General features: G+C 28.9%; 56 protein-coding genes (2 of these 56 running past the window's edge). 22 read left to right on the top strand and 34 right to left on the bottom strand.

What is annotated here, in order from left to right:
- Both B5464_RS12060 and kdsB read right to left on the bottom strand, forming a co-directional pair.
- Positions 1-174: the 5' portion of an HAD family hydrolase gene (locus B5464_RS12060; protein WP_079738565.1), read on the bottom strand. It extends 519 nt beyond the left edge of the window; only the first 174 of its 693 coding nucleotides appear in the window; it begins with the start codon at positions 172-174; its stop codon lies off the left edge, out of view.
- 1 nt (position 175) lies between these two features.
- Positions 176-907 carry a 3-deoxy-manno-octulosonate cytidylyltransferase gene (gene kdsB / locus B5464_RS12055; protein WP_079738564.1) on the bottom strand — a complete coding sequence of 244 codons (732 nt, stop codon included), beginning with the start codon at positions 905-907 and terminating at the stop codon, positions 176-178.
- A 101-nt stretch (positions 908-1,008) separates the two neighbouring features.
- Between kdsB and B5464_RS14375 the strand changes: the two genes are divergently transcribed.
- Together B5464_RS14375 and B5464_RS12050 are read left to right on the top strand one after the other, a co-directional pair.
- Entirely contained in the window at positions 1,009-1,176 is a 168-nt protein-coding gene (locus tag B5464_RS14375) for a lmo0937 family membrane protein (RefSeq protein ID WP_149025846.1), read from the top strand.
- Positions 1,177-1,246: 70 nt separating this feature from the next.
- Positions 1,247-1,696 (top strand): DUF4199 domain-containing protein, encoded by a 450-nt coding sequence (locus B5464_RS12050; protein WP_077811330.1) that lies wholly within the window; start codon positions 1,247-1,249, stop codon positions 1,694-1,696.
- Positions 1,697-1,746: 50 nt separating this feature from the next.
- On the opposite strand, the gene B5464_RS12045 is transcribed toward B5464_RS12050, so the two are convergent.
- Both B5464_RS12045 and B5464_RS12040 read right to left on the bottom strand, forming a co-directional pair.
- Positions 1,747-2,616, bottom strand: coding sequence for an OmpA family protein (locus B5464_RS12045; protein ID WP_079738563.1), 870 nt, complete (start codon positions 2,614-2,616; stop codon positions 1,747-1,749).
- A gap of 158 nt (positions 2,617-2,774) precedes the next feature.
- Complete coding sequence (locus B5464_RS12040) at positions 2,775-5,411, bottom strand: valine--tRNA ligase (RefSeq protein WP_079738562.1); 2,637 nt, start codon at positions 5,409-5,411, stop codon at positions 2,775-2,777.
- 123 nt (positions 5,412-5,534) lie between these two features.
- On the opposite strand from B5464_RS12040, the gene B5464_RS12035 reads away from it, so the two are divergent.
- A complete protein-coding gene (locus tag B5464_RS12035) occupies positions 5,535-5,939 on the top strand; it encodes a DUF1573 domain-containing protein (protein WP_079738561.1) in 405 nt (134 codons plus the stop codon).
- Here B5464_RS12035 and B5464_RS12030 read toward each other — a convergent pair.
- Positions 5,936-7,234, bottom strand: coding sequence for an aspartyl protease family protein (locus B5464_RS12030; protein ID WP_302849544.1), 1,299 nt, complete (start codon positions 7,232-7,234; stop codon positions 5,936-5,938). The two genes, B5464_RS12035 and B5464_RS12030, sit on opposite strands and share 4 nt — an antisense overlap.
- A gap of 196 nt (positions 7,235-7,430) precedes the next feature.
- Between B5464_RS12030 and B5464_RS12025 the strand changes: the two genes are divergently transcribed.
- Entirely contained in the window at positions 7,431-8,621 is a 1,191-nt protein-coding gene (locus B5464_RS12025) for a pyridoxal phosphate-dependent aminotransferase (RefSeq protein ID WP_079738559.1), read from the top strand.
- Entirely contained in the window at positions 8,622-9,632 is a 1,011-nt protein-coding gene (gene murB / locus B5464_RS12020; protein ID WP_079738558.1) for a UDP-N-acetylmuramate dehydrogenase, read from the top strand. It begins immediately after the preceding gene.
- Between the two features lie 54 nt (positions 9,633-9,686).
- Here murB and B5464_RS12015 read toward each other — a convergent pair whose 3' ends face one another.
- From B5464_RS12015 to B5464_RS11970, 10 genes are all read right to left on the bottom strand, one after another.
- On the bottom strand, positions 9,687-10,313 hold the full coding sequence (locus tag B5464_RS12015) for a hypothetical protein (RefSeq protein ID WP_079738557.1): 627 nt from the start codon (positions 10,311-10,313) through the stop codon (positions 9,687-9,689).
- A gap of 9 nt (positions 10,314-10,322) precedes the next feature.
- The gene (locus B5464_RS12010; RefSeq protein WP_079738556.1) at positions 10,323-11,306 is read right to left on the bottom strand and encodes a YHYH protein; all 984 of its coding nucleotides are present in this window, start codon (positions 11,304-11,306) and stop codon (positions 10,323-10,325) included.
- 60 nt (positions 11,307-11,366) lie between these two features.
- Entirely contained in the window at positions 11,367-12,023 is a 657-nt protein-coding gene (locus B5464_RS12005; RefSeq protein WP_079738555.1) for an SCO family protein, read from the bottom strand.
- The gene (locus B5464_RS12000) at positions 11,971-12,609 is read right to left on the bottom strand and encodes a toxin-antitoxin system YwqK family antitoxin (protein WP_079738554.1); all 639 of its coding nucleotides are present in this window, start codon (positions 12,607-12,609) and stop codon (positions 11,971-11,973) included. Before B5464_RS12000 ends, B5464_RS12005 begins: the two co-directional genes overlap by 53 nt.
- Entirely contained in the window at positions 12,596-13,372 is a 777-nt protein-coding gene (locus B5464_RS11995) for a YHYH protein (RefSeq protein WP_079738553.1), read from the bottom strand. The genes B5464_RS12000 and B5464_RS11995 overlap by 14 nt, the downstream gene beginning before the upstream one ends.
- A gap of 173 nt (positions 13,373-13,545) precedes the next feature.
- Positions 13,546-13,839, bottom strand: a complete 294-nt coding sequence (locus tag B5464_RS11990) for a hypothetical protein (RefSeq protein WP_079738552.1) — start codon at positions 13,837-13,839, stop codon at positions 13,546-13,548.
- 136 nt (positions 13,840-13,975) lie between these two features.
- Complete coding sequence (locus B5464_RS11985; protein WP_154066970.1) at positions 13,976-14,464, bottom strand: hypothetical protein; 489 nt, start codon at positions 14,462-14,464, stop codon at positions 13,976-13,978.
- Between the two features lie 6 nt (positions 14,465-14,470).
- Positions 14,471-14,785, bottom strand: coding sequence for a hypothetical protein (locus tag B5464_RS11980; RefSeq protein ID WP_079739022.1), 315 nt, complete (start codon positions 14,783-14,785; stop codon positions 14,471-14,473).
- A 64-nt stretch (positions 14,786-14,849) separates the two neighbouring features.
- Positions 14,850-15,428, bottom strand: a complete 579-nt coding sequence (locus B5464_RS11975) for an RNA polymerase sigma factor (RefSeq protein ID WP_079738550.1) — start codon at positions 15,426-15,428, stop codon at positions 14,850-14,852.
- 83 nt (positions 15,429-15,511) lie between these two features.
- Positions 15,512-16,342: a mechanosensitive ion channel family protein gene (locus B5464_RS11970; RefSeq protein ID WP_079738549.1), complete on the bottom strand. Its 831-nt coding sequence runs from the start codon at positions 16,340-16,342 to the stop codon at positions 15,512-15,514.
- A gap of 126 nt (positions 16,343-16,468) precedes the next feature.
- Here B5464_RS11970 and B5464_RS11965 point away from each other — a divergent pair, with 126 nt between their 5' ends.
- From B5464_RS11965 to lipA, 6 genes are all read left to right on the top strand, one after another.
- Positions 16,469-16,672, top strand: coding sequence for a membrane or secreted protein (locus tag B5464_RS11965; RefSeq protein ID WP_077808957.1), 204 nt, complete (start codon positions 16,469-16,471; stop codon positions 16,670-16,672).
- A gap of 13 nt (positions 16,673-16,685) precedes the next feature.
- Entirely contained in the window at positions 16,686-17,792 is a 1,107-nt protein-coding gene (locus tag B5464_RS11960; protein WP_079738548.1) for a glycosyltransferase, read from the top strand.
- Positions 17,783-18,346: an RNA polymerase sigma factor gene (locus tag B5464_RS11955; protein ID WP_079738547.1), complete on the top strand. Its 564-nt coding sequence runs from the start codon at positions 17,783-17,785 to the stop codon at positions 18,344-18,346. The genes B5464_RS11960 and B5464_RS11955 overlap by 10 nt, the downstream gene beginning before the upstream one ends.
- The gene (locus B5464_RS11950; protein ID WP_079738546.1) at positions 18,347-19,567 is read left to right on the top strand and encodes an Nramp family divalent metal transporter; all 1,221 of its coding nucleotides are present in this window, start codon (positions 18,347-18,349) and stop codon (positions 19,565-19,567) included.
- Positions 19,567-20,205, top strand: coding sequence for a hypothetical protein (locus B5464_RS11945; protein ID WP_154066968.1), 639 nt, complete (start codon positions 19,567-19,569; stop codon positions 20,203-20,205). Before B5464_RS11950 ends, B5464_RS11945 begins: the two co-directional genes overlap by 1 nt.
- 71 nt (positions 20,206-20,276) lie before the next feature.
- Positions 20,277-21,146: a lipoyl synthase gene (gene lipA, locus B5464_RS11940; RefSeq protein WP_079738544.1), complete on the top strand. Its 870-nt coding sequence runs from the start codon at positions 20,277-20,279 to the stop codon at positions 21,144-21,146.
- A gap of 279 nt (positions 21,147-21,425) precedes the next feature.
- Here the strand turns inward: lipA and B5464_RS11935 are convergent, their stop codons facing one another.
- The 5 genes from B5464_RS11935 to B5464_RS11915 all read right to left on the bottom strand — a co-directional run bounded on the left by B5464_RS11935 (position 21,426) and on the right by B5464_RS11915 (position 26,165).
- Positions 21,426-22,724, bottom strand: a complete 1,299-nt coding sequence (locus B5464_RS11935) for a dipeptidase (RefSeq protein ID WP_079738543.1) — start codon at positions 22,722-22,724, stop codon at positions 21,426-21,428.
- A gap of 225 nt (positions 22,725-22,949) precedes the next feature.
- Positions 22,950-24,308, bottom strand: coding sequence for a pyridoxal-phosphate dependent enzyme (locus B5464_RS11930; protein WP_079738542.1), 1,359 nt, complete (start codon positions 24,306-24,308; stop codon positions 22,950-22,952).
- 238 nt (positions 24,309-24,546) lie between these two features.
- On the bottom strand, positions 24,547-25,509 hold the full coding sequence (locus B5464_RS11925) for a sodium-dependent bicarbonate transport family permease (RefSeq protein WP_079738541.1): 963 nt from the start codon (positions 25,507-25,509) through the stop codon (positions 24,547-24,549).
- An 83-nt stretch (positions 25,510-25,592) separates the two neighbouring features.
- The gene (locus tag B5464_RS11920; protein WP_079738540.1) at positions 25,593-25,913 is read right to left on the bottom strand and encodes a hypothetical protein; all 321 of its coding nucleotides are present in this window, start codon (positions 25,911-25,913) and stop codon (positions 25,593-25,595) included.
- Positions 25,914-25,919: 6 nt separating this feature from the next.
- Positions 25,920-26,165, bottom strand: a complete 246-nt coding sequence (locus B5464_RS11915; RefSeq protein WP_079738539.1) for a hypothetical protein — start codon at positions 26,163-26,165, stop codon at positions 25,920-25,922.
- Between the two features lie 79 nt (positions 26,166-26,244).
- Between B5464_RS11915 and B5464_RS11910 the strand changes: the two genes are divergently transcribed.
- On the top strand, positions 26,245-27,162 hold the full coding sequence (locus B5464_RS11910) for a LysR family transcriptional regulator (protein ID WP_079738538.1): 918 nt from the start codon (positions 26,245-26,247) through the stop codon (positions 27,160-27,162).
- 3 nt (positions 27,163-27,165) lie between these two features.
- Here the strand turns inward: B5464_RS11910 and B5464_RS11905 are convergent, their stop codons facing one another.
- Positions 27,166-28,401, bottom strand: a complete 1,236-nt coding sequence (locus tag B5464_RS11905) for an ABC transporter permease (RefSeq protein ID WP_079738537.1) — start codon at positions 28,399-28,401, stop codon at positions 27,166-27,168.
- A gap of 4 nt (positions 28,402-28,405) precedes the next feature.
- Between B5464_RS11905 and B5464_RS11900 the strand changes: the two genes are divergently transcribed.
- Positions 28,406-29,662, top strand: coding sequence for an exo-beta-N-acetylmuramidase NamZ domain-containing protein (locus tag B5464_RS11900; RefSeq protein WP_079738536.1), 1,257 nt, complete (start codon positions 28,406-28,408; stop codon positions 29,660-29,662).
- 41 nt (positions 29,663-29,703) lie between these two features.
- Here B5464_RS11900 and B5464_RS11895 read toward each other — a convergent pair whose 3' ends face one another.
- The 3 genes from B5464_RS11895 to B5464_RS11885 are packed head-to-tail and all read right to left on the bottom strand — an operon-like array spanning position 29,704 to position 32,009.
- The gene (locus B5464_RS11895) at positions 29,704-30,552 is read right to left on the bottom strand and encodes a thioredoxin family protein (RefSeq protein WP_079738535.1); all 849 of its coding nucleotides are present in this window, start codon (positions 30,550-30,552) and stop codon (positions 29,704-29,706) included.
- A gap of 44 nt (positions 30,553-30,596) precedes the next feature.
- Positions 30,597-31,424 (bottom strand): sterol desaturase family protein, encoded by an 828-nt coding sequence (locus tag B5464_RS11890; protein ID WP_079738534.1) that lies wholly within the window; start codon positions 31,422-31,424, stop codon positions 30,597-30,599.
- A gap of 60 nt (positions 31,425-31,484) precedes the next feature.
- Positions 31,485-32,009 carry a YkgJ family cysteine cluster protein gene (locus B5464_RS11885; protein WP_079738533.1) on the bottom strand — a complete coding sequence of 175 codons (525 nt, stop codon included), beginning with the start codon at positions 32,007-32,009 and terminating at the stop codon, positions 31,485-31,487.
- An 87-nt stretch (positions 32,010-32,096) separates the two neighbouring features.
- On the opposite strand from B5464_RS11885, the gene argS reads away from it, so the two are divergent.
- From argS to B5464_RS11860, 5 genes are all read left to right on the top strand, one after another.
- Positions 32,097-33,872, top strand: a complete 1,776-nt coding sequence (argS, locus tag B5464_RS11880) for an arginine--tRNA ligase (protein ID WP_079738532.1) — start codon at positions 32,097-32,099, stop codon at positions 33,870-33,872.
- Between the two features lie 13 nt (positions 33,873-33,885).
- Entirely contained in the window at positions 33,886-34,500 is a 615-nt protein-coding gene (locus B5464_RS11875) for a hypothetical protein (RefSeq protein ID WP_154066967.1), read from the top strand.
- Positions 34,501-34,670: 170 nt separating this feature from the next.
- Entirely contained in the window at positions 34,671-36,059 is a 1,389-nt protein-coding gene (lpdA, locus tag B5464_RS11870; RefSeq protein WP_079738530.1) for a dihydrolipoyl dehydrogenase, read from the top strand.
- A gap of 135 nt (positions 36,060-36,194) precedes the next feature.
- Positions 36,195-36,569, top strand: coding sequence for a LysM peptidoglycan-binding domain-containing protein (locus tag B5464_RS11865; RefSeq protein ID WP_172830883.1), 375 nt, complete (start codon positions 36,195-36,197; stop codon positions 36,567-36,569).
- Positions 36,570-36,676: 107 nt separating this feature from the next.
- A complete protein-coding gene (locus B5464_RS11860) occupies positions 36,677-37,276 on the top strand; it encodes a hypothetical protein (RefSeq protein WP_079738528.1) in 600 nt (199 codons plus the stop codon).
- Between the two features lie 12 nt (positions 37,277-37,288).
- Here the strand turns inward: B5464_RS11860 and rlmF are convergent, their stop codons facing one another.
- Positions 37,289-38,146 (bottom strand): 23S rRNA (adenine(1618)-N(6))-methyltransferase RlmF, encoded by an 858-nt coding sequence (gene rlmF / locus B5464_RS11855; protein WP_079738527.1) that lies wholly within the window; start codon positions 38,144-38,146, stop codon positions 37,289-37,291.
- Between the two features lie 70 nt (positions 38,147-38,216).
- Positions 38,217-39,809 (bottom strand): bacillithiol biosynthesis cysteine-adding enzyme BshC, encoded by a 1,593-nt coding sequence (gene bshC, locus B5464_RS11850; RefSeq protein WP_079738526.1) that lies wholly within the window; start codon positions 39,807-39,809, stop codon positions 38,217-38,219.
- Between the two features lie 206 nt (positions 39,810-40,015).
- Here bshC and B5464_RS11845 point away from each other — a divergent pair, with 206 nt between their 5' ends.
- The 4 genes from B5464_RS11845 (at position 40,016) to B5464_RS11830 (ending at position 43,995) form a co-directional block, all read left to right on the top strand.
- Positions 40,016-42,493: a M14 family metallopeptidase gene (locus B5464_RS11845; protein WP_079738525.1), complete on the top strand. Its 2,478-nt coding sequence runs from the start codon at positions 40,016-40,018 to the stop codon at positions 42,491-42,493.
- Positions 42,494-42,571: 78 nt separating this feature from the next.
- Entirely contained in the window at positions 42,572-42,928 is a 357-nt protein-coding gene (locus B5464_RS11840; RefSeq protein WP_079738524.1) for a hypothetical protein, read from the top strand.
- Positions 42,929-42,930: 2 nt separating this feature from the next.
- Positions 42,931-43,296: a YchJ family protein gene (locus B5464_RS11835; RefSeq protein ID WP_079738523.1), complete on the top strand. Its 366-nt coding sequence runs from the start codon at positions 42,931-42,933 to the stop codon at positions 43,294-43,296.
- 48 nt (positions 43,297-43,344) lie between these two features.
- The gene (locus tag B5464_RS11830; RefSeq protein WP_079738522.1) at positions 43,345-43,995 is read left to right on the top strand and encodes a peptidoglycan-binding protein; all 651 of its coding nucleotides are present in this window, start codon (positions 43,345-43,347) and stop codon (positions 43,993-43,995) included.
- Between the two features lie 69 nt (positions 43,996-44,064).
- Here B5464_RS11830 and B5464_RS11825 read toward each other — a convergent pair whose 3' ends face one another.
- The 8 genes from B5464_RS11825 to B5464_RS14465 form a co-directional block, all read right to left on the bottom strand.
- On the bottom strand, positions 44,065-45,483 hold the full coding sequence (locus B5464_RS11825; RefSeq protein ID WP_079738521.1) for a T9SS type A sorting domain-containing protein: 1,419 nt from the start codon (positions 45,481-45,483) through the stop codon (positions 44,065-44,067).
- 366 nt (positions 45,484-45,849) lie between these two features.
- Positions 45,850-47,274, bottom strand: a complete 1,425-nt coding sequence (locus B5464_RS11820) for an MFS transporter (RefSeq protein WP_079738520.1) — start codon at positions 47,272-47,274, stop codon at positions 45,850-45,852.
- Between the two features lie 7 nt (positions 47,275-47,281).
- Positions 47,282-48,778, bottom strand: coding sequence for a glycoside hydrolase family 30 beta sandwich domain-containing protein (locus B5464_RS11815; RefSeq protein WP_079738519.1), 1,497 nt, complete (start codon positions 48,776-48,778; stop codon positions 47,282-47,284).
- A 7-nt stretch (positions 48,779-48,785) separates the two neighbouring features.
- A complete protein-coding gene (locus B5464_RS11810; protein WP_079738518.1) occupies positions 48,786-49,796 on the bottom strand; it encodes a glycoside hydrolase family 2 TIM barrel-domain containing protein in 1,011 nt (336 codons plus the stop codon).
- A gap of 8 nt (positions 49,797-49,804) precedes the next feature.
- A complete protein-coding gene (locus B5464_RS11805) occupies positions 49,805-51,082 on the bottom strand; it encodes a glycosyl hydrolase family 17 (RefSeq protein ID WP_079738517.1) in 1,278 nt (425 codons plus the stop codon).
- Positions 51,083-51,097: 15 nt separating this feature from the next.
- Entirely contained in the window at positions 51,098-54,532 is a 3,435-nt protein-coding gene (locus tag B5464_RS11800) for a hypothetical protein (RefSeq protein ID WP_079738516.1), read from the bottom strand.
- 133 nt (positions 54,533-54,665) lie between these two features.
- A complete protein-coding gene (locus B5464_RS11795; protein WP_079738515.1) occupies positions 54,666-56,378 on the bottom strand; it encodes a family 16 glycosylhydrolase in 1,713 nt (570 codons plus the stop codon).
- Between the two features lie 31 nt (positions 56,379-56,409).
- Positions 56,410-57,671, bottom strand: partial view of a carbohydrate binding domain-containing protein gene (locus B5464_RS14465; protein WP_172830882.1) — the 3' portion only. 730 nt of this gene lie beyond the right edge of the window; only the last 1,262 of its 1,992 coding nucleotides appear in the window; its start codon lies beyond the right edge, outside the window; it ends in the stop codon at positions 56,410-56,412.

Here is a 57,671-nt window from a genome sequence, read left to right as displayed (position 1 = left end):
ATAAATTTCAAGATTTTTAATCTCTGTTTTAAAAAGCTCTTGATCTATTTTATTTTTAGTTTCGTATTTAGATATTAATTCAGCAAAAGTTTCTTCTGCTTCTCTAAAATAAGTTTCGTTTACCCACAGAGTATCATCAGCATCAAATGCGATTACTTTTATATTTTTAAACATATTATAAGTTTAAGTATTTTTTGGCTTTTTCTAAATCTTCTGGTGTATCTATACCAACCGCCTCTACAGAAGTTTCTAACATTTTTATTTTTTTACCAATTTCTTGGTATCGAATTGCTTCAATTTTTTCTGAAGCTTCTAAAGGTGTCATTGGGGTTTTATAAAAATCTAATAAAGCTTGTTTTCTAAATGCATAAACACCTTTATGTTTGTAATATTTTACATCTACTTCTTTATCTCTATGAAACGGAATAACACTTCTAGAAAAATAAATTGCTAAGTTATTTACATCTGTAATAACTTTTACATTATTAGGGTTTTCTATATCTTCTTTATTAGTAATCTGTACTTTTAAAGAAGCTAAATCTATTTCTTTTTTTGCATCATTTTTAAAAACCTCTACTAACTTAGATAAAGAAACTTTATCTATAAATGGTTCGTCTCCTTGCACATTAATTACAATATCTGCGTCTAAAAACTCTACAGCTTCTGCAATTCTGTCAGAGCCACATTCGTGCTCTTTTTTACTCATAATTACGTTACCGTTAGCATTAGAAATGTTTTCTTTAATTATATCTGAATCTGTGACTACATAAACCTCGTCAAATAAATTTGTATTTAAAGCAGCTTCGTATGTTCTTAAAATCACGGTTTTACCACCTAAATCTTTCATTAATTTACCCGGAAATCGAGAAGCACTATAGCGTGCAGGAATCATTGCAATTACTTTCATGAATAGCTTTTTGTATGCATCAAAGATAATATTTAAATGGATAGCGTTAAACTACACTGTACAATTTTTATAATTTTGAATGAACAAAAAAATTAATTATCATGAGAAGTATTTTGTGGCTTGTAGCCGTAGTTTTTATTATTATTTGGGCATTAGGTGTTTTAGGTATTGTGCCAGGAATTGCAACTAGCAGTTTAATACACACATTATTAGTAATTGCAGTTATTGTAATTCTTTATAATATTATTTCTGGTAGAAAACCATTGTAATGTCTCTTAATATATTATAAAAATTCGGTGAGAGTTTCAGAAGAAATTATGAATATAAAAACAAGATAAGATGACAACAGATAAAATTATTATTAAAAACGCATTGCTAATTACATTTTTAATTGGTGGATTTTTTCTACTGTGTAAATTAGTTGGCTTAGAAGAAAACCCATATTTAAGATTTTTAAATTTAGCATTTGTATTATTTGGTATATACTTAGCCATTAAAGAAAGTGTATACAAAAACAATGAAACTAAATACACTACAAATTTAGGTATTGGTATTAGAACTTCTGTTATTGCAGTAATTCTTTCTATTATTGGTGTTGTAATTTATGTACAATTTATAAATCCTGATTTTCTAACTGTAATGAACAACTCTTTTTTAATTGGTGGTAATTTAACGTTGCCAGAAGTAGTAATTACTTTATTAATAGAAGGTATGGCATCTTCATTCATAGGTTCTTTTATTATAATGCAGTTTTATAAAAACCACGACAAAGAGAATTTAAACAAATAAAAAAAACTCCCAATTGGGAGTTTTTTTTTGGAATATATTATTTTAAATTTTTATTCTGCTAATGCTTCATCTGTAGCAATTAGTGCAAAAAACTTATCTAAATTTGGTAGAATTACAATTCTAGTTCTTCTATTTTTCGCTCTATTTTCTCGTGTATTATTTTCTACTAAAGGCATTGTAGAACCTCTACCAGATGCAATTAATCTGCTACCATCTACATTGTATTTATTTTCTAATAATCTTACAATTGACGTAGATCTTTTAACACTCAAATCCCAATTATCTTGCACAGAAGCATTGTTGATAGTTCTTGAGTCTGTATGACCTTCTATCATCACATCCATACTTGGTTCAGAATTTATAACATTAGCCAACTTTTCTACTAAACTATAAGCTCCTTTTTTTACTCTATAACTTGCCGTATTAAATAACAATTTATCAGAAACAGAAATCATTACAACTGTTTGGTCGATATCTATATTTATATCATCAGAATTATTAAGATCAGAAGTATTCATCTTATTCTTTAAATTATAAGATATCGCTAGGTTTAAAGAATCTTTTAGAGTCTTAGCCTCTGCTAAATCTGCTGCATCTACTTTTGCTAGCGTTTCTCTCATTCTTTCTCTAGTCTTATTAGATATTACGGCTGTATTACCAACCATATCTAATTTGATGTCATTTTCATTTTTCAAAGTAACGTTGTCACTTTTTAAAGAGTTAATTTTATCGTTATAATTAGCTACTCTTTTTTCAATTTTAGCAAATTTACCTTCTAAAGCTTCTTTTTCTAAAGTAGTTTTTTGAAGATTTCCTTTAGTGTCTATATATTGACTTTCTAAAGCAGCATATTTCTTTTTAGACACACATGATGTTGCCAATAAAGACAATGCTACAAAGGGAATAATAAGTTTTTTCATAATTTTAAGTTTTATTAATAGTTATCTTTTAAAACCTACATTTTTTCGAATTAGTATAACCCTAACTGTATTTTATAACTTTTTAACTTAAAATGTTAAAAAAACCATAATAACTTAATATTATGGTTTTTTAGAAAAATTAAAATGTATGTAAGTATTTATTTAAGCGAACTTAAACTACTCTTTATAGTTTCTATTTTAGCAATAGTATCTGCTTCTTTTTTACGTTCTAAAGCAATTACTTGTTCTGGTGCATTTGCCACAAAACGTTCGTTAGAAAGCTTTTTGTTAATACCAAACAAGAAACCTTCTGCTCTTTTTAATTCTGTTTCTAACTTTTTAATTTCGGCTTCTACATCTATATTTTCTATAGAAATTGGCACAAAATATTCATTTGATTTTACTCTAAATGAAGCGCCATCTACTTTTTCTGAAACATAGTTTATTACTGATGTATTTGTTAATTTCTGAATAACAGCATCAAAATCTTTAGAACTTTTATCATTATCAATTACAAATAATTCAACCGCATCTTTAAATGAAATGTTCTTATCTTTTCTAATAGTTCTAATTCCTGAAACTACATCTGTAGCAAAATCGAAATTGGTAATTATTTGCGTATCAAACTCTTTAATTGTAGGATATTTAGCAATAACCAATGCTTCTTCTGATGATCTTTCTGTAATATGTTGCCAAATTTCTTCTGTTAAAAATGGCATAAACGGATGCAATACTTTTAAGTTATTTTCTAAAACTTCTATAATTGCATCAAACGTAGTTTTGTCTATTGGTTTCTGATATGCAGGTTTTACAATTTCTAATAACCATGAAGAAAAATCATCATTAATTAGCTTGTAAATTGCCATTAAAGCATCAGACAAACGATATTTAGAAAAATGATCTTCTATTTCTGCCAATGTTTTTTGAAACTTAGCTTCATACCATTTTAAACCAATTTTAGAAGTTTCTGGTTGATGTAAACTTGCATCTACTTCCCAACCTTTTATCAAACGGAAAGCATTCCAAATTTTATTTGCAAACCCTTTTCCTTGCTGACATAAATCTTCATCAAACATTAAATCGTTACCTGCTGCAGAACTTAATAAAAGTCCAACTCTTACTCCGTCTGCGCCATAATCATCAATTAATTTAAGTGCATCTGGTGAATTACCTAAAGATTTAGACATTTTACGTCTTTGTTTATCTCTAACTAACCCTGTTAAATATACGTTATTAAAAGGTTTTTGATCTTTATATTCATAACCTGCAACAATCATTCTTGCCACCCAGAAAAATAAAATATCCGGACCAGTAACTAAATCGTTTGTTGGGTAATAATATTTAATTTCTTCGTTCTCTGGATTTCTAATTCCGTCAAAAACAGACATTGGCCACAACCAAGAAGAGAACCAAGTATCTAAAGCATCTTCATCTTGTTTTAAATCGGACGCAGACAAAGAAGCATTTCCTGTTTTTTCTTTTGCTAAAACTAAAGCATCTTCAATATTTTCTGCAACAACAAAATCTTCTTTTCCATCTCCGTAGAAAAAAGCAGGAATTTGTTGTCCCCACCAAAGTTGACGAGAAATATTCCAATCGCGCACATTTTCCATCCAATGACGATACGTGTTTTCGAATTTCTTAGGATATAAGTTGATATCAGTATCATCACCTAAAACTGCCTTAATTGCAGGTTTAGCCAATTCTTCCATCTTTAAAAACCATTGGTCAGACAATCTAGGTTCAATAACCGCTTTTGTTCTTTCTGATGTACCAACTTTGTTTGTATGAACTTCAGTTTTTACTAAAATTCCTTTTTCTGATAATTCTTGAGCAATTTCTTTACGAACGACAAATCTATCTTTTCCTTGGTAATGTAATCCGAAGGAATTTAAAGAAGCATCATCATTAAAAATATCGATTACTTCTAGATTGTGTTTATCACCTAAATTCTTATCATTTTCATCGTGTGCAGGCGTAACTTTTAAACAACCTGTACCAAATTCTAAATCTACATATTCATCTTCTATAATCGGAATAATTCTTCCGCATAGCGGCACAATTGCTTTTTTACCTTTTAAGTGTGTAAAACGCTCGTCATTTGGGTTGATACAAATTGCAGTATCACCAAAAATAGTTTCTGGTCTTGTTGTTGCAATTGTTAAAGTGTCATCAGAACCTTCTATTTTGTATTCTAAATAATACAAATTCCCTTGTCTTTCTTCGTGTATTACTTCTTCATCAGAAAGTGTTGTTTTGGCTTCCGGATCCCAGTTTACCATTCTGTAACCTCTGTAAATTAAACCTTTGTTGTATAAATCAACAAAAACTTTAATCACAGATTCAGACATCTCTGGATCCATTGTAAACGCAGTTCTTTCCCAATCACAAGAAGCACCTAACTTCTTTAATTGTTCTAAAATAATTCCTCCATATTCATCTTTCCAATCAAAAGCATGTTGTAAGAATTCTTCACGAGTTAAATCGCTTTTTTTAATTCCTTGCTCTTTTAATTTAGCAACAACTTTTGCTTCTGTTGCAATAGATGCATGATCTGTACCAGGTACCCAACAAGCATTTTTACCTAATAAACGTGCACGTCTAATTAAAACATCTTGTATTGTATTATTTAGCATGTGCCCCATATGTAATACTCCGGTTACGTTTGGTGGCGGAATCACGATTGTGTAAGGCTCTCTTTCATCTGGCGTTGAATGAAAATAATTATTTTTCATCCAGTAATCGTACCATTTATCTTCTACTTGTTTTGCATCGTATTTAGATGGAATTGTCATACTTTGGTATCCTTTTTGATATATAATTCACAAAAATACAATTATCTATTTTGTAGAGAAAATTAGTAGTTGATTTTTTAAAACAAATTATAAAGCTTAATTTTACACTTTAAAATATTAAATATGAAACTTTTAACAACCTTTATCTTATTTTTATTTGTCTCTTTTTCTATAAACTCACAAGAATTTAAGTTTGAAACAGAGTCTATTAACTATGGTAAAGTTAGTAAAGGAGCTAACGGAGAGCGAGTTTTTGTATTTACTAATATTGGCGATGCACCCTTAATTATTAAGAACATACAATCTTCTTGTGGTTGCACTGTGCCTAAAAAACCAGAAAAACCAATTATGCCGGGTGAAAAAGGAGAAATTAAAGTTTCTTATGATACAAAAAGAGTTGGTGGTTTTTCTAAACAAATTACAATTTTCTCTAATGCAAAAACTGCTAGAAAAACTTTAAAAATTAGAGGTTTTGTAGATAAAAAAGAGTTCTTAGAAAAAAAGAAAAGCATGCTTTCTGGTAGTTAGATTCTTTTTTCTAATCGAAATTGAAATGTTTTTTTAGAACCGTATCTTAGAACTGTAATTGTAATTTTTTTATTAGCTCTTTCTTGCATTTTACTTACAATTTCATTTAGTTTATATGAGTGAACGGGTTTTCTATTAATACTAGAAAGAATATCACCTGGTTGCAAACCTGCCCTATCTGCTGGCGAGTTTTTTACAACATTTTTAATAATATAAGAAGGCTTAAATTTATACGTGTAATTGGCTACAAAAGAAATTGTATTATTTGTTTGAATATCGTTATTAAAAGAGTCTGAAACAGGTTTAATAATTTCTTCTTTAACTAACTGCTTACCATTATAAACAATATCTAAACCACTCATATTATAATTAAAATCACTTTTAAAAGAAGCGTTTTTTCTAAGCGTAATTTTTTTCTTTGGGTAATCTATCCAAACCATAAACCTCTTTAAAATATTACCACCAATACTGCCATTTCTTTCTTTTAACATACTTGCATTTTGTGTAGAAAGAGAATCTAGAAAAGATACCGTAGGGCTTTTAATTTCATATTTACCAATTATTAGTTTTGGTATTCTACTTCTGTTACCATAAATAGACCCGCTTAAACCTTCACCTAACAAATCATTAAAGTATTTTAAAGGTGTTTTTATTTCGGCTTTAGAGTTTTCGAAAAGCCATATTGCATCGCTTCCTCCAGAATCTACCAACATTTTAACAGGAGTTTGAACATTGTTAACTGTATCTAATTGCACATCAACCTCAACAAATGGTTTTTTTCTATAAAATTGTATGGGCAAAACTTCGCACTTTTTACATCGTTTATATTTAAACGAGTCTGGATTATAAAAGTCTATTTTTTTAGTTTTGTAATTTATTCTCACTACAAAATCTTTTAATAAATTATAGCCTATTATACCGTGTATTGTAGTTCCCATTTTACTAGATAAATCAAAAAAATCTTTTAAAATAACATAAACAGATTCATTATTACCAATCGCATTTTTAACTTGTAATTTATTATTTCTAGAAATAATAGCTTCTACAGATTCTCCGTCACCCAACCCTCTTAAAGATACTTTTTCTGGATTTAGCAGACCAATACTATCATTTTCTGAAAGATTAAAAATTATGGTTTTATTTACTCCAGTATCAAGAATAAAACTCATTTTCTTGTTATTGATATACACCGGAATTACAACCAAATTATTTATTAATTCAAAAGAAAGACGTTGTTTTTTTTGAGACGTATTTTTAAACCGAAATCCGTTTTGAGAATGACAAGTAAAACTCAAAAAAAATAAAATAAGAATTATTAAAAGCGAATTATTATTCAAGTTATTTTAGTTTAGGTATTTATAAAAATACAACATTTTTTTTGCTGATTATTCTTTTTTTAACTAAAAATTAGCCTTAAACTTTCAATAATATAATTCTTAATATAAAATATATTTTGCAAATTTGCATTGATAAAAATTACAACAATATATTATGCCTTCAATATCTAATAAAGGAATACAAATGCCAGAATCGCCAATTAGAAAATTGGTACCATATGCAGAAGATGCTAAGAAAAGAGGAGTTAAGGTTTTTCATTTAAATATAGGTCAACCAGATATTAAAACACCTCAAGTAGCTTTAGATGCTGTTAAAAACAATACTATAGAAACACTTTCTTATGCAAGATCTGAAGGTTCTGAAGAATACAGAAATAAGTTAGCAAACTATTATGTAAAGAATAAGATACCAGTTAACTCAAGCAATATAGTAGTTACAACAGGTGGTTCAGAAGCATTATTATTTACAATTGGAAGTATTACAGATCCAGGAGACGAAATTATTATTCCAGAACCATTTTACGCAAACTACAATGGTTTTTCTACAGCTTCTGGCGTAAGTGTTGTACCCGTTATTTCTAGTATAGATGACAATTTTGCACTACCAAAAATAGAAGATTTCGAGAAATTAATTACAGCTAAAACCAAAGCTATATTAATATGTAACCCAGGTAACCCAACCGGTTATTTATATTCTGAAGAAGAAATTAAAAAATTAAAAGAAATTGTTTTAAAACACGATTTATTTTTAATTGCTGATGAAGTTTATAGAGAATTTACTTACGATGGTTTAAATCACACATCTGTACTTTCTATCGATGGGTTAGAAAATAATGCAATTGTAATAGATTCTGTATCTAAAAGATATAGTATGTGTGGTGCAAGAATTGGTTGTATTGTATCAAAAAATGAAGAATTTATAAAAACTGCGGTAAAATTTGCACAAGCAAGATTAAGCCCGCCAACATATGCATTAATTGCAAGTGAAGCTGCATTAGATACGCCACAGTCTTATTTTGATGATGTGAAAGAAGAATATGTTTCTAGAAGAAATATTTTAATTTCTGAATTGCAAAAAATTGATGGTGTAAAAGTTGCGAACCCAAAAGGAGCTTTTTATTGTGTTGCAGAATTACCCGTAAAAGATTCTGATCATTTTGCGCAATGGATTCTTGAAAGCTTTAATCATAATAACGAAACAGTTATGGTGGCACCAGCAAGCGGCTTTTATTCTACTGCTGGCGAAGGAAAAAATCAAGTAAGAATTGCTTATGTATTAAATGAAAAAGATTTAAAAAGATCTGTAGAAATTTTAGCAGAAGCATTAAAACAATACCAAAACTAGTTGAATATTCAACAAAACATATCCTTAAAAAAATATAATACGTTTGGCATTTCTGTAAATGCCAAACGCTTTATATCTGTAGATTCTGTTTATTTATTGCAACAAATTTTAAAGCAAGAAAAAGATATTTTTTTAATTTCTGGTGGTAGCAATATGTTACTTACTAAAGATATTGAAAAACTAGTTGTTCATATAGCTTTTAAAGGTATTTCTATTGATAGAGAAGATGAAAACAATGTTTATTTAACTGTTAATGCAGGAGAAAATTGGCACGAATTTGTCTTATGGACTATTAATAATGATTTTGGTGGTATAGAAAATTTATCTTTAATCCCTGGAAATGTTGGCACATGCCCAATTCAGAATATTGGTGCATACGGAGTTGAAGTTAAAGATGTAATTACTAAAGTTGAAGCCTTAGAAATTGAAACAGGAAAACTAGTTAGTTTTTCTAACGAAGTTTGTGATTTTGGCTACAGAAACTCAATATTTAAAAACGAAGAAAAAGGTAAGTACATTATTATAGCAGTTAGCTTTAAGCTTACAAAAAACAAGCATACTTTAAATACTTCTTATGGAGCAATTGAAACTGAACTTGAAGCAAAAAATATAGTTTCACCAAGTCTACAAGATGTTTCTAATGCAGTAATTGCCATAAGAAAATCTAAATTACCAGATCCTAAAGAAATTGGTAACAGTGGTAGCTTTTTTAAGAACCCTGTAATTTCTAAAGATCAATTCTTAGAACTTCAAAAAGAAAACCCAAACATACCTAATTACCCAGTTTCCGATACAGAAATTAAAGTTCCTGCAGGTTGGTTAGTAGAACAAAGTGGTTTTAAAGGAAAACGTTTTGGAGATGCTGGTATACATGAAAAACAAGCATTAGTTTTAGTAAATTACGGTAATGCTTCTGGTAAAGAAATTTATTTATTAGCTCAAAAAATTCAAGAAAAAGTATTTAAAAACTTCGGAATTTCATTGGAAATTGAAGTGAATGTTATTGCATAAAAAAAGCCTCATTGTTTTAATTATGAGACTTTTTAGTTTTAAACATTCCCGCGTTTAACCTAATATTAATTCCCTTTTTTGCTTTTTATAAAGTACAATTGAAACAATTACAAAAACAAAGAACAAAATAAAAAAAGCATTTAATTTTACTTCTGTTTTATTTTTATTTATTGATTTTTCAATAAGTTGATTTCCTTCAGTTTTTAATTCTAAACTATAATTATTATCAGAATTAATAACAAATTTCTTTTTACTAAAACCTTCTTTCAAAATAACCAATGCACTCTTACTTTTATAAATATTTTGAAAAGAGGTGTTTTTTACTACTAAATCTTTTATTTCTTCGGGAATTGTATCAACTTCAAAAACAACATTTGTTTCGTGTCCTAATTTTACAAATCCTTTTTTTAATAACAAAGATTGATTACCATTAAAAACTAATGAAATATTTTTACGCAAATGCGCTAAAACCATTTCTCTAAATTCTTCTGGACTCTTATATGGTGTCTTAGCATAATGTATTTTTATTTCTTGCTGAAAAGCTGTTAAAGGTGCTCTTACCTGAAGAATCCAAGTGTTATTTTCTTTTTCAACCAAAACAACTGTAGATAAATCTACTTGATGTGCTTTTATCAAATTTGAAAATAAAAAAAAACTTAAAATAGTGAAATATCTAATCATCTTATAATTTTATAAAGCGTACGCTCCTTTTAAACAATCTATAAAACTATTTGTTCCAGGAGCTGCAACATGATAATGATATCCTCTTGTTTCATCTGAATGCCCTCTACAACTATCTAAATCTGTTGGTTCATTTCCATCTTCATCCAACTGTGCATATAATCCATGTCCATCTATTGCATAACCAATCATTGGTGCATGACCATCTGTTTGTACAATTTCTTTAGACACACCTGTAGCTGCATGGTAATGATAACCTGCATTTAAGTTAATATGGCCTCCTGCATCATCAAATGGCGCCAACGTATAAGCTCCTAAAATTGCATCAGTTGGTGCTGGTGCATCAAATACAACACCGTTAAAAGCGATACCTCTTTGCGAAGGACCGTTACTTCCTGGTCCTGGTCCGCCAAAATTAACTTCACTAGATAATTTTACTGGCGTTACAGGAATTGTATATGTTTGAGATAAGTCTGTAACATAAGAAGGTAAACATTCTACACAAAAATTTTCGTATTCTACTCCTACATTTGGGTTTGCTGCATTTGCACAATCATCTTCTGTTTCTGTTGTATAAATATCTCCATTAGCATCATACATTTTCCATTTACTATCATTATAAAAAGTTGCCATATTTTTAATAAAAGTACCATCTACGTCATAAACTTCTCCATTTTCTAACCAAATACCACCTTTATCTGCACCATCAGCAATATTATCTGGACACCAAGGTCCCATTTCATGATCGGTTGGAGTATTTTTAGATACAATTTCATAACATTTTGTAACTGTTCCATCAGACAAAGTACAATCTACCGTTGTTATTGTTACATTATTTCCGTCAGTTAAAAAAAAGTCTGAATTTACGCTTATTGCATTGTTTGTCTCTTCTTCTATTATTTTATTTTCTTCTTTGTTACAACTGTAGCACGAATAAATTAAGACTATTAATACACCAAATGCCCAAATACTATTTTTCTTAAATTTTTTCATTCTATTTATATTTACTTTCAAATTAATAACTTGTATGTATTTTTTGACTATTTATAATCTTTATTTTTCTTTCTTTAAGGTTTTTATATCTTCAATCAACTGCATAACAGAATTTTTATTTAAACCGTTATAAATACCTCTAATGTGTTTGTTTTTATCAATTAAGACAAAGTTTTCTGTATGTAAAAAATCGTCTAATCCTTTAGGTTCACCTAAATTTTCTTCTACAAAATAGGCTTGCCTTCCTAAATCGTAAATTTCTTTTTTATTACCAGTTACTAAATGCCAATTTTTACCAATATTTTTGTCTAATGCGTATTTTTTTAATTGTGCAACCGAATCTATTGAAGGCGTAACAGAATGAGATAAAAATAATACAGTGGTATCGTTTTTAAATTTATCTGCAACTTCACTCATATTTGCCGTCATTTTAGGACAAATACCAGGACAAGTTGTAAAGAAAAAATCTGCCACATAGATTTTATTTTTAAATGTATTCTGATTAACTACACGACCATCTTGATTGATAAAATTAAAATCTGGAATGCTATGAAAATCATCTAAATCTGTATCTAAAGATGATAACCATTTAGGAGTAAAAGATGCTTCATTATAAAAAGGCAATACATCTACCCTACTAGACATTTTTTCTTTATTGTTACTTTTACAGCTTATCATAATGATAAAACCAATTAATAAAAAAATTCTTTTTAACATTTTCTATAATTTTTTCGTTAGATAATTGATAGCATAAATTAGCTCTTTGCAAACCAAATGCTCTACCATTTTTAGCTTCGTAGTTAACATATATCTTTCCATTTTTTAACCAAGCTTGTTGTAAACCATTCTCTTTACCATTTTTTAAGTTCTTTTTTTTTGATAATTGACCATTTTCAAACCAAACTTGTTCTATCCCATGTTTTTTACCATTTAGATACTTAGATTCAGAAAAAATTTTACCCGAAGAATAGTACTTTATTTTTGTTCCTTCTAAAACATTTTCATTATAAAATGATTTAGTTTTTACGGTACCATCTTTAAAAAACTTATAAGCCAAACCTTCTTTTTTTCCGTTATAGTAACCTATTTTTTCAGATAATGATGAATTACTATAATATTTTACAGCAAATCCATTAAAAGGTTTATCCATATAAAACCACTGCCCTTTTTCTTTGATTAATTCTAATTCATTTTTATCAACTAGAAAATTTTTAATTTCTTTTTTAGGTGTTGTTATAACAGAAGTTTTATTACAGCTACTAAGAGCTAGAATAACGATAAGTAATATTTTAGTTAACTGCATTTGGGGTTCCTTGATATGGTCCTGCAAAAAGTATGTACCTACCTGTACTTGCATACAACTCATTGATAATATGATAATGATATTCTGCAATATCTGTATGTTGCGTAGTACTTACATGTCCGCCAGAACTATCTAAATCTGTTGGATATGTTCCTGTAGAGTTGCACTTTCTACCATAAATAAAAAAACCATCAGAAATAATACCATTTAATTTATCGTCGTCATCAGAAAAAGCCAAAGGTTCTAAATGATAATGATAATCTGAAGGGCCAATGTGTGCACCTGAGTAATCTAAACTTCCTGCTGCAGAATCTAAAGGTCCATTGCCTTCTTGATCATTGTATAAAAAAGCACCGCTAATTGCAATACCAATAGCGCCTAATTGGGTATTAGATGTTGAGTTCGCTTTACTAGGATTTGCTGGAACGGTTAAAGAAGCAGAATTATCTCGCCCAGATGTATCAATTCTGGTTGGTGTCATTTTATCTGTACTAGTTACAGTTGGTGCTACATATAATGGATGATTTTCACTCCAATATGGTGTTTTATGATTTGGTAAACCCGTGGTTTCGATTACAACGTTAGAACCTTGTAAATAAATATCTGTTTCTGTTGTATCAAACTCTGCAAATGCACTATGAAGCGTTACTTCAACTTCTTCAATTTCTTCTACTGATGTAGTACCTTCTGAAGAACTACATGCAAAACTGTAGGATATAATTACTGCTAAAAGAGCTATTTTTTTTACGATTTTAAATCTCATATTAATGTATTTTAAAAGTTATATATATTTTAGATGCAATTAATTAAGAAAACTTGTGCTTAAGTTTATACTTTTTTTAGAAAAAAGCCTCGTAATTGCTTACGAAGCCTTTAATCAACTAACCAAACTCAAATCAAATTTTATTTTTTTTATTTTCTTTTGTACATATTTTATTAATTTCTTGGTCTTTCTCTTCTTTCTGGTTTTGGTGCATTTTTTAACTCCTTTTTAGATAGAAAACCATCTTCATTAGTATCGATTTTCTTAAAATCTTTTTTCAACGGACCTTTAGCTTCCTTTAAAGAAATTTTACCATCTTCATTAGCATCTAAATCTTTTAAAATTTTAGCTATTGATGGCGGCCCTTTTGGTTTTTCTCTTCTTTCTTCCTCTTGGGCATAAGTTATAGATGTTGTTAAAACTATTACTGCTAAAGATGTTACTATTTTGTTTTCTAAATTCTTCATTTTTATAAGTTTTTACTTGTTTTGAATATTTAGATGCAGGTATTAAAAAAAACTTGTGCGCGTTAACTTTATTTTAACAAAAAGCCTTATTTCTAATTTAGAAATAAGGCTTTTTGAATATAATTAAAAACAAAAATTATCTTGGTGGTGGTCGGTTTCCTCTATTTTGAGGTGGCATTCTACCGTCTCTTGGTAGTGGCATTTTATTATTGCCATGTATAGCTTTTCTAACAATCTTTTCTAATTTATCTTTCTGTTCTTGTGAACACAAATCACGAACCTTATTAAAAAAAGAAAATACTTCTAACTCTTTTTTACCTTCTAAAGAGCCTATTTCTTTAGCTATTAATTCTACTTCTTGTTCTAATGTTTCAAAAGAATTGAATAGTTTATTTTTATTATTTTTTACCTGTTCATCTAAACTTCTCATCGTTTCTCTATGAGACGTATCTAAAACCAAAAATTCTTTTTCTTGATCTTTGGTAAAATTTAATTCTTCTATTAGAAAATCTCTACCACGTCTTTCGTTTTCTTTAATGTGCGGTTTATTGATTAGCATAAAAATAAGTACGCCGTTTAAAACTACCAACAGCAGTAATATAATAGGAAGTAATTTTGATTTCATCTTTTATTAATTTAAATAAGAATTACTTGTAGATTCTAAAGAATACTCTTGAGAAAATGTTTCTACAGAGTAATTTGTCGTTTTTTCTGATGAATTAAAAGCGTAAAAAATAGTTACTGCATTTAAAAACAGAATTACCAAAACAGCAGCCAATTGAAATTGCGGAGTTAACCAAGAGAAAACCTTTTCTTTTTCTTCTTTTTCTTCATTTATTTTTTGAAGAACTTTATGTTTAAAATAAGGACTTACTTTTACTTTTTCTATGGTTTCTATAGCCATAAAAGTATCTTCAACTTTTTTATCTATTTCTTTATTTTTCATTTTTAACACTTTATTAAAATAAACATGTACCTATTTAGATGCAAACTTTTGTAAAAACTTGCGCCTAAATATCATTTTTATAAAATTTTGTTAATTTTTCTTGCAAACTCTTTTTTGCCCTAAACATTAAAGACTCAACAGACGATAAACTTTTACCTGTAATCTCTACAATTTCTTGATAACTTTTATCATCAATTTTAGCTAATGTAAAAACAACTCTTTGCGCTTCTGGCAAGGTATTTATAGCTTTGTATATAGTTACTGATTTCTCTTTATTTTCTAATAAAACACCCGGGTGGTTAAATTCTGTAAAATAGCTAGTTTTATCTAATGGCACTTCATTACCAAGAATGGTTTGCATAAAAGCAAAACGTTTTTTAGCATTCTTTTTTCTGATAAATTCTAAACACTTATTTGTAGCTATTTTAAAAATCCAAGTAGATAATTTAGAATCACCTTTAAATTTGGCGATAGATTTAAAAACTTCTAAGAAAACTTCTTGCGCAACATCTTCTGCGTCTTCTTTATTTGGAATAAAGGAGATACAGGTACCAAAAACTTTCTGTTGATAATCATCTATAACTTGACTAAAAACTTTCTGATTTCCAGATTTTAATGCTGCTATTAATTTTTCTTCGGTCAATAGTTTTTAATTTCTAATAAGTAAACATACAAAAAAAGACTGCTTTACAAAGCAGTCTTTTTTATTTAATCTCTAAAGATCTTTTATTTTGTCATTGTAACTATTCTCTGTGGTAATGGTGCTTCGAAACCTGCTTTACCTAAAGCTTCTACTACAGCCTGTCTAGTATCCCAATAAACATCCCAATAATTTTCACAATTAACATAAGGCAACGCTAATAACTCAACACTATTTTGTCCTAAATTATTTACCGCAACTCTTGGTTTGTTTGCACCTTCTTGTAAAACGTTTTTATCTTTATTTAAAATATCTAAAACAATCTCTTTAGCTTTCGAAATATCAGCATCATATCTAATAGCAAAAGGCATATCGATACGTAAATTACCAATTTTAGTTAAATTAGTTATTTTGTTAGATGTTATAGCAGAGTTTGGTATAATTTCTGTTTCATTCTGAAAAGTTTCTATAACTGTTACAAAAACAGAAATTTCTTTTACAAAACCAAAAGCACCGTTTGTTTTAATTAAATCACCAACCTTAAACGGTTTAAAAATAAGTAGCATTACACCAGATGCAATATGTCCCAAAGAACCATTAAATGCTGCACCTATAGCTAAACCAACTCCTGCCAATAACGCTGCAAAAGATGCCATTGGTAAACCTACTATACCTGCAATAGAAATAATTAATAATAATTTTAATAAAAAACCAATAGTTGTTAATAGAAATGGCTGTAAAGTTTCGTCTAAACTTGTTTTTTCAAATGCTTTAGAGACACCTTTCATAATTATCCTAATAATCCATAGTCCAATTATTAAAGCTGCTATTGCACCAATTAACTGTAAACCCCAATTTCCTAATCCAGAAGAAATTGTGTTAAAAAAATTTTGTAAAGAATTTGTAATTGTATCCATTATATAGTTTTAGTTTGTTACAAATATTTGACCCTTTAAAATTTAAAAAGTCACGATACAAAATAAGTATAAGTGATTTTTTAGGTAACAATTAGAATACGTATCTTTGCATTAGAAATATTATTTATGAAACTATTACTTATTACTTTAGCTTTATTAGGACTTGGTGTTGCAGGAATTGCAATTAAAATTTGGGCAAAAAAAGACGGTAAATTTGCAGGTACTTGTGCAAGCCAAAACCCAATGTTAAACAAATCTGGTGAATCTTGTGGCTTTTGCGGAAAAACGCCAGAACAATATGCAGATTGTGCAGAGCCTCAACATAACTAATTTAATTCTTTAAATGATTATATCTGTACTATTCTACAGTTTTGTAGTTTTTGCAGTACTTCAAATTGTATATTATTTATTTTTTACTTCTTTTCTTTTTAAAGATAAAGAACAAACAAATACTTTTAAAGAAACCCCTGTTTCTGTTATAATTTGTGCTAAAAACGAAGCAAAAAACCTTAAAAAATTTCTACCATCAATTTTAGAACAAACATATTCTAATTTTGAGGTTGTACTTATTAATGATGCATCTTCTGATGCTACATCAGAAATAATGGAAGATTTTCAAAAAAAAGATGATAGAATTAAATGTATAGAAGTCGAAAATATTGAAGCTTTTTGGGGAAACAAAAAATATGCTTTAACCCTTGGTATTAAAGCGGCCAATTACGAGCATTTATTATTTATTGATGCAGATTGTAAACCGGTTTCTAAAAACTGGATAACAGAAATGTCTAAAAATTTTAGTGAAACAAAAACTATTATAATTGGATATGGTAAGTACAAAAAAGAAAAATCTCTCGTAAACTTATTTGTTCGTTTCGAGACACTTTTAACAGCAATACAATATTTTAGTTATGCCAAATTAAAAATGCCTTACATGGCAGTTGGTAGAAATTTAGCGTATGCAAAATCTGAGTTTTTTAATGTAAAGGGCTTTATAAAACACATGCATATTAATTCTGGTGATGACGACTTATTTATTCAAGATGCAGCAAATAAAGAAAATACAAAAATTTGTACAACTAAAGATAGTTTTACAGAATCTTTGGCTCCAACAAATTTTAAAAAATGGTTTCAACAAAAAAGAAGACATATTTCTACTGCAAATTATTATAAGAAAAAACATCAATTTTTATTAGGCCTTTTTTATATATCTAAAGTATTTTTATTTGCAACAGCAACCTTGTTATTTATTTTATTTCCTAATTGGATTCTTATTTTATCAATATTGCTTTCCTATTACTTTGTTCAATTTTTAGTAATTGGTTTATCAGCAAAAAAATTAGATGAACCACAATTAATTTATTTTCTTCCTTTTTTAGAAATTGGTTTATTATTCTTTCAATTTAGTATATTTATAGCTAACTTGTTATCAAAACCAAATCATTGGAAATAGATATTAAAAAATTAGAAGCAAATATTTTAAAAGCTAAAAACGGAGATCAATCTGCTTTTAGCTTTCTACTGAACCTATATTGGTCTGATGTTTTTAATTTTTTATTAAAAAGAACAAAGAGCGAAAACGATGCAGAGGATATTGCAATACAAACGTTTTCTAAAGCTTTTGATAAAATAAAGTCTTTTGATGAAACTTATGTTTTTAAAACTTGGTTAATTACTATTTCTAAAAACATACACATCGATTTACTTCGTAAAAAAAATAGTTCTATAATTACAGAAACTTCTAAAGAACAAGAAGATAAAGTTTATTTGGTTGTTGATGAAAACCCAACGCCAGAAGATAAAATCATTCGAGAACAAAATTTAGCAAATCTTTTACGAGACATAAAACAATTAAAACCTAAATACCAAGAAGTTATACAATTACGTTATTTTCAAGAATTAAGTTATAGAGAAATTTCTATACAAATTAACGAACCAATGAATAACGTAAAAGTTAAACTTTTGCGTGCAAAAAAACTTTTAGCTGAAATTATTAAGAAATCTTAAGTGAAAAGATCTTTTTTACAATCTTTAGGACCAGGTTTACTATTTGCAGGAGCTGCAATTGGCGTTTCGCATTTAGTGCAATCTACAAGAGCTGGTGCAGAATTTGGATTTGGCTTAATTTGGGCACTTTTTTTAGTACATATTTTTAAATATCCATTCTTTCAATTCGGACCAAGATATGCTGCTGCAACCGGAGAAACACTTTTAGATGGTTATAAAAAATTAGGGAAAGGTATTTTAGTTGCTTATTATATTATAAACTTTACAACCATGTTTACCATACAAGCTGCAGTAACTATTGTTACCGCTGGTTTAGCTTCTCAATTATTTGGTTTTACAGATAATTTGGTTTTATGGTCTACTTTTTTAATGTTTTTAAGTATCATTTTCTTACTTATTGGAAAGTATAAATTACTCGATAATGTGATGAAATACATTATAGTAATTCTTACTTTTAGTACAATTATTGCAGTTTGTGTAGCTCTTTATAACACAAAAGAAGCTTTTGATGTAACACAAATTATACCTTCTGGCGCTGTAGAACTTACCTTTTTAATTGCTTTTTTAGGATGGATGCCTGCACCTTTAGACGTATCTATTTGGCATTCGATTTGGTCTGTTGAAAAAGATGAAACTTCTTTAATAAAAACTAAGAAAATAGATGCTGTTTTCGATTTTAATGTTGGCTATATCAGTGCGCTATTTTTAGGAATTTGTTTTGTACTTTTAGGAGCTATGGTTATGTATAAATCCGGGACAACTTTCTCTGATAAAGGAGGTGTATTTGCAACTCAATTAATTGAATTATACACAAAAAACCTCGGCGATTTTTCTTACATTTTTATAGCTATAGCAGCTTTTACAACAATGTTTAGTACAACCATAACAACTTTAGATGCATCACCAAGAGCAATGGATAGAACATCTAAACTTTTATTTAATAAATCGTTTAAATTTGGTTATTGGTTTTGGATTCTCTTCTTATTTATAGGTACATTTTTGATTTTACATTTTTTTATGGATAATATGGGTTTATTAGTTAAAATTGCTACCATACTTTCATTTTTAACAGCTCCTTTTTATGCTATTTTAAACTATAAATTAATAACTAGTAACCACACACCTAAAGAACACAGACCAGGTTTAATTTTAAAGATTTTAAGTTTTATTGGTTTTGCTTTTTTAATAGGTTTTACTATTTGGTTTTTAACAAGTATTTAATGAAGTTCAAGATTTTACTTTTTTTACTTTTCAATTTTCAATGTTTAAACTCTCAAGTAACAAATTGGGGTTTTTATGATTTAGATTCAATTATATCGGTTGAAATGCCAGATGCTGTTTATGAGTTTGATACAATTATTGAATCAAACAAAATATATCAAATGTACTCTACAATTAATGAATCAAATTTTATAGCCCAGAAATTTTATTTGGATAACTCATTAGACTTAAAATTACCTACATCTAAGAAAGAATTAAATTCCTTTTATATGGATTTAGCAGAGGTTTTAAACTTATTAATTAGTTCAAATGAAATAATAGAAAGTAAATTAATTCATGAAAACATAGAAGGATATAAATTAAGTTTTTCTGATAAGAAAAATATTAACTATCAAGAAATAATTCTGTATTTCTTAAATAACAATTTATATATTTTTATCTATAGAGATGCAAATGGCTTAAATAACTTTAATAAGTCTAAGTTTTTTAATTCCATTGAATTTAATCAAAAGACTGACATTAATCAGTATATAGAAAAAAAAGTTCCTTTAAAATTTAAATTATTTATTGCACTAATTGCAATTTTAATTCTTTCTTATATTGTTAGATTTACTTCAAAAAAGAATACTAAATACTAAATTTTACTATTTGGTTTTTAACAAGTATTTAAATCTTTTCTTCGTAAATTTGCATTTCAAATTCAATAGAAATGGCAATAGAATCTGTAATAGTACCAGAAAGACCAAAAAAACCAAAATGGCTTCGAGTAAAGTTGCCTGTTGGTAAAAAATACACAGAACTTAGAGGTTTAGTAGATAAATATAAATTAAACACAATTTGTACGAGTGGTAGCTGCCCAAACATGGGAGAATGTTGGGGAGAAGGAACTGCAACTTTTATGATTTTAGGTAATATTTGTACACGATCTTGCGGATTTTGTGGTGTAAAAACAGGAAGACCAGAAACAGTAGAATGGGATGAACCAGAAAAAGTTGCTCGCTCTATAAAAATAATGAGCATCAAACATGCAGTAATTACATCTGTAGATAGAGATGATTTGAAAGATGGAGGTTCTATTATTTGGGCAGAAACTGTAGATGCAATTAGAAGAGCAAATCCTAAAACTACTTTAGAAACTTTAATTCCAGATTTTCAAGGAAATACAAAACAAATAGATCGAATTATAGAGGTTGCACCAGAAGTTGTATCTCACAATATGGAAACGGTTAGAAGGTTAACTAGAGAAGTTAGAATTCAGGCTAAATATGATCGAAGTTTAGGTGTTTTAAAGTATTTAAAAGAAAACGGAATGAGAACTAAAACAGGTTTAATGCTTGGTTTAGGTGAAACTGAAGAAGAAGTAATACAAACAATGAAAGATTTACGTGAAGTAAATTGTGACATCATTACGATTGGACAGTATTTACAACCAACAAAAAAACATTTACCTGTTAAAGAATTTATTACGCCAGAACAGTTTAAAAAGTATGAAACTTTAGGTTTAGAAATGGGCTTTATGTTTGTAGAAAGTGGTGCATTAGTAAGATCTTCTTACAAAGCACATAAACACGCTAATTAATTTAGTTGAGTTTTAAACGAAAAATTATTTATATCACAATAATAAACGAAAAACCAAAACGATTCTCTAAAAAGAATCGTTTTTTTATTGCTGAAAATATAAAAATCATATTTTATTAACATTTTTCAACACTAATTTAAAGTTTGGCACAGTAGTTGCAATTATAAAAATGAAAGCAACGTAGTAAACTGTTTTCATTGTGTAAATTATTTGAATTAGTTAGTTAAAAAAAACCATCTCTTAATAGAGATGGTTTTTTAATTTTAATAATATAAGTAATTATATTGTTTCTTTAGATTGAATTTCTTTTGCTACTTTTTCAACCTCATCTAAAACTCTTAATAAATTCCCGTTCCATAATTGTGCAATTTGCGGTTCTGTATAACCTCTTTTTACCAACTCTAAAGTTACATTTAAAGTTTCCGACGCATCATTCCAACCATCTACTCCTCCTCCACCGTCAAAATCTGAACTGATACCAACGTGATCAATTCCTATTTTACTTATTAAATAGTCTATATGATCTACAAAATCTGATACATTAACTGGTGAAACATCAGAAGACTTCATTTTCTCTTTCGCTTCTGCAGATAATTTTCTGTAAGTAGCAATAAAAGCATCTCTTTTTTCTGGACTTAACTTTCTTGCTTCTGCCCAAGTCATCATTTCTTCTCCTTGTGCTGCAGCTAATTCTTTTATTACTTTATTTAATTCTTCTTTATAAACTTTATCTTTTTCTGTATTTACATAAGAACTAAAAGCAACAGTTTGTACAACTCCTCCGTTCTCTTTCATCCATTGTAATTGTTCATCATCTAAATTTCTACTATGATTACATAATGCTCTTGCAGAAGAATGAGAGGCGATTATTGGCGCTTTAGACAAAGTAATCATATCTTGCATAGATTTTTTTGAAGGATGAGAAACATCAATCATAATTCCCCATTTGTTCATTTCTTTAATAACTTCTTTTCCTAGATCGCTAACACCGTTATGTAACCAAACATTATCTTTTTCTCCGGTATTAGAATCACACAGTTGACTATGTCCATTGTGAGAAAGACTCATATATCTTGCACCCAAATCGTAAAATTCTTTTACTCTAGAAACATCTGTACCCAAAGGATAAGCATTTTCTACACCAATCATTGCCACTTTTTTTCCTGATGCATAAATTTCTCTAGCTTCTTTAGAATTTACAGCCAAACCAATTCTTTCTGGAGCGATTTCTTTTGTTAATTTATGAATTGCGTTAAACTTACTCATTGCATTTTTATACGCTTTATCATAGCCTTCTTCCGTTAAATCTCCTTGACCTGTGTACACTATAAAAAATGCAACATCTAAGCCACCTTCTTCCATATTTGGCAAGTTGACTTGGTTTTTTAATTTTTGAGTATAATTGATAGAGTCTGTAAAATTAGCAACATTAATATCTACATGCGTATCTAAAGTCATTACTTTTTTGTGAATTGCTTTAGCTTTAGACAACATATTATCTGTTTTAATGTCCTCTTTTTTATTCTCTTTACAAGCAACTATTAAAGTAAGAATAAATAGAATTTTTAGGTTTTTCATTTTTTTGAATTAAGTTAGTTAATGCCTAAAGATATATAATTCTTTAAAAAACTATGTGTTAATATTTTTACAATTAACTATTTGTATTTATTAATCATCAATAAAAATCAACTTTAAACTAAAAATATTCAATAAAACCGTTTAAAGTATTTCTTTTTTAAACAATCATCAAAAAAAAAGAGCTTTCTGAATAGAAAGCTCTTTTTGTAATTTTATATTATAATTTTAAATAGCACTTATAATATCATACTTTGTAATTATATGATGGTTGCCATTTTCTAAAGCCACTAATACAGCTTGATTGTCTTTATTTATCAATTTAGAAATCTCTTCTAATTTTGCAGATTTCTCTACAATAGGATATGATTTACCCATAATATCTTTAATAGGTTTATCTGCAATATCTTTATCTGAAATAAAATTGTGTAATAAAACAGATTCATCTATAGATCCAACAAAACCATTAACATCTTTTACAGGAATTTGAGAAATTTTAAAATCTCGCATTCTTTCGATTGCATGAGAAACTAATTCTTCTGTTTGTGCTGTAACTAAAGGTTTATCAGAATGATTTTTAATTAAATCTGCTGCTGTTTTAATTTCATCTTCTAAAAAACCTCTTTCGCGCATCCAATCATCATTAAACATTTTACCAACGTATCTACTACCGTGATCGTGAAACAGAACAACTACAACATCATCTTTAGTAAAATGTTCTTTTAATTGCAACATCCCTTTAATTGCAGAACCTGCAGAGTTACCAACAAAAATACCTTCTTCTTTTGCAATTTTTCTTGTGTAAACTGCGGCATCTTTATCGGTTACTTTTGTAAAACCATCAATTAATGAAAAGTCTACATTTTTTGGCAAAATATCTTCACCAATACCCTCTGTGATATAAGGATAAATTTCATTCTCATCAAAAATACCCGTTTCATGATATTTTTTAAACACAGAACCGTAAGTATCTATTCCCCAAATTTTAATATTTGGATTTTTCTCTTTTAAATATTTAGCTGTACCCGAAATAGTACCTCCGGTACCAACACCAACTACAAAATGAGTTATTTTACCAGCTGTTTGTTCCCAAATTTCTGGCCCAGTTTGCTCGTAATGTGCTGTTGCATTACTTGGGTTATCGTATTGATTTACATACCAAGAATTTGGTGTTTCTGCTCCTAATCGTTTAGAAACCGAATAATAAGATCTTGGATCTTCTGGCTCTACATTAGTTGGACAAACAATTACTTCTGCACCAACTGCACGTAAAATATCCATTTTCTCTTTAGATTGTTTATCAGAAATTACAAAAATACATTTGTACCCTTTTATAATTGCTGCTAAAGCTAATCCCATACCTGTGTTACCAGATGTACCTTCAATAATTGTTCCGCCCGGTTTTAAACGGCCATCTGCTTCTGCATCTTCAATCATCTTTAAAGCCATTCTATCTTTAACAGAATTACCCGGATTAAAAGTTTCTACTTTTGCTAAAACTAAAGCTTCTATTTCTTTTGTAACACTGTTTAATTGAACCAATGGTGTATTACCAATAGTTTCTAATATATTCTTTGCGTATTTCATGTCTTAAATTTCGATTACAAAGATACTTATTTTTGTGGTTTCCTTAAAAAATCAGACTTTCATTACTAGCTTTTAACATTTTTTTTAAAAGTTTTAAAGATTATTTAAAATACGATTTTAAATTGAAGATAAATTACCTATTCTTATTTGGATAACCTAGAACCGTTACTAAGTTTTCGAACAAAAAAATAAATAATAGATTCTATTATAATATAATTATAAATTAAGGTTGATTAAACTAACAAACTTCTATTATACAGAGATATAAAGGCATACCAATTGTTATATTAAAAGGAAATGTTATTGCTAAAGCCATAGGAATATAAAGTCCGGGATTTGCTTTTGGTGCTGCTAATTTCATAGCTGCTGGCACTGCAATATAGGAAGCACTTGCTGCTAAAATAGACATTAACAACCTATTACCTATTTCTTCTATAAAAACACCACTCATTATAGCTACAAAACAACCGTTTATTAACGGAATTACAATGGCAAAAGATAATGTAAACCATCCTTTTTTTAACAGTGCTTTTAACTTGCCTCCACTGGTAATTCCCATATCTAATAAGAAAACAGCTAAAAAACCTTTAAAAATATCGGTTGTAAATGGCTTAATACCTGCTGCTTGTGCATCATTGGTAAAATACCCTACAAATAAACTACCTATAATTAATATTACACTTCCGTTTGTTAAAGAATGATGTATAACACTTTTAAAAGAAGTTTTTTTCTTATTTTCTTTGTTATAAATAGAGATTAGTAAAACCCCAATAATAATAGAAGGCGCTTCCATTAATGCCATAACTGCAACCATATGACCACCAAACGGAATGTTAGACATTTCTAAAAAAGATATTGTTGTTACAAAAGTAACGGCGCTTACAGAACCATAAGCAGCCGCAATGGCTCCTGCATTTTCTACACTTAACTTTAATCTTAAAATAAAATAAGTATAAAGCGGAACTATTAATGCTAATAATACACCAAAAAGTAAAGACCAAATTATTTCTGATGTAATAATACTATGTGCTAATTCTTGCCCGCCTTTAAAACCAATAGCAAGTAATAAGTAAAGTGATATAAATTTTGACGAGTTCTCTGGTATTTTTAAATCGCTTTTTAAATTAACAGCTATCAACCCTAAAAAGAAAAATAATAATGCAGGGTTTGTTAAATTGTCTACTAAATAATGTAAATCCATAAATTAATGTTTAAGCATAAAAAAAGTAGGAAAGCCTAATAATGCCATTCTTTCCTACTATTCAAATCAAATTAAAATAAATATTACTCTTCTACTGTTATATTTATGGTGCTCGAAATTTTTATATTTTTACCATTTACTTCTAGAGATCTTAAAAATGATTTCATGTCTGCTTGATCATCTATTAATTCTGATATTCTAGAATTGTCATAAGTACATTTATCATTTACATTACCTTCTATTTTTGATAACCTTTGTAACTTATGAAAGTTAATTTTTACGTTAACAACATTGTTTATAATCTTTAGGGCTTCACTCTTAGTAAAATTACCTTCAATTAGTTTTAACTGTTGCTCTTGTAATGTGTTTGTGTTCTTTGACATTTCTAATGTTAAATTTTCCATGATTTCTTACTTGATAATTGTGTTAAGTTTTGAGTTTTTTATAAAATAAATAAGTACTAAAATAACTTGTGATATAATTAAATCTTTTAATAAAGGACTTGTTGTTTTGTATGCTAATATGTTAATAGTTGCCATAGAAATGATCATTATAAATTGTAAAAATTTAGTTAATTGTGCTTTAGTTACCTGAATTACAACATCATTGTTATAAGGCTTAATTTGTCTTGATGGTTTAATTGCTGTTTGACTCATGGTTTATTTTTTACAAAGAAATAAGGTTTATTTCATATATTTTTATTTATATTTATTATGTTATATATTAAAATAATTTATGAATTACACTTTGCATCAATTAGAAATATTTAAGAAAATAGCAGAAGTAAAAAGCGTAACAAAAGCATCTGAACAACTTTTTTTAACTCAACCAGCAGTTTCTATTCAGCTTAAAAATTTTCAAGATCAATTTAATTTACCATTATTTGAAGTTGTTGGTAGAAAGCTATACATAACAGAATTTGGAGAAGAAATAGCAGAAACTGCCATTAAAATTTTAGATCAAGTAGCTTCAATTAATTACAAATCGGCTCTTTTTGAAGGTAAATTGGCAGGTAAATTAAAAATATCGATTGTTTCTACTGCAAAATATGCGATGCCCTATTTCTTATCAGACTTTATAAAAAAAAATGAAATGATAGATTTAACTATGGATGTTACTAATAAAATGTCTGTAATTAGAAGTTTAGAAAATAACGAATGTGATTTTGCAATGGTATCTACAATTCCTAAAAAATTAAATATAGAGCGTATTGCTCTAATGAAAAATAAATTATTTTTTGTTTCTAATAAAAATTACATTTTTGATAGAAAAAAATTAAAAACAGAATTAAATAAAACTCCCTTTATTTTTAGAGAACAAGGTTCTGCGACTAGATTAGCAATGGAAAGATATTTAACAAAAAATAAAATTCAAATACATAAAAAAATGGAACTAACCTCTAACGAGGCAGTTAAACAAGCGGTAATTGCAGGATTAGGAATTTCTATTATGCCTATAATTGGTATTAAAAACGAACTTCAGAAAGGAGATTTAAAAATTTTGGATATTAAAGATTTACCAATAGAAACAACTTGGAATCTAATTTGGTTAAAATCTAAAAACCTATCCTCTGTTGCAAAAGCATTTAAACTGCACATCGAAGAGAACAAAAATATTATTATTGAAAATAACTTTAATTGGTTTTCTAATTAATAATTAAGCGAACTTAATAGATTTTGAAGGGTTAATTTTTGTGATAATATAAGATGGGATAATTAACATTAAAAAACATAAAATTAATGTCCCAATATTTAATGCTAAAATTGCACCAATACTTATATGTACAGGCATTACAGAAACGTAATATGTTTCTGGATTTAATGTAATTAGTTTGAAAAAGTGTTGAGCACCAATAATTGATAAACCTATAATATTTCCCCAGAAAAGACCCTTTAAAATTAAATAAGAAGCGTTGTATAAAAAAATCTTTCTTATACTAGAATTACTACTTCCTAAAGCTTTTAAAATACCAATCATTTGCACACGTTCTAATATTAAAACAAGCAAAGCAGTAATCATATTTATACCTGCAATTAGTATCATTATTGCAATAATAAACCAAACATTATTGTCAAATAATTTAATCCAATCGAATACTGTTGGGTAAATATCTGTAATGGTTTTTGCATTAAGCGTTAAACTTACTTCGCTATAAATTTCTTCTCCTTTTGCTTCTATATCATCAAAACTATTTAAAACAACTTCAAAACCACCAACTTGGTTCTCTGTCCATTTATTTAATTTTTGAACTTCTCTAATATCTCCAATCATCATATTTTCATCAAACTGCATAAAACCAGAATTGTAAATACCAACAACTTGGTATTTTCTATTAGATGGAAGCTTATTTTGCCTAGATTTTAAAAATGACGCAGAAATTGTGTCATTTAATTTTAATTGAAGTCTATTTACAATTGTTTGCGATAATAACACACCTTTTGTTCTTGGTAACGTAAAATCTGGCAATCTACCCTCAACTAAATACTCGTTAAATATAGACCAATCATAATCCGAAGAAACTCCTTTAAAAACAACACCTTCAAAAGCTGTATCTGTTCTTAAAAGACCGCCTTTACTAGCATAAACCTGCACGTTTTTAATGCCATCGATATTTTTAAACTCCGGATAAAAATCTTGCTCGATATCTATAGGCGTTGTAGAGACATCAGAATTGTTATTATCATAATTTACAATTTGAACATGACCTTTAAAACCAGCCATTTTATCGCGAATTTTGATTTGTAAACCTGCGGCTGTTGCTACAGCAATTAGCATAATAATCATACCTAACGCAATTGCAGCAATTGCTATTTTTATTATTGGCGATGAAATGCTATTTTTATACTTTTTACCTGCAATAATGCGTTTGGCTATATATAACTCGTAATTCAAATTGATGACAGATTTTAAACCTTTCAAAAGTACATATTTATTCTTAGTTCTTTTACTGAATTTTAACCTGATTTCTTGTGCTCAGAAAACAAAAGTTAATCAGAATAACCATGTCAAAACTATTTCTGAAATTAAAACAGGTGCAGAAAGAACCGATTTATATTTAAATATTTTAAAAGGAAAAAACGTAGCCATTGTGGCAAATCAAACTTCTGCTTTAAACGTTTTACAAAGAGCCGAAGTTGCACCAAATGTAATGGGTTCTAAAAAAATAACACATCATTTAGTAGATTATCTTCACAACAATAATACAATAAATGTAAAAAAAGTTTTTGCACCAGAACACGGTTTTAGAGGAAAAGCTGATGCTGGAGAAATTGTAAAAGACGGTTTAGATACCAAAACAAATTTACCAATTGTATCTCTTTATGGTAAAAATAAAAAACCAACTCTAGAGCAATTAAAAAACATAGATATTGTTGTTTTTGATATACAAGATGTTGGCGCTCGTTTTTACACGTATATTTCTTCGTTACATTATGTTATGGAAGCTTGTGCAGAGGCCAATATTCCTGTTTTGTTATTAGACAGACCAAACCCGAATGCTCATTATATTGATGGTCCTGTTTTAGAAACAAGCCATAAATCTTTTGTTGGTATGCATAACGTTCCTGTGGTTTACGGAATGACAATTGGCGAATACGGACAAATGATTAATGGTGAAAAATGGTTAAATAACGGAATAGCATGTGATTTAAAAGTAATACCAGTTTTAAACTACAATCATCAAACACAATATAGTTTACCTATAAAACCTTCGCCAAATTTACCAAACGATAAAAGCATAAACCTTTACCCTAGTTTATGTTTTTTTGAGGGAACAAATGTATCTGCCGGAAGAGGAACATCTATGCAGTTTCAAATTTATGGTTCTCCTTTTTTATCGAAGAATAACTTTTCTTTTACTCCGAAAGAAAATGAAGGAGCAAAATATCCTAAACATCAAAACAAGCTATGTTTTGGCAAAGATTTAAGAGATTCTAAGAATTTAAATCAACTTGATTTGTCTTATTTGATTAGTGCTTATAAGCAAAACACTGCTAAAGATTTTTTTAATAATTTTTTCACAAAATTAGCGGGCACAAAAAAACTACAAGAACAAATAGAGAAAGGTTTATCTGCTGATGAAATAAAAAATACTTGGCAAAAAGATTTGAATGATTTTAAACTGATTCGAGAAAAATATTTAATTTATAAATAAAAAAACCATTTCATAAATTTTAAGAAATGGCTTTTAATAATTTAGATGGATAAAATTTTCCTTGATTTCATTAATAATAATTTATAATTATTATCTTTTTTTAATTTGTCATACCAAATTTTAGCTTTATCCTTTTCACCTATTTTATTATACAACGTAAAATTTAAAAAATTATAAAAGGTTCGATTTTTTTCTTCAATTTCACTTTCTTTAAATTTATTTTTTATTTTGGTTATGGCCTTAATGTTATTATTTTTTAAAGTATTTCTGTACACCTCACTTAACAAATATAATCTTTGAGATTCTTTGTTTTTGTTACCTTCTTTTTTAAAAAGGCTTTTAGATTTTTTTAAATAAACATTTGCAAGTTTTAAAAAATTACTTCTTACCTTTTTATCTAAAAAAATTGAAAAATCTAAATAACTTTCTGCCAATTCTAATGCAGTATCTCCAGATTTTTTATTCAAAAAAGAAACATATTTTTTTTGCATTAAATTAGTTTTTAAAGAAAAATTTTGCAGAAGTGATATTACTTCTGATTTCCTCATATAACTCATCTTTTGAAAAACTATTTCTCCTGTTGGGTCTATAATAAAAACAAAAGGTATTGCTCTTACGCCATATTTTCTAGAGAGACTACTTTCTAAATCAATGTTAATTTTTAAAGGAATAAAATTTTCCATCAATTCTTGCACTTCTGGCTTACTCCAAGATTCGGAATCCATTCTTTTACAAGGGCCACACCAACTAGCCCAAAAATCTACTAATATAAATTTATTTGTAGCTACAGCAATTTTCTGTGCATCTTCAAAAGATGTCATCCATTGATCTGCTTTTAAGCTGTTTGTAAATAATAATAGAAAAGTGAATGGTAAAATAATTTTTTTCATAGCATTTATTTTTTTGGATAAATATAATGCTTTTCAGCAAAAAATTAAATATTTGTTGGTTTTCTATATCCTTGAAAAGGCTGCTTTAACAATTCTTTTAACGAAGAATTTTTTACTTCATCAGGAAAAGTATCTACACCATACACAATTTTATCTCTATCAAATTTCATGTAAGTACCAAAAATTCTATCCCAAATAGAAAAAATATTTCCATAATTAGAATCTGTATATGGCAATTTATAATGATGATGTACTTTATGCATATCAGGAGAAACTATAAAATAACTTAAAAAAGTATCAAATTTTGAAGACATTTTAATATTGGCGTGTGTAAATTGAGTAAAAATTAAAGACATCGATTGATACATAAATACAATAGCTATTGGCGTACCAATAACAAAAACACCTAATAAAGTAAAAGCAAAACGAATAATACTTTCTATTGGATGATGCCTATTTGCTGTGGTTGTATCTACATTATGATCGGAATGATGTACCAAATGAACCATCCATAAAACAGCAACTTTGTGTTCTACAAAATGAGCTAAATAAGCGCCAAAAAAATCTAAAAATAATATTCCTAAAGTAACATATAACCAAAGTGGCATTTCTGGCAACAAATTAATAAGTCCGAAATTATTTACATCTACCCAATCTGCAGTTTTAAGCAATAAAAATGCCAACGAAAAATTTATAATTATCGTTGTAAATGTAAAAAACAAGTTTGGTAACGCATGTTTCCATTTTTTGTAATTAAAATTAAATAAAGGTACTGCACCTTCTAGAAGCCAAAAAAATGTAATACCAGAAACAAGAATTAAACTTCGATGAGAAGATGGTATCGATTCGAAATAAGAAAAAATAGTTTGCATAAATTTATTTTCTACTAAAATAGTGAAATTAAATTATGCAAATTTTACTAGTAAAAGAGTTTAAGATCTTTTAATTTTCTTGTTACCTTCTAAAGGCAAACGCTTTTTTAAGTTTTCTACAATATTATAGGTAGCAGGACAAATTGCTGTATTAGCAATGGTTAAATCTGTTATGCCAATAAACTTTTTACGGTTTGTATGCGGATATTCTGCACATGCTTTTGGCCTTACACTGTAAATAAAACAAGTATTATCGCTTTCATCAAAAAAAGTACAAGGCGCAGATTTTAAAACCATAAAATCGTCTTCATCTCTCTCTAAATATTGCGATGTAAATGCTGCAACCTTCATTTTTAGATATTTTGCAATACGTTCTATGTCAACATCAGTAAATATTGGGCTAGTTGTTTTGCAACAATTACCACAAGTTAAACAGTCTGTTTTTTCAAACTCTTTATCGTGCAATTCTTGCATTAAATAATCTAATCTTTTTGGCGTTCGTTTCTTAAGTCTCGCAAAATATTTTTCGTTTTCTTTTTTTGCTTCTTTAGCTAATTTTGGGAGTTGTTTCAGCATTTTTTCCATGATACAAAATTACAATTATTCTTCCGGAAAAATCACTCAGAAAAACAAATAAAAATCCTTAATTTTGTATTTCAATTTTATTAATAAATGAATATTCAAAACACCATAGAAACTAAAGTTAAAGAAGGTTTCTTAGCATTATATAATATCGAAATTCCGTCTGTAGAGTTTCAAGCAACAAGAAAAGAATTTGAAGGAGACATTACTGTTGTTGTTTTTCCGTTGCTACGTTACAAAAAAGGAAATCCTGTACAAATAGGAGAAGATTTAGGTACATATTTAGTAGAAAACGTTACCGAAATCACCAATTTTAATGTTGTAAAAGGATTTTTAAATTTAGTTGTAGACGATTCTTTTTACACAAACTTTTTTAATGCGATTCTAGAGAATACTTCTTATGGTTTTGAAACACCAAAGGCTAATGAAAAAGCTATAATGGTAGAATATTCTTCTCCGAACACAAACAAACCTCTTCATTTAGGCCACGTTCGTAATAATTTATTAGGATATTCTGTTGCAGAAATTATAAAAGCGTCTGGTAAAAAAGTTTACAAAACTCAAATTATTAACGATAGAGGAATTCATATCTGTAAATCGATGTTAGCTTGGGAAAAATTCGGAAACGGAGAAACTCCTGAATCTACAGGTTTAAAAGGTGATAAATTGGTTGGTAATTATTACGTAAAATTTGACCAAGAATATAAAAAAGAAATAGCTCAATTAATTTCTGAAGGTAAAACTGAAGATGAGGCTAAAAAAGAAGCTCCTTTATTTGTAGAAGCACAACAAATGCTTTTAAAATGGGAAGCTGGTGATAAAGATGTAGTGGCTTTATGGGAAACTATGAATGCTTGGGTTTACGCTGGTTTTGACGTTACTTACAAAAACATGGGAGTTAACTTTGATAATCTTTATTATGAAAGTAATACCTATTTATTAGGAAAAGATGTTGTTGCACAAGGTTTAGAAAAAGGTGTTTTCTATAGAAAAGAAGACGGTTCTGTTTGGTGCGATTTAACTGATGATGGTTTAGATGAAAAAATTGTATTACGTTCTGACGGAACTGCAGTTTATATGACTCAAGATATTGGTACAGCCATACAACGTGTAAAAGATTATGCAGATGTTGGCGGTATGGTTTATACTGTTGGTAACGAGCAAGATTACCATTTTCAAGTATTATTCTTAATCTTAAAGAAATTAGGTTTCGATTGGGCTAAACAATTACATCATTTAAGCTACGGAATGGTAGATTTACCTTCTGGAAAAATGAAATCTAGAGAAGGAACTGTTGTAGATGCTGATGAATTAATGATAGAAATGACAGATACTGCTAGAACTATTTCTGAAGAACTAGGCAAGTTAGAAGGGTATTCTGATGAAGAAAAAGAAGAGTTGTATAAAACGATTGGTTTAGGAGCTTTAAAGTATTTTATTTTAAAAGTAGATCCTAAAAAGAGAATTTTATTCGACCCGAAATCTTCTGTAGATTTCCAAGGAAATACCGGTCCTTTTATACAATATACGTATGCTAGAATTCAGTCTATAATTAGAAAAGCAAATTTTGATTATTCGAAATCTGTAAGTGTAGATTTACACGAAAAAGAAAAAGAATTATTAAAACAATTAGAATTATATCCTGAAACAATACAGCAAGCTGCTGCAAATTATTCGCCAGCAATTATTGCAAATTACACCTATGATTTGGTGAAAGAATTTAATTCTTTTTATCAAAATGTACACATTTTAGGAGAACAAGATTTAGATAAAAAAACATTCAGAGTTCAATTATCTAAAAAAGTTGCAGACACTATAAAATCGGCATTTTCTTTATTAGGAATTCAGGTTCCTGAAAGAATGTAAAAAAGTTAAATTTATGAAACAATCATTAGTATTATTATTTCTTTTTATTTCTTTGAGTTTAACCTCACAATCTATCTTTAATAGTTATGAAGAGGGAAAAATTTATTTTAGAGATAGCACTCAGACAAAAGGTTTAATAAAAATCACATCCAGTGATAAAATAAAGTTCAAGAAGACAAAGAACGATAAAAAAGAGATTTTAGATTATAAAACAGTTAGAATGCTTAAATTTATAGATGGTACAGAATACATTTATAAGTTATCAAAAAAAACAAATAAAATTTTATTGATTAAAAGAGCAATTGAAGGTAAGCTAAATTTATATTCTTTTGAGGTTACAAACAATAGTCTTCCAGGAATGGGTATGGCTCCTGGATTATCAATAACTTTTGGATTGAGTAATAGCAGAACTGTTTATTATATAGGCAGTAATGAATCTGATTTTATGGAAAAACTTCCTAACAACCCAAAAAGTAAAAAGTTTAAGAAAATTATATCTAAATACACTTCAGATTGTAAAAACTTTATTGAATTGATAAAAGATAAAAAAAGTGTTATAAATAATTTTGAAAATAAAAATTCTAGAGTAGAGGATATAATTAAATATTATAATGCTAATTGCAAGTAAAATCATATCTAAGGATATAATTAAAATTAAAATAAAGTTAAAAGTTAGTAAATTAGCACGCGTTAAGGATTGAAGTGGCATCCTTTTTTTGAGGTAGGATAAAAAAAGATAGAACGTAAAGCCTGTTAAAACGCCCAAAATAAAACAAACAACTAGTAAATATTAAAAGAATGAAATACGACATCATAATTATTGGAAGTGGACCTGGAGGATATGTTACCGGAATTAGAGCTTCTCAATTAGGCTTTAAAGTTGCCATTGTAGAAAAAGAAAGTTTAGGTGGAATTTGTTTAAACTGGGGATGTATCCCAACAAAAGCATTACTAAAGTCTGCACAAGTTTATGATTATTTAAAGCATGTTGATGAATATGGTTTAAAAGCAGAAGCAATTGATAAAGATTTTGATGCTGTTATTAAAAGAAGTCGTGATGTTGCAGACGGAATGAGCAAAGGTGTTGCTTTTTTAATGAAGAAAAACAAAATCGATATTATAAATGGTTTTGGTAAAATAAAAACTGGTAAAAAAGTTGATGTTACTGCAGAAGATGGTACTGTAACAGAATATAGTGCAGACAATATTATTATTGCAACTGGTGCACGTTCTAGAGAATTACCAAACTTACCACAAGATGGTAAAAAAGTAATTGGTTATAGACAAGCAATGACGTTGCCATCGCAACCTAAATCTATGATTGTTGTAGGTTCTGGTGCAATTGGTGTTGAGTTTGCTCATTTCTATAACTCTATGGGAACAGAAGTTACTATTGTAGAATATATGCCAAATTTAGTACCAGTAGAAGATATCGATATTTCTAAACAATTTGAACGCTCTGTTAAAAAATCTGGAATTAAAGTTATGACAAACTCTTCTGTAGAGTCTGTTGATACTTCTGGTGATGGTGTTGTTGCTACTGTAAAAACTAAAAAAGGAGAAGAAACTTTAAAAGCTGATATTTTATTATCTGCAGTTGGTATTAAATCTAACATCGAAAACATTGGTTTAGAAGATGTAGGTATTATTGTTGATAGAGATAAAATCTTAGTAAACGATTTTTACCAAACTAACATACCAGGTTATTATGCAATTGGTGACGTTGTTCCTGGGCAAGCTTTAGCACACGTTGCTTCTGCAGAAGGAATTACTTGTGTTGAAAAATTAGCTGGTTTACATACAGAAGCTATCGATTACGGTAACGTACCTGGTTGTACATATGCAACTCCAGAAATTGCATCTGTTGGTATGACAGAAGCAAAAGCTAAAGAAGCAGGTTACGAACTTAAAGTTGGTAAATTTCCATTTTCAGCATCAGGAAAAGCAAAAGCAGCAGGAACTCCTGATGGTTTTGTAAAAGTAATTTTTGATGCAAAATATGGTGAATGGTTAGGTTGCCACATGATTGGTGCTGGTGTTACTGATATGATTGCAGAAGCTGTTCTTGGTAGAAAATTAGAAACTACTGGTCATGAAGTTTTAAAAGCAATTCACCCTCACCCAACAATGAGTGAAGCTGTAATGGAAGCTGTTGCAGATGCTTACGACGAAGTAATTCATTTATAAGATTATTATTTAAAATTTATAACTGATATATAATTATCATTTAACTATAAAATTTGTAGTTTAATCGAAAAACCAAAGCTAAAAGCTTTGGTTTTTTTGTACATTTAGACTATAATTAAAAATCAAAAAATTAAAATGAGAGCAAAATATCAAAGCGTATTAAATCTAGGAGAAGAATTAGCTATTAAAAATGGAGATGTAAAAGAAGAAAACGGCGTACTACATGTTGTAGGTACTGCAAAAAACCAATATGAAAAAAACTTACTTTGGGATGAAATAAAAAAAGTTGGTGGTGAAAACCCGACAGATATTATGGCAGATATTTCTGTAGAAGATACTTCTATCTTTGCAAACCATACTGTAAAAAGTGGAGATACTCTTGGTAAAATCGCAAAGCAATATTATGGTAAGTCATCTAAATATACTGCTATCTTTGAAGCAAATACTAATATCTTAAAAAGCCCAGATGTAATTCATCCTGGTCAAGAATTAGTTATTCCTAATTTATAGAACAGTATCATAAAATATATTGAAACCGAAGTTAAAAGCTTCGGTTTTTTTTTGAAATAAGTATATACAAATTAACAAATACTGTACATTTACATTTTATTATATAAATGATTACAGACAAAAAAAAGTTTATAATTGAGGTTATCAAAGGCATTCTAAAACTAATAGTTGCAGGTGTTTTTATTGGTTATTTAAAAGAATACGATTTAATAATTGCCTTAATTTTAGTTGCAAAACTTACACATAACGTTTACAAGGATATTATTAAACCCAAAAACAAAAATTGGTTGTTACTTATAGGAATGCTTTTAACTTGCTTTGGCGGAATTGTAGGTGAAACTTGGGGTGTTGCAAACGGTTATTGGGAATACCATGAAGTCAGCAGAGAATTACCGCTTTGGCTACCTTTTGCTTGGATGTATGCCTTCTATTTTTTATACAAATTAGAATTAAAATTAATTCCGTTACTAAAAAATAAAAGTCAAAAAAATAAAATTATACTTGCTTTAATTTTAGCATTAATATTACCTGCTTTCGGTGAAGTTATTACGATTCAGTTAGGTGTTTGGACCTATTATTGGCCTTATCAGCTTTTCGGAGTACCTTTATATGCTTTTATCTGTTTGGTTTTTGTACATATGTTAGTGTACACAATACTACACTACATTTGCAAAAAATACAATATTAAAGATTTAGTATACAATTAAAAAAACTTTTAATTAAAACTGCCAACAAGCAATTCTAGTAACCTTATTACCTTGATTCATTGGGATTACTTTAAACTGTACTGCACCTAATTTTTTTGAAGATTTCTCTAAACTTTCTATATTTTCTTTCTTAGAAACTAAACTTGTAAACCATTTGCTTTTGGTTTTAAACAAAGAACTTTCATATAAATAATTGTGTAGAAAAGCTTTTTCTCCGCCAACATACCAAAGCTCATTATTATTCCCAGAAAAATTTCTAACTGCATTATTTCCTAAATTCTTAGTCTTTCTTCGGTTTGCACCTTGTGCTTCTTCTGCAGATTTATAAAAAGGAGGATTACACATCGTTGCAGTAAAAGAATCTTCTTCTTCTATAATTCCTTTTAAAATATTTTGCTCGTTAAATTGCTGACGTAAAGTGATATTCTCTTCTAATTTATTATCGTAAATAATGTCTTGCGCATAATCTAAAGAATCTAAATCAATATCAGAACCTACAAATGTCCAATTATACTCTGCTACACCTAAAATAGGATAAATACAAGTTGCACCGGTTCCTACATCTAATATTTTAATATTTTCTTCGGATGAAAGCAAATCAGATAAATGATGAATGTAATCTAAACGACCAGGAATTGGCGGACATAAATTTTCGTCAGGAAAATCCCAAACAGTCAATTTATCATAAGAAAATAAAAGTGCTTTATTCAGTTCTTTTACAGCCTTAGGGTTCGAAAAATCGATACTTAAATTTCCGTAGTTATTTGTTGCTACAAACTCCTTTAAATTAGAATTATTAAGAACAAGTTCATCAAAATTATAACCTGTATTAAATTTATTTTTTGGATGTAAACCTTTTTCTTTACTCATAAATATCGATATTTTTAAAACAATTAATGGTTATAAACCATATTTTTAGAACTGTAAATTTTATTCTACATTAAAGTTCTAAAACAGTAAATTGAAGATCTAATGGTTTTAAAGATTTTTTAAGCGCTTTTATAAAACCACTACCATATTCTAAATAATATTCAGAGAAATTACGCTGTCTTTCTTCTAAACTCTGATTCGGTAAAATTTCATTTTGAAGAAAAGTAATTCGATCAACCAAATCTTTTTGCCTTCTTTTTTCTGCTCTGATTAATCTCTTCTGTAAATTCTGTAAACCTTTAATTTGTTTCTTTTCTTGCGCTTTTACCGCATTTATAAAAGTAACATCAGTTTTTTCTGCAACCGTTTTTAATTCTTCAAATTGTTGTTCTAAATAAGTGATTTTATTGTTGAAATCAACTTCTAAATCTGCGTTTTCAATTACTTTTTTAGATAATAACTCGTGTTGATTAAAAAACAACTCTTCTATAGAAATATCTAATTTATCTAGTTTTCGTTGTTGCTTCTCTGAGACAACTTGCACAGAATTTCTTAATAATAAAATAGGAAAAGGAACATTTACTTTATTAAAATATTGTTTTAACTCAAACCAATATGCCATTTCGCCTCCACCACCTAAATAACAAATATTTGGTAAAATAACTTCTTGATAAAGAGGTCTCATTATTACATTTGGCGAAAATGCTTTCGGATTTTTTTCTACTTCCTGTAGAATTTCTGATTTAGTAAAAGTAATTTCCGTGTTGTTTATCTTGTAAACTCCTTCTTCAAAAATGATACGTTCTCTAAAGTTATCACCTAAATAAAATAAATTAATCTCTCTAGGGTTTACTTGAATTTTATAATTTTCTTCTAATTTTTCTATCTTTTTAGAAACTTCTTTAAACGAAGTACCATGCTCTAGTTCTTCATTAACAAAAGGAATAAAAAGTTCTTTTAATTGTTCATCATCTCCATCAACAATTACCAATCCAAATTCCTTAAACAATTCGTTTGCGATATATCGTGTTGCATCTGCTAAATTATTGTGCTTTAAATAACCATCAGAAAAAAGAGTTCGCAAATATGTAGCATTTTTAGAACCACCTAATTGATTTGCAAAAACATTTAAAACGTTATCTAAACCTTCAGTAGAAAATCGCCCTACTGCACCACCATCTTCTCTATTCCAAACAACTTTTTTACCTTTAAAGTTAAAATAGTTAATCTCATCAAAATCGTGATCTTCTGTTGCCATCCAATAAACTGGCACAAAATTTTTCTCTGGAAATTTTTCTGACAATTCTTCTGCTAAATTAATTGCAGAAATAATTTTATATAAAAAATACAACGGTCCTGTAAATAAGTTTAATTGATGACCGGTTGTAATTGTAAAAGTATTTTTAAGTTTTAAAAGTTGAATGTTTTCTTCCGTTTTCGCTGAAACATCAAAATTTAAATATTGATTTTTTATCGCTTCTGTCAAAACCAAACGAGTTTGCAAACTAAAAGATCTTTCTTTTTCTTCTATTTGATTGTAAAACCCTGTAATATCTGGAAAATTATTGTAAAACGGTTTTAAAGTATCTTTTTGCTCTAAATAATCTATCATTGTATTAGAGAAAAAACCTGTTTTTTTAAACGGAATTTGAGTAACTTTCATTAGGCTACATGGTTTTTAATACAACAACATTCTCTGTCTATCTTACTGCTCATTTTGACTTCTAAATTTTTTATAAAAATACAACTATTTTAAGCTTTGTAAATCACTACAAATCAATCTAACAAAGTTTTAACAAGTTCTATTTTCTGCAAATTAACAATTTTAAAAATATATTATTACTTTTGATTTTCTAATCAAACACTTACATGAAAATCAAATCTATTGTAGTTGTTCTTTTTTTATTAACAGGAACACTATTTTCTCAAAAAATTAAATCTCCAAAAGAATTTTTAGGTTACGAAATTGGCGCTCGTTTTACAAGACATCATAAAGTTGTAGACTATTTTAATTATGTTAGCAACACTTTATCTAATGTAAAGTTAGAGAAATATGGCGAAACAAATGAACACAGACCTTTATATGTTAGTTACATTTCTTCTGCAGAAAATATTAAGAATTTAGAAAGCATAAGAAAAAATAATCTAAGTCAAACAGGGGTAATTTCTGGTAATTCTAAAAATGATATTGCCATTGTATGGCTTAGTTATAATGTACATGGTAACGAAGCTTCTAGTACAGAAACAGCAATGTTAACGTTATACGAATTGGTTACTGCAAAAAAAGCTTGGTTAGAAAACACGGTTGTTATTTTAGATCCTTGTATTAATCCTGATGGTAGAGATCGATATGTAAATTGGTACAACCAAGTAAAAAGTACACCTTATAATACAGATCAAAATGCTAAAGAACATGCAGAACCTTGGCCAGGTGGAAGACCAAATCACTATTTATTTGACCTAAATAGAGATTGGGCTTGGGCAACACAAGTAGAATCTCAGCAAAGAATTAAAGTTTACAATAAATGGATGCCTCACATTCATGTAGATTTTCATGAGCAAGGAATAAATAATCCGTATTACTTTGCTCCTGCTGCAGAACCTTTTCATGAAATTATTACTGATTGGCAAAGAGATTTTCAAACACAAATTGGTAAAAATCACGCAAAATATTTCGATAAAGAAGGTTGGTTATATTTTACAAAAGAAAGTTTCGATTTATTATACCCAAGTTATGGCGATACTTACCCAACATATATGGGCGCAATTGGTATGACCTATGAACAAGCTGGTCATGGTCGTGCAGGTTTAGGTATTCATACAGATGAAGGTGAAATTTTAACGTTAAAAGATAGAGCTGCACACCATTTAACTACAGGTTTATCTACTGTAGAGATTTCTTCAAAAAATGCTAAAAAACTAAACTCAGAATTCAGAAAATTCTTTAATAATTCTGGTTTGAACTTTAAAAGTTATGTTTTAAAGAACGAAAATGCAGACAAAATGAATCGTCTAAAAGAGTTATTAGACACTCATGAAATAAAATATGAAAGTGCTAAAAATGGTTCTGTAAAAGGATATAGTTATACTACTCAAAAAGATGCTAAACTAGACGTTAGCAATAAAGATTTAGTTATTCATACAGATCAGCCAAAAGGTAAAATGGTAAAAGCTTTGTTTGAACCAAATGCTAAATTAGTAGATTCTTTAACTTATGATATTACAGCATGGTCTTTACCATATGCTCACGGTTTTAATGCGGTTGCATCTAAAAGTAAGGTAAACTCTACAACTATTAACACTAACAATACTATTGTAAATTCTGAAGATAAAAGTGCTTATGCATACGTTTCTAAATGGAATAGTCTTGCTGATGCTACTTTCTTAGCAGATTTATTAAAGAATAATATTGTACCAAGGTTTGCAGAAAAATCTTTTTCAGCAAACAATACATCTTACGATAAAGGAACTTTAATAATACTTAGAAATGATAACAGAAACACAGATTTTGATTCAAAAATTGTAGCAATAGCAGACAAACATCAACGTAAATTAACATCTGTTGCAACTGGTTTTTCTCAGTCTGGTGTAGATTTTGGTTCATCTGCAATTAAACCAATTAACAAGCAAAAAATAGCAGTTGTTTCTGGTAAAGCAACTTCTTCTTTAAGTTTTGGTGAAGTTTGGCACTTTTTTGAAACTCAATTAGAATACCCAATTACTAACATAAACTCTAGTAATTTTGGTTATACAGATCTAAGTAAATATGATGTAATAATCTTACCTAGTGGTTATTACAATAGTATTTTAAGTGGTTCTACTTTATCTAACATAAAAAAATGGGTAAGATCTGGCGGAACATTAGTAGCAATAGGAAATGCATTAAATAGTTTTGCCAATAAAGAAGGATTCTCTTTAAAAACAAAAAAGAATGCAGAAATAAAAACTGACAATAATTTAGTTCCTTACCAAGATAGAGAACGTAAAAGTGTTGCTAATTTAATTACTGGAAGTATTTTTAAAAGTACGTTAGACAATTCGCATCCGTTAGCTTTTGGATATGATAAAGAATATTTTTCTTTAAAACTAAGCGGAACCTCTTACAGTTACTTAAAAAAAGGATATAATGTTGGTTATTTTGATAAAAACTCTAACAATGTTTCTGGTTATGCAGGAAGTAAAGCTGTAAAAAATGTACCTGAATCTTTACTGTTCGGTGAACAAACGATGGGAAGAGGAAGTATTGTTTACATGGTAGATAATCCTTTATTTAGATCTTTTTGGGAAAACGGAAAACTATTTGTAGCCAATGCAGTATTTCTGTTAAACTCTAATCAATTAAAATAAAATCTAAAAAACCACTCAAACAGAGTGGTTTTTTTTTATAATCATGAAACATTTACCTTTGTAATCTTAATAATAGTCATGCAAATAGAAGATTTAATTGGTGAATATCAAATAATAGGTAAAAACCAAGATAATACTGAAAACACTTATAAAGGTATTTTAAATTTAAGCTTACTAAACAACAACAAACTTAAAGCTGTTTGGCTAATTAATAAGAGTCAGCAACAATTTGGAGAGGGTTTTTTTAAAGACAACATCTTAGTTATTAATTTTGAATATCAAGGTGATGAAAACGATATTTACAAAGGAACAGTTGTTTATAAATGCTTATCAAAAGATATTTTAGATGGTTTTTGGTCTGAAGAATTTGGTAACCCAAATTATTTAGGTGAAGAAAGATGTTTTAGAATTAAAGAAAATGAAATATTAAATTAAGTATGAAATGCCCTTGTAACCCAAATAAATTATATAAAAATTGCTGTAAGAAAGCTCATGATGACATATTCTCTGTTAAAACATCAGAAGAATTAATGCGTTCTAGATACAGTGCTTTTGTGTTGGGTAATACAGATTATTTACATAAAAGCCATCATAGTTCAACAAGATTGTCTAATAGAGAATACAAAGAATTAAAAAAGTGGACTAAATCTGTTGATTGGGTAAAACTTCAAATTCATAATTCTACGAATAATAGTATAGAATTTACTGCCTTTTTTATTGAAAACGGAAATTTAGAAACCATTAAAGAATATTCTACATTTTGTAAAGAAAATAATCATTGGGTATATTTAAATGCAGTTTAATAGCTATTTTATTACTTTTGCATTACCTAACTACAACTTTTTATTTTAATGAAACAAATTATAATTTTTTTGTTGTTAATTATTGTTATTTTAATTGGCTACGGAAAATACAACCAGTACAAAAGATACAACTCACCAGAGGTTAATTATACATCAACTAAAACCTTAGATTTAGAATACTACAATCAAGAAATTGTTTTAAAGTATTATGAAGCTGTAGAAGAACTTAATAGTTTTGTAATGTTACAATGGTCTGCAAACAATATAGATGTTAGAACACCAGAAGACGATGATAACGAAACAAAAATAGCGGTTGATACTTATGCTAAAAAATTAGCTACAGTAAAATACTATGAAGATATATTATCTAAATCTTCTGAATTTAAATCGAAAGGATTAACGAGTAAAGAAATTGAATTTTTAACTAAAAACGGAATCGATTTAAAAACCTATAATAAAAATCTTTATACTAATAAATTAATCACATTATTTAAGAATACTCCTCAGATTAAATTTGGAAGCAAACATCCTATTATTTTTGAAATTCAAAAGATTTTAATCAAAAAAGGATACAAACTAGAATTAGATGGCGTTTATAAAAAAGAAACTTTTAATATAATTAAGAGTTTTGAAACTAAAAATAATCTTTTATCAGACGGCGTTTTAGACCTTTTAACATTAGAAGAACTTTTAAAATAAAGATTTATAAAAACAAAAACGTCTAGAAACAATTAAGTATCTAGACGTTTTAATATAAATAACTAAACTCTAATTTTTCATAAACTTAGAACTTCCTACAGTATTATCAACTGTATATTTAATCATGTAAACACCTTTACTCAAATTCGAAACATCAATACTTTTTGATTTTTTATTTATTTGAATATTTTTTACTTGTTTTCCTAAAATATTATAAATACTAACTTTAGAAATTATATTATCCGAAGAAATATTTAAGTAATTATTTGTAGGATTAGGATACATAGAAATGTTTAGTAAAGAATTTCTTTCTACACTTGCAACTGCAGCATTAGAACTTAAAACAACACTACCCAAACTAGCTTCGTTAGATGGATTACCTAATGCACCTTTTACAGAAAAACCGTATTGAATAATAAAACCTGCTTGCAATTCTGCAGCTAATGCCGAAACTGAAAAAGAAGACATGCTGCTTGTTAAAGTGACACTTTTATTTACAACTGTAGCATAACCATTATTAGGATCTAATGCTTTTATAAATGCAACAACAGTGTAACCTGCATCGATTGTATAACTATCGATATTTGCAGAAAAAGTTAAATCCGAATCTGCTAATCCGTTATTTTCTACATAAGAACTTGCTTCTATATATTTGTTTGGTGTTGTAGGATTATCAAACCAAGAAGCATTTGTGTTTTCGGCTGCCCAAATAGCAAAATTAGGTTGTAATGTAATTGTTGATGCATTTACCGTTGTTTTTAAATTTGCTACATCATAAGAAAATCCAAAAGCGTAACTATCATCTGCAGTATTAAATGCATTTACATAACCATTGTAAGTTTTAGAACCATCAATAGTAACACCATCATTGGTAGTATCTCCAGAATCGTTGCTTGCATTTTCAGTAACTACAACACTTCCTAATGATGTTTCATTTGCAGGATCTCCTAAAGCACCTGTAACAGAAAAACCATACTGAATTATAAAACCAGATTGCAATTCTGCACCTGTTGCAGACACAGAAAAAGAACTCATTCCGTTTGTTAGCACGATGTTTTTATTAACCACAGTTGCATAACCATTATTTGGATCTAAGGCTTTTATAAAAGCAACAACTTTGTACGCTGAGTTTATAGTATGAGCATCTAAATTTGCAGAAAAAGTTAAATCCGAACCTGCTAATCCGTTATTTTCTACGTAAGAACTTGCTTCTATATACTTATTTGGCGTTGTTGTATTATCAAACCAAGATGCATTTGTATTTTCTGCTGACCAAATTGCAAAGTTAGGTTGTAATGTAACAGATGTAGAAGTAAGTGTAGTTTTTAAATTTGCCACATCATAACTAAATCCGAAGGCATAACTATCATCCGAAGTATTAAATGCGTTTACATAACCATTCCATGTTTGAGAACCGTCTACAGTAACGGAGTTTTGAGCAAACCCAAAAGCAGTTATTAAAAGTAAAAGTAAAGTAATTTTTTTCATGTGTTAATTGTTTTTTAGTTAATAAATCAATATTAAACAATATAATTAAACAATCCTTAAAAAACACCACAACAAAAAACATACATCATAAAAAAATGATTGATATATTATGAAATTACGATAAAACAAGGAATAGCAAAGGAAAAAGTATAAAAGTAAAAAAACTTAAGATAATCAAACTTTAAAACAAAAGCAGTTTGTATGGGTAATGTATAGTTAGAAGATTCAATAAAAAGAAATAAAACCGAAAAGAAACACAAACAACACACTATAATTCAGACAATTGAAAAAAAACTTAATTATAACTTAGAGGTTTTAAATTAAACTTGTTGTGCTCTCGTTTTAGTTAAAAACTAAACTATTTAGCTATTTGTTATTGTTTCGCTTATCTAACTCAGCTCTAATTAAAAGGGTTTTTTCTTCAGTAACATCATAATTTCTCATTACATACATTGCAGCTAAAGTTCCTAAGATTGGTAATCCTGAGAAGAAAATTCTTAAACCAAACATTGATTCTTCAGTTTGAATTGCTGCACCAGATTCAAAATTTACAAAAGTTAGAATTAATCCACTTAACAAACCTGCAATTGCTAATCCAAATTTAACCATCCACCAATAAATTGCTCCAAAAATACCTTCTCTTCTTTTATTTGTATTTAACTCATCGATATCAATAACATCAGAAGTCATAGACATCATCAAGGTAAATAAACTTCCAATGCCAAAAGAAAAGAATGGCAATGCAAACAAAAACATGTAAGGTTTTCCAGGAATAAATAAAAACCATAGTAAAATATACCCAACAACAGAAATTCCTTGAGAAATTAAAAATGCTTTTTTCTTTCCCATTTTTTTAGACATTTTAGCAACAATAGGTATTACTAAAAAAGTAGTTACAATTGCACCAACACTTCCAAATAAAGTAGGCCAAAGACCAAAATTAGATTCGTTTCCGGCAAATAAGTAGTATTTAATAATATAGTAAGAAAAACCTGCAATAGTATTAAAAGCGTTAAATATTAAAAAAGTAGCAATGCATAATTTTTTAAAAGGTTTAATTTTTAAAGCAGCTTTAAAACCTTCTATTATTTCATTAAAACTACCACCTATGTTGCCTAATGTTAAAGACGAGTAGTTTTCATTTAAGGTTGATTTACTTTTGATAAATATTGCAGGAACCGCTGCCAAAAAAGCACAAGCTATCGCTACATATATTGCTAAAGATCTTGTTGCAACATCACCAGATTCAAACAATGTTGTGTCTGCCATTAAAACCCAAAACCAAGGTGCAATTACCCAAGCCCATTGCCCAATTAATTGTGCAGTTGCCATTATATTTGTTCGTTCATGAAAATCGTCACTCATTTCATAACCCATTGCCACATAAGGAACACTAAAAATGGTTAATCCTAAATAAAAGACAAAAGACCAAAGTAAAAAATACGTAAAATTATAGTTTACAGAGTTTGATGTATACATTTGCCACATCAAAGCAAATGAAACTCCCATTATAATTGCACCTATTAAAACATATTGCCTTCTTCTACCCCATTTCGATTTCGTATTATCTGAAATAAAACCCATAATAGGATCTGTAATTGCATCGAAAATTCTAGGTAGAAAATATAAAACACCTAACATCCAACCAGGGAAACCTAAATTTTCTACTAAAACCACAGTAAAAATACCTAACACTGCCGGAAACATTTGATTTGCCAACATCCCTAAGCCGAACGCTACTTTTTGCCCGAAAGAAACTTTTTCCTTTTTTGATAAATTAGCTGTTTCCATATTTCTTTTAGTTTGCAGGAATAATTATTGTTTGAATTGCTTGAGAATCAATTTTTACAGATACCGATTTCTCTAAAAAATTTAAAGTGAAACTTTTTAGATTTAAGCCTTCGTTAAAAACTACTACAGCAATAGAATCATCAGGATTTTTTGCTGCTGTTACTTGTAATTCTTTATCAGAGTTAGTTACTTCAATTATTGAAGCTTCTGGTCTTATATATTTACTAAAATGAGCTAAAGTGTAGTATATTGGTGTAAAATACACTTCATCTTTCTCTGGATCTACTATTACCGGAGCAACACACCAATTCTTAAACCAATTTGGCCCGCCTTGTGTATCTAAAACCATATTCCAATCTACCCAACCATCAACATAATTATTTAAGCAGCCAATAATATCTCTTGCATATCTATTTACAGGCGCGTATTTAGGGTGTAAATATCTATCCTTTTCAGAAGCCCAATCCCAACCCCAATCTGTTGCTTCTTTAGACCAATACCATAAATCATCCCTCCATTTTGGCACTTCAGAATCTACACAACCTTCTGTTTCTATTAAATATTTATCTGGTGATTTTTGATGTGCGTACTGCAAAGCTTCCGGAAAAACCTCATACGTACTTTCATACCAATGAATTGCTGTACCATCAAAATACTTCGCACTTTCTTCTGTCTTATACATTTCATCTACCCATTCTTTTAAGCCAGCTCTATTTTGATCATATCCTAAAATTTTAACTTCCGATTTACCATCTTTTTCTAATTTTGGTCCTAAATGATTCTGAACAAAATCGGTCATTTCTTTTGGTGAATAATGCATGCTTTCCCAATTATTACCATTTCCATGCGGTTCATTTTCAACTGTAAATCCCCAAATATCTATTCCTTCATTTTTGTAAGCGTCTAAATACTTAGAAAAAAACAAGGCCCATGTATCATAATATTTTGGCAACAATTTACCACCAACCCAACTATTATTATCTTTCATCCAAGGTGCAGCAGACCAAGGAGAAGCAATTATTTTAAAACCATCTTTAGAAATTGCCATTGCATCTTTAATCATCGGTATAATATCATCTTTGTCTTCGGCAACAGAAAAATGTTTTAATTCTACATCGTCTGCAACTGGTGTATAAGAATAATTTGATAATGAAAAATCACATGAATTCATATGCGTTCTAGTAAGAGAATATTTAGCGCCAGATTCTCCAAAATATGCTTCTAAAATTTCATTTCTTTTTTCTTTGCTCAATTTGTTTAACAAATACGCAGAAGACTCTGTAAAAGAACCTCCAAAACCTGTTATGGTTTGAAACTTCTTTTGATCGTTAATTTTTATTGTTGATGAGTTTTCATCTCCAGAAAAAGGCTTTATTTTAGACAGCTTATTTCCTTTGGCAGAAGTTTCATAAATTTCAACATCTAAAACTTCTTGTTTTTTATCACAACTTACTATCATCAAAATTGACATAAATAATAAGACGCTTTTTAGATCTATTTTCATAATATTTTTATTTTTTATCTAAAGATGAATACACGTTTTTCACGATAGAAAAAACCTCTTTTTTCTTTCTGTTAATATCTACTATTCCCCAAAATTCTTCATTGGGCGCGCCATCATATGGCACCCCAGAACTATTAGGAGCCCAACCACCAATATCTTGTTGATTGTTATTACCTGCTTTCCATAAACCATCTGTAAAAGAAAACAATGTTACACCGTTACCCTTATCTTTATTCGCAACAATCTTGTTTAGAATTTTTGAAGTAGCTGCTGCTTGTGCCTTCTCATTAATTCCTTTTTCAAAGCCATCTTTAGCAATAGTCATAAAGCTATCACCGCCTGCTTCTGATAAATACATTGGTTTAGAACTGATTTGTTGCCATTGCGTAAAAATTTCTTCAGGATTGTCCCATCTATAAACATTCATTCCCCAAACATCAATATTTTTTCCTTTAGCATATGCAATTGCATTTGGCAATTCACCATGCGCTGTTGCTACCGGATGATTACTATCTATTTTATGAATTGCTACTGCAGCCTTATCCATAACATTGTACCAGTTTAAAATATCACCATCAAACCATTCTGGATGATAATTGTATTCATTACCCAACTCCCACATTAAAATTGCTTTGTGGTTTTTAAACTTTTCTATGTAGTCTAAATAAGAGCCAGAATATAAATCGTTTATACCATCTTGTTTGTACCCAAACCCAATAATTACTTTAATTTCTGCTTTTTCTAATTTATTTAAAACAGTAACGTCTGCAATTGGTTCATAAACCCTTATTGTGTTTATGCCTGCTTCTTGCATCAATTTTAAATCTTGATCTATACTTTTAAAACTTCTTTTATTACTTCCTATAGGAACCGGATGGTAACAAATTCCTTTAATAAAATAAGGTGTATTATTTACCAAGATTTTATTTTTCGAAACACTTACAACATCGGTTTTTGTCTCAGAATTACAAGAGATAAAAAGAAAGGTCAATAAAAATAACTGTATATAATTTTTCATTTTAAATATTATTCAAGAAGTAAAACCTCTTCCATTAATTTCTGTTTATTACCATTGTAAGACTTTACGATTGGCAAATTATTTCGTGTTAATGATTTAAATACATTTTTATCTACCAAATGCCAAAGCGCAAATTTTGCCTCACTTTTATTATTAATTAATCCGAAGTTATTTTCTGACCCTTCAGGATTTTTAGCATCTTTCCATTGCTCATCAAAAGCTTCAAAATAAAAACATGTAATTCCTTTGCTATTAGACCAATCTCTCATCGCTTTATAATAACATGCTTGCTTATACTCGTCTGTTGCTTTAGATCCTTTTGAACCATAAAAGCCATTAGATGTTGTTGCCCAACCAGTTTCTCCTATATGAATCGGTTTTTGAACACCAAGACTTTCAACATATTTTTTTACATTTTCATATTGATTAACTGCATATTTTGTAGCGTTTTTCATCAAAGAATCTATTCTTACTTCCTTAGAAACATCAGCATCTTTAACATTATTAACTTTCCAAAAAACAGGATTATAATGTGTATCATGCATTGGATATGTGTGCATAGAAATAAAATCTACCGCCTTAATTAGTCGTGTTAAATCTTCTGTATGGTAAGATTTATCTCCGCCACCCCAAGAAGCAAAATTATCTGAACTTGTAACCCAAAGTTCACTTGGTAACTCGCCTTCTTTTTTTAATTTTTGAAGATAATTCACCCATTTTAGTATCACTTTTGGCTGAACATAATAACTTGTCGCCCATTTTACCATTGCCTCATTACCAACAGAAATAATTTTTACAATTTTTGGGTATTTTTTTGCCAATGTAACAGCTGTTTCTATTTCAATAGCATTCCTTTCACTTTCTTCAAGGTGATTAGGTTCTTTACCATTATTATTAAAAGCATTTTTACAATCGATCCATGCACCTAACATTACGTACATTTCAAAACCACTTTCTTCTTGCTTAAGTTGATTAATAGCTTCTAATAAATTTGCTGCTTGTTTTAAATGAACATTATAAGTTCTTAGAACTTTAATTTTCATTGCAGACAAAATTTTTAAATCATCTTTTAATTCTTTGATTGTAGGTTGAATATCTCTTGATTTTTGTCGATATCCGCCATACGAAATAGCCAAATACTCTTTATTTCCTAGAATTTCTGATGCTGATAAATTTCTAACATCAACCTTGTTTTTAGTTTCATTACCTTTGCATGAAATGATAAAAAAGAGCATAATTATCCATATAAAATAAAGGTAACCATTCATCTTTTTTATCATTTTCATCTTTATTATAGTTTATTAAAATGAAACTTTAATACTTGCCACCTCATTGGTTCTTTTGAATAATTTTGCACTAACTTCTGGAGTTAATTCTAATTTTTCAAAAACATCTTTATCACCATTTTCATAAAAAACAGTTACATTTTTAGTGTCTGATTTCTCATAAACTATTGGCACTTGGCAATACGTAAAACTCAATTGATTTTCTAAAACTTTAATTGTTTTTTCATCACCAGAAACTGCTACATAATTAAATAGTTTTTCTGCTGATAAAAATTCTGATGTTTTTAATAAACGAGGATTAAAAACAATTTTTCCTTCTTTCACAAAAACACCTAACTCACCGAATCGACTTAGTATATCTTCCTTTACTTGCCCAGTCATACCAGGTTGTTGCGCTCCTTTACCTGCAGGAGTATGAGAATAAGCATCCGTAGGAAAGGCACCATAAAGCTTTGGTGATTTGTGCACTCCAATTCCTGCATGTATTTCGTAGTAATGATCTAAAAGTCTTCCAACAATAGCCTCATCTTCATTATTTCTTGCCGCTAATAAGCAGTTTTCTTGCACAGCAACTAATAACTTAGAAACCATGTGCCAATAAATTGAACCTAAACCTTCGTAACCAAAAAATGTTCCTGAGCGACCTGTAAATGATTTATGATCAAAAATATCTTCAAAAATTGCAAAAACTTTAGCTGAATCTTTCTCTATCAACTTTTGATATTTTTCTTTTGATAAATTATCTAAAGCTTCTTTTAAGCTATTTGCATTATTAAAATTACCGTTAAAATGATAATTTCCTAAAATATCTTTTTCTATAATTTCTTTGTTGTTTTCTTTTACTAAAGCTGATAATAATTCTGAATTTTCTACACTCTTTTTAGCGATGTTATTTTTCTTTGTAAAGCTTGGTAATTCTTTATTAGGATATAAAATATAACTGTATTGATCTTCTCTAAAAAGTGCACTATTTTTTAAACCATCTAGTAAGCCTAGTGCTTCTATTGGTGATAAATAGCCAGAACTTAAAACAGCAACTTGCCCCTCTAACATTTCTGATAGATAAGAAATAGAAACCTCTTCTTTATTTTCTATTGTCATTAAATTATAAGCATGAAACATATTATCATTACGCTTGTTTGCTCTAATCGAATGCTCTAAATATGAATTTGTAACGTTTATAAACGCTAATAAATCTTCCTTAGAAATAGTTTTTTTAGTTGTAGAAAATCCGTTTTTATAAATGTTTAACCTGTATTTACTTGCAGGTTTCCCTAAACTATCTAATACTGTTTTTCTTTCTTTATCTGTAAATTCTCTAGATAAAATAGATTGATGCTTATTTAAAGTAGCTAAAACTTCATTGAAAAAAGTCTGTAATTCAGAAGAAATACTTACTTCTGTAATTGAAGAGTCATTTACTATATTCTCGTAAAAATTTAAAAATCTGCGTAAATAGTATAGTGTAACCATAGAAACACCATTACCAACTAAAGCATTGTTGGCATCATTCCATTCTGGTCGTTGTGTGTTCAACCAAATACCTGCTTCTGGTATAAAATTAGAAACCTTTGCTAAAACAGTTGCTAATAGTTTTTCTATTAAATTAACTTTATAAATCTGACTGTTTTTAGCTTCTAAAAGCGCTCCATCAGCACCAATTTTACTTCTTTTTTTATCAATTTCTGCATTTAATTGATAATCAAAATCAATTGTATCTTTCGGGTTTTCTAATATTTCTTCGTAAGATTTAATTTTGTACGGTACATTGGCATATACAAAAATATCTTCTGTGAATAATTTTGTCAATTCATTAGGATAATGTTTTTCGATAAACTCTAAAAACTTAAGCAAATAAATAATTTGATGATCGCCCCAATAACCAATATAAGACCAAGGATCATGCTCTTCGATAACTTCCCAATCGAAACCACCTTTTGTAACTCTATAAGGATTGTAACCATCAAAAGTAGTTGCATTTAAAAACTTATGAATCATACTCTCGATAAACTCTGGATAAGCATGTGCTAAAGCCTCCCAATTCTGAAAAATATCACGCCAGTTTCCTTCGTAATCTAAAACCTTAGAACCATCAACCTCGTTTTTCGTATTGATAGAAAACTTATTCCATGGTCTACTCGGGTCACCGTGTCTTCTACTAAATTTTAAAGGCAAATACTCTAAACATAAACGTTTAAAATCTTTATCTGAGCTCGAATTCGCAATGTTTTTTACTTCGGATAAGTTAAAAACTGTTGCTAATTTATTTAAATCGCTTTTATTATCTTCAAACACATTCTTATTTGCTTTTTGCAAATAATTGATAAAATCTTCTTTTTCGATAGAATAATTATCGTCAAAAATTCCACCTCTCATTATATTAAAAAGCGTATTAGAAAAGTGTCTTGTATTTACTAAATTGTCTTCTGTTAACTGTAAACCATCTGCAGAGGCTGTTAATTTTATTAAGTTTTTTGTCCCTAAATCAATATCATCTTGCAATAAATTTTCTACTGCAGTTTTAGATTTTATTATTTCAGAAATTTCTACAACATCACTTACCGTTTGATTTACATTAGCAACTTGTAACCATTTTTTTTCTGAATTTGAAGGTAAATTGAACTCAAAAGCAGTTAAATACGCTCCTTTTTCTGCTTTAATAGCTGTTTCTTGCTCTAAAGCAATACCTCTTCTAAAGTTATTAATTTGCAATGATGATAATAAATAAGTAGGATTGTTGATACCTAAAGACCATACAATGTTTGCTTTTAACGCTTCACTAGGTTCTGCTTTATCTACAATAATTGCGCTTAAAGCATAAATACCTAAACCAACATTTTCTTCTAATTCACATTTTTTATAAGCATCTGCCAAATTACTAACATTTGCTTGTAAATCTGAACCAATACCAAACGGAATTATATCTTGAAAACCATCTAAAGTTTCAACATTTACATTGGCATTAGCATTATTTACTAAGGTTGCTTTTCTAACAAAACCAAACTTATCACTAGAATTCCATTCATACTTAAAAGTTAATTCTAAATCGTTATTAATTTCTTCAAAAACAATTTTATTACCAAAAGAATTTTTATAAATATTTCTTGTTATATCATACAAACCAGCTTGTCTCTCAGAAAAAGGTTCCCAGAGTTTTGTGCTTTCTTGCGCTTTAATTCTAAAAATAGTTTTACAACCTGTTGTTTCTGCTAACGCTGTAATTTTATCGTCTGTATAATAAGGAAATAAAGCATATTGAGCATTTTTTCTACCAGCAGTTAAGCCACCATTACTCGACACAAACATCCAATGATTTGAATCTGACACAATAGTCATAAAAAAAGGACGCATTGTATGTGTGTTTTCAATCTTATAAAAAGACTCTTTTCCTATAGTTACTAATTTTCCGTTATTAGTTACTGTTGGTTTATCTTTAAAAACAGTGCTCATTTACTTCTTTTTTTGATTAATTAATTTTAAATTTTGATATAAAAATCTAGCATTCAAAATTTTAAGAATGTATTATTTTAGATCTAAATACCGATTGTTAACTTATTTAAAGCTACTTATAAAAGTTTTTTATTTATTGAAATACTTTGATGTAATCTACTTCCATTACATCTTCTGTAAAAGCCGGATCTACATCACCACCAAGTGTACCTCCCATGGCAACATTCATTATAAAAAAGAAATCTGCATTAAAAGGTAAAGAAGCATCATTCTCTAGTGTATGATACGCTACATTGTCTATAGAAAATTTAATTTCATTTTCAGACCAATCTATCGTGTACACATGAAATTCTGTTGTAGATGTTGGTAAACTCGTAGACATAGATGGTCCACCACCAGCAAAATTACCTGGATAATGTATGGTACTTAAAACAGTATTTTTGTCGTTTCCTTTTTGTTCCATAATATCCATTTCTCCTGCATTTGGCCAACCAACAGAATTAAAGTTAGCTCCTAACATCCAAATTGCAGGCCAAGTACCTTGCGATGCAGGTAGTTTGGCTCTAATTTCAAATCTTCCGTAAGTAAACTCTTGTAATCCCTCCGATTTTAATCTAGCAGAAGTGTAACCCGTACCATTTTTCTTTGCTTTAATTTTTAAACTTCCGTTTTCTACAATTACATTTTCTGCATTGTTTGTATATGTTTGAAGCTCGTTATTTCCCCAGCCACCTGCACCTAAGTCATAAGTCCAGTTTGCAGCATTTGGCGCTCCATCAGTATTAAAATCATCTTCCCAAACTAAATTTGTAAAAGCAGAAGTTGTTGCAGAACCTGGTTTTACTGTTGTAAATTTAAAATACCAAGCTAAATTAGGATCTACACCATCTAAAGTTCTAACATACATTTCTGTTTCTGAAATTTCTAAAATTTCGAAACTTGTAGAACTAACATAATATGCCATAAAACCACCGTTAGAAAAATTCATTTGTGTACCTCTTGGTTGAAAAGCAGGATCTGCTACTAGAGACCAATCTTCTGATGAAGGTGCTAATGAAACATTACTATCGAATGAAGTATCAAACGTAAAACATTCATCTCCGTTTGCGCCAGAACCACCAACAACTGTTTGGTGTGCTGCATTACCGTTGAAAAAAGTTTCTCCTTTATTATCTAAAGCATACGTCATTGAGCCATCTTCATTAATTGTAAATGTTAACTCATCGTCTGAATAACAGTCGTTTGTTGTACCTGCAGCTGCTGCAAAAAATGCTGGATAATAGTATTGGCTTGGTCCGCCATTAATTTGAATATCAAACGCTAAAGAAGGACCAACACCTAAAGCTCCATCAACAGTATTGTCGATATACCACGTTTTAGAAACTGGCGTTGTAACTTCTAAAACATCGTTACCAGCAGCATCTTTAGACAAAGGTGCACCAGATAAAAAAGATCTTGCTTGAATATCATCAAAGGCACTAAAAACCTCTAAAAGTACTGTAGAAGATGATGAAACACCACCTTTACCAGATGCAATAATTGTTACATTATATGTATTTACACCTGTTTTTGTAAATCTATGCTCTACTTCTCCGCTAGAAGAAGCCACTTTATCAGATCCATCACCAAAATTGTAAATATAACTTACTGCATTGTTTGCAGTGGCTTTAAATTTTACAATTCCAGATCCATCACCATAAACATTGGTATCATCTTTTCCTATAATTTCATTTTGAATATTAATATTACTAGGAACTGTTATTTGACCAAATTCTTGATCTTCTTCTTGACAACTAAATAGTGTTATTGTCAATGAAAATAATAGTATATATTTTAATGTTTTCATTTTTATATTTTTATAAAGTTATCTTTTAGATTTAATTACTAGATAATGAAACATTATCAATATTTACTTGCCCTACAGCTGCACCTAAATCAAAAATTACTCTGGCATCTGTTGCTCCAAAATCTGTTGCTGTTAAGCTTACACTATAAGTTGTTACTTCTGTTGTAATATTTACAGTTTCTGCTGTGTTAGACCAAGGTGCTGCACTTAAACCAATACCGGCAATAATTGGTCTATTTACATCAGACCAAGCATCAAAAGTTAATGTGTATGTGTTTCCTTGAACTATTTCTACCTTCTGACTTAAGTTTACATCATAAGGATTACCAGCAGCTGTTACATTAACAGAATAATACGTATTGTCATTATCTGTTACAACTGGTGCAGATGAGTTGTCATCCACTCCAATTAACCAAGATTCGCTTCCGTTTTCAAAATCTGAATTATTTAAAACGTTCCCTTTTCCTATTATTAATGATACGTTATCAATATTTACCAAACCAACTGCTGCACCAATATCAAAAATTACTCTCGCATCTATTGCCCCAAACTCTGTAACCATAAGTGTTATTGAATATGTTGATCTTGTTGGCGTAATGTTAACCGTTTCTGTAGTATTAGACCAAGGTGAAGCACTTAAACCAATACCGGCAATTATTGGTCTATTTACGTCTGACCAAGCATCAAAAGTTAATGTGTAAGTATTACCTTGAATAATTTCTACTTTCTGACTTAAGTTTACGTCATAAGGGTTTCCTGCAGCTGTTACATTTACAGAATAATATGTATTACCATTATCTGTTACTACTGGTGCAGAAGAATTATCATCAACACCAACTAACCAAGCTTCACTTCCGTTTTCAAAATCTCCGTTTGTTAATAAACCGTCATTAAAAGTAGTTGAAGCATCTGGTTCTTTATAGAAATAGAAATTATCTATATAAACTACATTCGAAATGCCATCAGAATCAATTAAAATTTGAGTAATCTTATTTTTATTTGCCAGATCACCGCCGTCAAAACCTGTAATATCTAAATCTATACTTTGCCAAGAACCACCAACGGTTGTACCTAAAGATTCTTCATCTTCACCTCCGTCTACTGTGTTTACTATTTTAACCAACAACTCATTTGTAGCGTCATTTGGCACCCAATAATCTATGTGTAATTTTTCCATAGAAGATACATCAATACCGCTATCGTAATTGGTAACCATACCCACAAAATCTAAGTTTGTTAGTTTCCAAACATTGTTATTATCTATTGTAATTGCTTCGAAACCAGAAGAAGACC

The organism is Polaribacter sp. KT 15, from assembly GCF_900143115.1.
GTDB classification, from domain to species: domain Bacteria; phylum Bacteroidota; class Bacteroidia; order Flavobacteriales; family Flavobacteriaceae; genus Polaribacter; species Polaribacter marinaquae.
This window is presented reverse-complemented; position numbering and strand designations above follow the sequence as displayed.

Bases quoted from the DNA above. Each gene is read 5' to 3' on its own strand.
- kdsB (WP_079738564.1), bottom strand. From the start codon at position 907: ATGAAAGTAATTGCAATGATTCCTGCACGCTATAGTGCTTCTCGATTT.
- B5464_RS14375 (WP_149025846.1), top strand. From the start codon at position 1,009: ATGAGAAGTATTTTGTGGCTTGTAGCCGTAGTTTTTATTATTATTTGG.
- B5464_RS12050 (WP_077811330.1), top strand. From the start codon at position 1,247: ATGACAACAGATAAAATTATTATTAAAAACGCATTGCTAATTACATTT.
- B5464_RS12045 (WP_079738563.1), bottom strand. From the start codon at position 2,616: ATGAAAAAACTTATTATTCCCTTTGTAGCATTGTCTTTATTGGCAACA.
- B5464_RS12040 (WP_079738562.1), bottom strand. From the start codon at position 5,411: ATGACAATTCCATCTAAATACGATGCAAAACAAGTAGAAGATAAATGG.
- B5464_RS12035 (WP_079738561.1), top strand. From the start codon at position 5,535: ATGAAACTTTTAACAACCTTTATCTTATTTTTATTTGTCTCTTTTTCT.
- B5464_RS12025 (WP_079738559.1), top strand. From the start codon at position 7,431: ATGCCTTCAATATCTAATAAAGGAATACAAATGCCAGAATCGCCAATT.
- B5464_RS12015 (WP_079738557.1), bottom strand. From the start codon at position 10,313: ATGATTAGATATTTCACTATTTTAAGTTTTTTTTTATTTTCAAATTTG.
- B5464_RS12010 (WP_079738556.1), bottom strand. From the start codon at position 11,306: ATGAAAAAATTTAAGAAAAATAGTATTTGGGCATTTGGTGTATTAATA.
- B5464_RS12005 (WP_079738555.1), bottom strand. From the start codon at position 12,023: ATGTTAAAAAGAATTTTTTTATTAATTGGTTTTATCATTATGATAAGC.
- B5464_RS12000 (WP_079738554.1), bottom strand. From the start codon at position 12,609: ATGCAGTTAACTAAAATATTACTTATCGTTATTCTAGCTCTTAGTAGC.
- B5464_RS11995 (WP_079738553.1), bottom strand. From the start codon at position 13,372: ATGAGATTTAAAATCGTAAAAAAAATAGCTCTTTTAGCAGTAATTATA.
- B5464_RS11990 (WP_079738552.1), bottom strand. From the start codon at position 13,839: ATGAAGAATTTAGAAAACAAAATAGTAACATCTTTAGCAGTAATAGTT.
- B5464_RS11985 (WP_154066970.1), bottom strand. From the start codon at position 14,464: ATGAAATCAAAATTACTTCCTATTATATTACTGCTGTTGGTAGTTTTA.
- B5464_RS11980 (WP_079739022.1), bottom strand. From the start codon at position 14,785: ATGAAAAATAAAGAAATAGATAAAAAAGTTGAAGATACTTTTATGGCT.
- B5464_RS11970 (WP_079738549.1), bottom strand. From the start codon at position 16,342: ATGGATACAATTACAAATTCTTTACAAAATTTTTTTAACACAATTTCT.
- B5464_RS11965 (WP_077808957.1), top strand. From the start codon at position 16,469: ATGAAACTATTACTTATTACTTTAGCTTTATTAGGACTTGGTGTTGCA.
- B5464_RS11960 (WP_079738548.1), top strand. From the start codon at position 16,686: ATGATTATATCTGTACTATTCTACAGTTTTGTAGTTTTTGCAGTACTT.
- B5464_RS11945 (WP_154066968.1), top strand. From the start codon at position 19,567: ATGAAGTTCAAGATTTTACTTTTTTTACTTTTCAATTTTCAATGTTTA.
- lipA (WP_079738544.1), top strand. From the start codon at position 20,277: ATGGCAATAGAATCTGTAATAGTACCAGAAAGACCAAAAAAACCAAAA.
- B5464_RS11935 (WP_079738543.1), bottom strand. From the start codon at position 22,724: ATGAAAAACCTAAAAATTCTATTTATTCTTACTTTAATAGTTGCTTGT.
- B5464_RS11930 (WP_079738542.1), bottom strand. From the start codon at position 24,308: ATGAAATACGCAAAGAATATATTAGAAACTATTGGTAATACACCATTG.
- B5464_RS11925 (WP_079738541.1), bottom strand. From the start codon at position 25,509: ATGGATTTACATTATTTAGTAGACAATTTAACAAACCCTGCATTATTA.
- B5464_RS11920 (WP_079738540.1), bottom strand. From the start codon at position 25,913: ATGGAAAATTTAACATTAGAAATGTCAAAGAACACAAACACATTACAA.
- B5464_RS11915 (WP_079738539.1), bottom strand. From the start codon at position 26,165: ATGAGTCAAACAGCAATTAAACCATCAAGACAAATTAAGCCTTATAAC.
- B5464_RS11910 (WP_079738538.1), top strand. From the start codon at position 26,245: ATGAATTACACTTTGCATCAATTAGAAATATTTAAGAAAATAGCAGAA.
- B5464_RS11900 (WP_079738536.1), top strand. From the start codon at position 28,406: ATGACAGATTTTAAACCTTTCAAAAGTACATATTTATTCTTAGTTCTT.
- B5464_RS11895 (WP_079738535.1), bottom strand. From the start codon at position 30,552: ATGAAAAAAATTATTTTACCATTCACTTTTCTATTATTATTTACAAAC.
- B5464_RS11890 (WP_079738534.1), bottom strand. From the start codon at position 31,424: ATGCAAACTATTTTTTCTTATTTCGAATCGATACCATCTTCTCATCGA.
- B5464_RS11885 (WP_079738533.1), bottom strand. From the start codon at position 32,009: ATGGAAAAAATGCTGAAACAACTCCCAAAATTAGCTAAAGAAGCAAAA.
- argS (WP_079738532.1), top strand. From the start codon at position 32,097: ATGAATATTCAAAACACCATAGAAACTAAAGTTAAAGAAGGTTTCTTA.
- B5464_RS11875 (WP_154066967.1), top strand. From the start codon at position 33,886: ATGAAACAATCATTAGTATTATTATTTCTTTTTATTTCTTTGAGTTTA.
- lpdA (WP_079738530.1), top strand. From the start codon at position 34,671: ATGAAATACGACATCATAATTATTGGAAGTGGACCTGGAGGATATGTT.
- B5464_RS11865 (WP_172830883.1), top strand. From the start codon at position 36,195: ATGAGAGCAAAATATCAAAGCGTATTAAATCTAGGAGAAGAATTAGCT.
- B5464_RS11860 (WP_079738528.1), top strand. From the start codon at position 36,677: ATGATTACAGACAAAAAAAAGTTTATAATTGAGGTTATCAAAGGCATT.
- rlmF (WP_079738527.1), bottom strand. From the start codon at position 38,146: ATGAGTAAAGAAAAAGGTTTACATCCAAAAAATAAATTTAATACAGGT.
- bshC (WP_079738526.1), bottom strand. From the start codon at position 39,809: ATGAAAGTTACTCAAATTCCGTTTAAAAAAACAGGTTTTTTCTCTAAT.
- B5464_RS11845 (WP_079738525.1), top strand. From the start codon at position 40,016: ATGAAAATCAAATCTATTGTAGTTGTTCTTTTTTTATTAACAGGAACA.
- B5464_RS11840 (WP_079738524.1), top strand. From the start codon at position 42,572: ATGCAAATAGAAGATTTAATTGGTGAATATCAAATAATAGGTAAAAAC.
- B5464_RS11835 (WP_079738523.1), top strand. From the start codon at position 42,931: ATGAAATGCCCTTGTAACCCAAATAAATTATATAAAAATTGCTGTAAG.
- B5464_RS11830 (WP_079738522.1), top strand. From the start codon at position 43,345: ATGAAACAAATTATAATTTTTTTGTTGTTAATTATTGTTATTTTAATT.
- B5464_RS11825 (WP_079738521.1), bottom strand. From the start codon at position 45,483: ATGAAAAAAATTACTTTACTTTTACTTTTAATAACTGCTTTTGGGTTT.
- B5464_RS11820 (WP_079738520.1), bottom strand. From the start codon at position 47,274: ATGGAAACAGCTAATTTATCAAAAAAGGAAAAAGTTTCTTTCGGGCAA.
- B5464_RS11815 (WP_079738519.1), bottom strand. From the start codon at position 48,778: ATGAAAATAGATCTAAAAAGCGTCTTATTATTTATGTCAATTTTGATG.
- B5464_RS11810 (WP_079738518.1), bottom strand. From the start codon at position 49,796: ATGAAAAATTATATACAGTTATTTTTATTGACCTTTCTTTTTATCTCT.
- B5464_RS11805 (WP_079738517.1), bottom strand. From the start codon at position 51,082: ATGAAAATGATAAAAAAGATGAATGGTTACCTTTATTTTATATGGATA.
- B5464_RS11800 (WP_079738516.1), bottom strand. From the start codon at position 54,532: ATGAGCACTGTTTTTAAAGATAAACCAACAGTAACTAATAACGGAAAA.
- B5464_RS11795 (WP_079738515.1), bottom strand. From the start codon at position 56,378: ATGAAAACATTAAAATATATACTATTATTTTCATTGACAATAACACTA.